The organism is Alkalicoccus luteus (genome assembly GCF_012034335.1).
In the GTDB taxonomy this organism is placed as follows: domain Bacteria; phylum Bacillota; class Bacilli; order Bacillales; family Salisediminibacteriaceae; genus Alkalicoccus; species Alkalicoccus luteus_A.
Map to the genome: position 1 here is coordinate 1 of NZ_JAATHJ010000024.1, position 49,236 is coordinate 49,236.

Annotated in this window: 43 protein-coding genes and 1 riboswitch; of the genes, 20 read left to right on the forward strand and 23 right to left on the reverse strand. The window is 48.4% G+C overall.

Going from position 1 to position 49,236, the window contains the following annotated elements; all coding sequences use genetic code 11:
* Nucleotides 1-293: hypothetical protein (locus HCN83_RS18245; RefSeq protein ID WP_205774657.1), on the forward strand; the 293-nt coding region annotated here is incomplete at its 5' end.
* 188 nt (nucleotides 294-481) lie between these two features.
* Here HCN83_RS18245 and ade read toward each other — a convergent pair.
* A complete protein-coding gene (ade, locus tag HCN83_RS13210; protein WP_168008097.1) occupies nucleotides 482-2,206 on the reverse strand; it encodes an adenine deaminase in 1,725 nt (574 codons plus the stop codon).
* A 150-nt stretch (nucleotides 2,207-2,356) separates the two neighbouring features.
* Between ade and HCN83_RS13215 the strand changes: the two genes are divergently transcribed.
* On the forward strand, nucleotides 2,357-3,838 hold the full coding sequence (locus HCN83_RS13215; RefSeq protein WP_168008099.1) for an MDR family MFS transporter: 1,482 nt from the start codon (nucleotides 2,357-2,359) through the stop codon (nucleotides 3,836-3,838).
* Between the two features lie 139 nt (nucleotides 3,839-3,977).
* On the opposite strand, the gene HCN83_RS13220 is transcribed toward HCN83_RS13215, so the two are convergent.
* The 3 genes from HCN83_RS13220 to HCN83_RS13230 form a co-directional block, all read right to left on the reverse strand.
* On the reverse strand, nucleotides 3,978-5,807 hold the full coding sequence (locus tag HCN83_RS13220) for an ABC transporter ATP-binding protein (RefSeq protein WP_168008101.1): 1,830 nt from the start codon (nucleotides 5,805-5,807) through the stop codon (nucleotides 3,978-3,980).
* A complete protein-coding gene (locus HCN83_RS13225) occupies nucleotides 5,800-7,515 on the reverse strand; it encodes an ABC transporter ATP-binding protein (RefSeq protein WP_168008103.1) in 1,716 nt (571 codons plus the stop codon). Before HCN83_RS13225 ends, HCN83_RS13220 begins: the two co-directional genes overlap by 8 nt.
* Nucleotides 7,516-7,585: 70 nt before the next feature.
* Nucleotides 7,586-8,578, reverse strand: coding sequence for a DoxX family membrane protein (locus HCN83_RS13230; protein WP_168008105.1), 993 nt, complete (start codon nucleotides 8,576-8,578; stop codon nucleotides 7,586-7,588).
* Nucleotides 8,579-8,857: 279 nt separating this feature from the next.
* On the opposite strand from HCN83_RS13230, the gene HCN83_RS13235 reads away from it, so the two are divergent.
* Complete coding sequence (locus HCN83_RS13235; RefSeq protein WP_168008107.1) at nucleotides 8,858-10,525, forward strand: glycoside hydrolase family 13 protein; 1,668 nt, start codon at nucleotides 8,858-8,860, stop codon at nucleotides 10,523-10,525.
* Nucleotides 10,526-10,713: 188 nt separating this feature from the next.
* Here HCN83_RS13235 and HCN83_RS13240 read toward each other — a convergent pair whose 3' ends face one another.
* Together HCN83_RS13240 and HCN83_RS13245 are read right to left on the reverse strand one after the other, a co-directional pair.
* Entirely contained in the window at nucleotides 10,714-13,149 is a 2,436-nt protein-coding gene (locus tag HCN83_RS13240; RefSeq protein ID WP_168008118.1) for a sensor domain-containing protein, read from the reverse strand.
* 68 nt (nucleotides 13,150-13,217) lie between these two features.
* Nucleotides 13,218-13,670, reverse strand: coding sequence for a GNAT family N-acetyltransferase (locus HCN83_RS13245; protein ID WP_168008120.1), 453 nt, complete (start codon nucleotides 13,668-13,670; stop codon nucleotides 13,218-13,220).
* A gap of 176 nt (nucleotides 13,671-13,846) precedes the next feature.
* Between HCN83_RS13245 and HCN83_RS13250 the strand changes: the two genes are divergently transcribed.
* A complete protein-coding gene (locus tag HCN83_RS13250) occupies nucleotides 13,847-14,302 on the forward strand; it encodes a DUF1499 domain-containing protein (protein WP_168008122.1) in 456 nt (151 codons plus the stop codon).
* Between the two features lie 289 nt (nucleotides 14,303-14,591).
* Here HCN83_RS13250 and HCN83_RS18635 read toward each other — a convergent pair whose 3' ends face one another.
* On the reverse strand, nucleotides 14,592-15,884 hold the full coding sequence (locus tag HCN83_RS18635) for a protoglobin domain-containing protein (protein WP_168008124.1): 1,293 nt from the start codon (nucleotides 15,882-15,884) through the stop codon (nucleotides 14,592-14,594).
* Between the two features lie 137 nt (nucleotides 15,885-16,021).
* Between HCN83_RS18635 and HCN83_RS13260 the strand changes: the two genes are divergently transcribed.
* From HCN83_RS13260 to HCN83_RS13270, 3 genes are all read left to right on the forward strand, one after another.
* The gene (locus HCN83_RS13260) at nucleotides 16,022-16,798 is read left to right on the forward strand and encodes a hypothetical protein (RefSeq protein ID WP_168008126.1); all 777 of its coding nucleotides are present in this window, start codon (nucleotides 16,022-16,024) and stop codon (nucleotides 16,796-16,798) included.
* A 613-nt stretch (nucleotides 16,799-17,411) separates the two neighbouring features.
* A riboswitch (cyclic di-GMP riboswitch) is annotated at nucleotides 17,412-17,494 on the forward strand.
* A gap of 31 nt (nucleotides 17,495-17,525) precedes the next feature.
* Complete coding sequence (locus tag HCN83_RS13265) at nucleotides 17,526-18,845, forward strand: FapA family protein (RefSeq protein WP_168008128.1); 1,320 nt, start codon at nucleotides 17,526-17,528, stop codon at nucleotides 18,843-18,845.
* Nucleotides 18,846-19,009: 164 nt separating this feature from the next.
* Complete coding sequence (locus tag HCN83_RS13270; RefSeq protein ID WP_168008130.1) at nucleotides 19,010-19,594, forward strand: DUF342 domain-containing protein; 585 nt, start codon at nucleotides 19,010-19,012, stop codon at nucleotides 19,592-19,594.
* Here the strand turns inward: HCN83_RS13270 and HCN83_RS13275 are convergent.
* Together HCN83_RS13275 and HCN83_RS13280 are read right to left on the reverse strand one after the other, a co-directional pair.
* Nucleotides 19,540-20,466, reverse strand: coding sequence for a helix-turn-helix domain-containing protein (locus HCN83_RS13275; RefSeq protein ID WP_168008132.1), 927 nt, complete (start codon nucleotides 20,464-20,466; stop codon nucleotides 19,540-19,542). The two genes, HCN83_RS13270 and HCN83_RS13275, sit on opposite strands and share 55 nt — an antisense overlap.
* 295 nt (nucleotides 20,467-20,761) lie before the next feature.
* Nucleotides 20,762-21,388, reverse strand: a complete 627-nt coding sequence (locus HCN83_RS13280) for an FMN-dependent NADH-azoreductase (RefSeq protein WP_168008134.1) — start codon at nucleotides 21,386-21,388, stop codon at nucleotides 20,762-20,764.
* A 184-nt stretch (nucleotides 21,389-21,572) separates the two neighbouring features.
* On the opposite strand from HCN83_RS13280, the gene HCN83_RS13285 reads away from it, so the two are divergent.
* From HCN83_RS13285 to HCN83_RS13295, 3 genes are all read left to right on the forward strand, one after another.
* The gene (locus HCN83_RS13285; RefSeq protein WP_168008136.1) at nucleotides 21,573-22,886 is read left to right on the forward strand and encodes a C40 family peptidase; all 1,314 of its coding nucleotides are present in this window, start codon (nucleotides 21,573-21,575) and stop codon (nucleotides 22,884-22,886) included.
* Between the two features lie 189 nt (nucleotides 22,887-23,075).
* Nucleotides 23,076-23,345 carry a 30S ribosomal protein S14 gene (gene rpsN, locus HCN83_RS13290; RefSeq protein WP_168008138.1) on the forward strand — a complete coding sequence of 90 codons (270 nt, stop codon included), beginning with the start codon at nucleotides 23,076-23,078 and terminating at the stop codon, nucleotides 23,343-23,345.
* A gap of 424 nt (nucleotides 23,346-23,769) precedes the next feature.
* Nucleotides 23,770-24,624, forward strand: coding sequence for a transglutaminase family protein (locus HCN83_RS13295; protein WP_168008140.1), 855 nt, complete (start codon nucleotides 23,770-23,772; stop codon nucleotides 24,622-24,624).
* A 92-nt stretch (nucleotides 24,625-24,716) separates the two neighbouring features.
* On the opposite strand, the gene HCN83_RS13300 is transcribed toward HCN83_RS13295, so the two are convergent.
* From HCN83_RS13300 to HCN83_RS13325, 6 genes are all read right to left on the reverse strand, one after another.
* Nucleotides 24,717-25,601: a MurR/RpiR family transcriptional regulator gene (locus tag HCN83_RS13300; protein WP_343033731.1), complete on the reverse strand. Its 885-nt coding sequence runs from the start codon at nucleotides 25,599-25,601 to the stop codon at nucleotides 24,717-24,719.
* 31 nt (nucleotides 25,602-25,632) lie between these two features.
* Complete coding sequence (locus tag HCN83_RS13305) at nucleotides 25,633-26,478, reverse strand: carbohydrate ABC transporter permease (protein ID WP_168008142.1); 846 nt, start codon at nucleotides 26,476-26,478, stop codon at nucleotides 25,633-25,635.
* Nucleotides 26,479-26,507: 29 nt separating this feature from the next.
* A complete protein-coding gene (locus tag HCN83_RS13310; RefSeq protein ID WP_168008144.1) occupies nucleotides 26,508-27,401 on the reverse strand; it encodes a carbohydrate ABC transporter permease in 894 nt (297 codons plus the stop codon).
* A 136-nt stretch (nucleotides 27,402-27,537) separates the two neighbouring features.
* Entirely contained in the window at nucleotides 27,538-28,905 is a 1,368-nt protein-coding gene (locus HCN83_RS13315) for an ABC transporter substrate-binding protein (RefSeq protein ID WP_168008186.1), read from the reverse strand.
* 78 nt (nucleotides 28,906-28,983) lie between these two features.
* Nucleotides 28,984-29,898: an N-acetylmuramic acid 6-phosphate etherase gene (gene murQ, locus HCN83_RS13320; RefSeq protein WP_168008146.1), complete on the reverse strand. Its 915-nt coding sequence runs from the start codon at nucleotides 29,896-29,898 to the stop codon at nucleotides 28,984-28,986.
* A 5-nt stretch (nucleotides 29,899-29,903) separates the two neighbouring features.
* Nucleotides 29,904-30,866 carry an N-acetylglucosamine kinase gene (locus tag HCN83_RS13325; protein WP_168008148.1) on the reverse strand — a complete coding sequence of 321 codons (963 nt, stop codon included), beginning with the start codon at nucleotides 30,864-30,866 and terminating at the stop codon, nucleotides 29,904-29,906.
* Between the two features lie 484 nt (nucleotides 30,867-31,350).
* Here HCN83_RS13325 and HCN83_RS13330 point away from each other — a divergent pair, with 484 nt between their 5' ends.
* A complete protein-coding gene (locus tag HCN83_RS13330) occupies nucleotides 31,351-31,608 on the forward strand; it encodes a hypothetical protein (protein ID WP_168008150.1) in 258 nt (85 codons plus the stop codon).
* A gap of 528 nt (nucleotides 31,609-32,136) precedes the next feature.
* Entirely contained in the window at nucleotides 32,137-32,679 is a 543-nt protein-coding gene (locus tag HCN83_RS13335; RefSeq protein ID WP_168008152.1) for a cupin domain-containing protein, read from the forward strand.
* A 78-nt stretch (nucleotides 32,680-32,757) separates the two neighbouring features.
* Here HCN83_RS13335 and HCN83_RS13340 read toward each other — a convergent pair whose 3' ends face one another.
* Nucleotides 32,758-32,988, reverse strand: coding sequence for a group-specific protein (locus HCN83_RS13340; RefSeq protein ID WP_168008154.1), 231 nt, complete (start codon nucleotides 32,986-32,988; stop codon nucleotides 32,758-32,760).
* Nucleotides 32,989-33,351: 363 nt separating this feature from the next.
* Here HCN83_RS13340 and HCN83_RS13345 point away from each other — a divergent pair, with 363 nt between their 5' ends.
* The 3 genes from HCN83_RS13345 (at nucleotide 33,352) to HCN83_RS13355 (ending at nucleotide 37,497) form a co-directional block, all read left to right on the forward strand.
* The gene (locus HCN83_RS13345; RefSeq protein ID WP_168008156.1) at nucleotides 33,352-34,599 is read left to right on the forward strand and encodes an L-lactate MFS transporter; all 1,248 of its coding nucleotides are present in this window, start codon (nucleotides 33,352-33,354) and stop codon (nucleotides 34,597-34,599) included.
* Between the two features lie 60 nt (nucleotides 34,600-34,659).
* Nucleotides 34,660-35,031: a DUF2294 domain-containing protein gene (locus HCN83_RS13350; protein WP_168008158.1), complete on the forward strand. Its 372-nt coding sequence runs from the start codon at nucleotides 34,660-34,662 to the stop codon at nucleotides 35,029-35,031.
* A gap of 105 nt (nucleotides 35,032-35,136) precedes the next feature.
* Nucleotides 35,137-37,497, forward strand: a complete 2,361-nt coding sequence (locus HCN83_RS13355; protein ID WP_168008160.1) for an FdhF/YdeP family oxidoreductase — start codon at nucleotides 35,137-35,139, stop codon at nucleotides 37,495-37,497.
* Between the two features lie 762 nt (nucleotides 37,498-38,259).
* Here HCN83_RS13355 and HCN83_RS13360 read toward each other — a convergent pair.
* Both HCN83_RS13360 and HCN83_RS13365 read right to left on the reverse strand, forming a co-directional pair.
* On the reverse strand, nucleotides 38,260-39,279 hold the full coding sequence (locus HCN83_RS13360; RefSeq protein WP_168008162.1) for an LLM class flavin-dependent oxidoreductase: 1,020 nt from the start codon (nucleotides 39,277-39,279) through the stop codon (nucleotides 38,260-38,262).
* Nucleotides 39,280-39,974: 695 nt separating this feature from the next.
* Nucleotides 39,975-40,517 (reverse strand): general stress protein, encoded by a 543-nt coding sequence (locus HCN83_RS13365; RefSeq protein ID WP_168008164.1) that lies wholly within the window; start codon nucleotides 40,515-40,517, stop codon nucleotides 39,975-39,977.
* A gap of 150 nt (nucleotides 40,518-40,667) precedes the next feature.
* Here HCN83_RS13365 and HCN83_RS13370 point away from each other — a divergent pair, with 150 nt between their 5' ends.
* Nucleotides 40,668-41,612: a DMT family transporter gene (locus tag HCN83_RS13370; RefSeq protein ID WP_168008166.1), complete on the forward strand. Its 945-nt coding sequence runs from the start codon at nucleotides 40,668-40,670 to the stop codon at nucleotides 41,610-41,612.
* A 20-nt stretch (nucleotides 41,613-41,632) separates the two neighbouring features.
* Here HCN83_RS13370 and HCN83_RS13375 read toward each other — a convergent pair whose 3' ends face one another.
* Nucleotides 41,633-42,304 (reverse strand): serine/threonine protein kinase, encoded by a 672-nt coding sequence (locus HCN83_RS13375; protein ID WP_168008168.1) that lies wholly within the window; start codon nucleotides 42,302-42,304, stop codon nucleotides 41,633-41,635.
* A 106-nt stretch (nucleotides 42,305-42,410) separates the two neighbouring features.
* Here HCN83_RS13375 and HCN83_RS13380 point away from each other — a divergent pair, with 106 nt between their 5' ends.
* Nucleotides 42,411-44,093, forward strand: coding sequence for a methyl-accepting chemotaxis protein (locus HCN83_RS13380; protein ID WP_168008170.1), 1,683 nt, complete (start codon nucleotides 42,411-42,413; stop codon nucleotides 44,091-44,093).
* Between the two features lie 72 nt (nucleotides 44,094-44,165).
* On the opposite strand, the gene HCN83_RS13385 is transcribed toward HCN83_RS13380, so the two are convergent.
* Nucleotides 44,166-44,603 (reverse strand): OsmC family protein, encoded by a 438-nt coding sequence (locus tag HCN83_RS13385; protein WP_168008172.1) that lies wholly within the window; start codon nucleotides 44,601-44,603, stop codon nucleotides 44,166-44,168.
* A 280-nt stretch (nucleotides 44,604-44,883) separates the two neighbouring features.
* Between HCN83_RS13385 and HCN83_RS13390 the strand changes: the two genes are divergently transcribed.
* Nucleotides 44,884-45,714, forward strand: coding sequence for a SurA N-terminal domain-containing protein (locus tag HCN83_RS13390; protein WP_168008174.1), 831 nt, complete (start codon nucleotides 44,884-44,886; stop codon nucleotides 45,712-45,714).
* A 227-nt stretch (nucleotides 45,715-45,941) separates the two neighbouring features.
* On the opposite strand, the gene HCN83_RS13395 is transcribed toward HCN83_RS13390, so the two are convergent.
* Nucleotides 45,942-46,370, reverse strand: a complete 429-nt coding sequence (locus tag HCN83_RS13395; RefSeq protein WP_168008176.1) for a VOC family protein — start codon at nucleotides 46,368-46,370, stop codon at nucleotides 45,942-45,944.
* Nucleotides 46,371-46,593: 223 nt separating this feature from the next.
* On the opposite strand from HCN83_RS13395, the gene HCN83_RS13400 reads away from it, so the two are divergent.
* Together HCN83_RS13400 and HCN83_RS13405 are read left to right on the forward strand one after the other, a co-directional pair.
* Nucleotides 46,594-46,815 (forward strand): hypothetical protein, encoded by a 222-nt coding sequence (locus tag HCN83_RS13400; RefSeq protein WP_168008178.1) that lies wholly within the window; start codon nucleotides 46,594-46,596, stop codon nucleotides 46,813-46,815.
* 117 nt (nucleotides 46,816-46,932) lie between these two features.
* Nucleotides 46,933-47,115: an SE1832 family protein gene (locus HCN83_RS13405; protein WP_425483627.1), complete on the forward strand. Its 183-nt coding sequence runs from the start codon at nucleotides 46,933-46,935 to the stop codon at nucleotides 47,113-47,115.
* A gap of 419 nt (nucleotides 47,116-47,534) precedes the next feature.
* Here the strand turns inward: HCN83_RS13405 and HCN83_RS13410 are convergent, their stop codons facing one another.
* Together HCN83_RS13410 and HCN83_RS13415 are read right to left on the reverse strand one after the other, a co-directional pair.
* The gene (locus HCN83_RS13410) at nucleotides 47,535-48,179 is read right to left on the reverse strand and encodes a hypothetical protein (RefSeq protein WP_168008180.1); all 645 of its coding nucleotides are present in this window, start codon (nucleotides 48,177-48,179) and stop codon (nucleotides 47,535-47,537) included.
* 466 nt (nucleotides 48,180-48,645) lie between these two features.
* Nucleotides 48,646-49,026, reverse strand: a complete 381-nt coding sequence (locus tag HCN83_RS13415) for a hypothetical protein (RefSeq protein WP_168008182.1) — start codon at nucleotides 49,024-49,026, stop codon at nucleotides 48,646-48,648.
* Nucleotides 49,027-49,236: the final 210 nt, after the last annotated feature.

Consider the following 49,236-nt stretch of genomic DNA (forward strand, 5'->3'; position numbering starts at 1 on the left):
CGGATTCCACAGGCGTCTCCGCCGCACACATCAAGGAAACGACTGAACAACGGCACACAGATATACGTGACTGCTTTTTTACGTCTATTAAGATTTCCAGGAAGTACGGACACCCCCTATTCAACATTGAAACGTCTCATCGGGAAAGTTCTATCCGTATGGAAGCCGATCGTGCATTCATAACCATGCACTTGAAACGCACTAACAGCTGCCGACATCGGAGGACCTCGACTCCGAGAGGATCAGAACGAGGCGAAGATCCAGCGCTTCCGGCAGCAGGAGGAAGCGGTTAGCTGAGCCCGTTCCCTCCGGAAAGCGAGTGTCCGCAGATACAGGCAGATGCAATGTTATTCACCGAAAATGACTTTATCAACAATCTGAAAACTGCCTCTTCTAACGAGAAGAGGCAGTTTTTGTTTTTTCATTTATTCATACAAGCGGCTTTTGCCTTCATCGTCTGCTTTTCATCCGGCTCTTCCATTTAGACCGGGCGGTGTTCGCCGAGCTCGCTGTCAAAGTAGCCCATATCCGTCAGCTTTAAAGACGGAATAACAGGAAGACACATGAAGGAAAGTGCAGAAATCGGATTGAATGATCCGCTGAAGCCGGCTTTGGAAAATGAGTGCTCTACCCGTTTCAAATCAGCGGCAGCTGATGCTGCATCTGCCGACGACATCAGTCCGCCAATATCGAGCTGCATCGTGGCTGCTATCTCGCCGTCTATCACAAGAGCCAGCCCTCCCTGCATGCCTTCCACCGCGTTAACCGCCTGTTCTATCTCTTCGTCAGAGTATCCGGCTGCGACAATATTATGGGAATCGTGAGCTGTCGTCAGCGCAAATGCGCCCTTCGTAAACTGCAGCCCTTTAATGAACCCGACCCCGATATTTCCTGTTTCGTGGTGACGCTCAAATACGGCCAGCTTCATCATATCCTGAGCGGGATCCGGTTGGAAGAATCCATCTTCTGAAGGCAGCCTGTAAGCACCTTTTCCCGTCACAATACTATCGGGGCGGTATTCAATGCAGAGCGCTTCTGCTTTCTCTGCTTTCACCTTCAGGTCCGCAAGCTTAAATGGCTTCAGCCTTACTGAAGTTGTCAACGATTCAGGTGGTGTCACTTGAACAGATGGTCCTTCTGTCAATGTTCCATGTTCAGCCGTTAATCTGCCATCGCAGAATACGTGTGTCGGACGAAAGTCTTCCAGATCCTCTACGATCAGCAGGTCTGCATCCCGACCGGGTGCAACTGCTCCTTTTGTATGAAGCTGAAAGCATTCTGCCGCATGCAGAGTTGCCATCTGCACCGCTGTCACAGGATCGAGTCCTTCTTTAATTGCAATCCTTACAGAGGCATCGATGCTTCCATCATCAATCAGTTCATCCAGGTGCTTATCGTCAGTACAAAACAGAAACCTGCGGGCGTTTCCTGAAGTAACAGCCGGCAGCACCTGACGCAGATCCTTTGCGGCTGAACCTTCACGGATGATCACGTACATGCCGTGTTTCACCCGTTCGAGCGCCTCTTCAGCCGTTGTACACTCATGATCGGTTGTAATACCGGCTGCTGCATAGACGTTTACCTGGCGCGCAGAAAATCCTGCTCCATGTCCATCTATATTCAGCCCCCGGTCTTCTGCATCGGAGAGCTTTTGCATCATATCGTCATCCTGCTGTTCCACAGCAGGGTAGTTCATCACTTCTGCCAGTCCGATCACGCGCGGATGATCATATAGCGGGCGCAAGTCCTCAGCGTTCAATTCTGCTCCAGCATGTTCAAACGGCGTAGCCGGCACACATGAAGGGAGCATAAAGCGGACATCGAGCGGAACGTGCTCAGAGTCATCCAGCATATAGCGGATGCCTGCTGCTCCTTTTACGTTGGCAATCTCATGCGGGTCTGTCACAACGGTGGTGACACCCTTTGGTACGACTACATCGGAGAATCTCGCCGGCGATACCATAGAAGATTCGATGTGAACGTGACCGTCTATCAATCCAGGAACGACGTAGCGGCCGTTGACATCCATTTCTTCTTTGCCTGAGAACTGACCGACTCCGGCAATAATGCCGTCCTGAATGGCTATATCACCGGTTTCAATTTCCCCGGAAAAAACGTTGACGATTCTCGCGCCCTTTAATACAAAATCGGCTTTCTGTTCGTGAGCAGCCGTCTTCATCACTCTCTTTCTCGTTGCTTGTTCCATGTCTTCACTCCTCGCACTGCTTTGTTCTCCTATTATACTGAAGGAGTTGTCAGACGTCTACGTCTTACTAGTTCCTTCCGGTACCCGGCATGATGGAAATAGTGGTACACTTTTCAATAGATTATCCAATACATACGAGGAGGATGTCAGTTGCCCGAATCAGGAGGCGTATCCAGACGAAGCCTGCTCATTGCAGCGATCCTGCTGACAGGCTCTTTTTTAACGATATTAAATCAAACACTTATGATAACAGCGATTCCTCCCATCATGCAGGAAATGAACGTCACGGCTAATACCGCCCAGTGGCTGACGACTGTTTTCATGCTCGTAAACGGGATTATGATTCCTGTTACTGCTTTTTTAATCGAAAAATTCACGACACGGCAGCTGTTTATGACGGCGATGCTCACATTCACAGCCGGAACGATTGTAGGCGGTCTCGCTGACAGCTTCGGTATGCTGATCGCAGGCCGCGTGATTCAATCTGCCGGAGCAGGCATTATGCTTCCGCTGATGCAGACCGTTTTTCTGCTTATTTTTCCAATTGAGAAACGCGGCACAGTAATGGGCTTTGTCGGTCTGACAATCTCGTTTGCGCCAGCTCTCGGTCCCGCTTTATCCGGTTGGGTGATCGAGACCTTCGCATGGCGTTACTTGTTCTGGCTCGTTCTTCCGCTTATTCTGATTCTTATCTTACTCGCTTGGAAGCTGCTGAATAATGTGACCGAACTGAAAAATCCGAAGGTCGATCCCGCTTCTATTATGCTCTCTTCCTTTGGCTTTGGCGGACTGCTTTATGGATTCACAAGTGCCGGGAATGCCGGCTGGCTGTCTCCCATCACGCTCTTATCATTAGCTGTCAGCGTTATCTGTCTTTATGCCTTTATTACACGTCAGCTCCGTATGGTTCACCCGATGCTGGAGTTCCGCGTGTTTAAGCTGCGGACATTTACCATTGCCACAGCCGTCGGCATGATCGGCTTTCTCGGCCTGATCGGAATGGAAACACTCATTCCGCTTTACCTGCAGGAAATGCGTGGATTTACCGCATTTGACTCCGGTCTCGCGCTGCTTCCTGGCGCGCTCATATCCGGACTGATGTCTCCTTTAACAGGTTATATTTTTGACCGGATTGGAGCGAGAGCACTCGCCTTTACAGGGTTAACGATTATGAGCGGTGCCACTGCTGCTTTCTTGTTTGTCGATGCCTATGCAACCATTACCTTCATTGCACTTTTGTTTGCGGTGCGTATGTTTGGCTTTTCGATGGTGATGATGCCGATTACTACGGCCGGACTGAATGAACTTCCGCGCAAGCTGATTCCGCACGGTGCTGCTATGAACAACACGATGCGGCAGATCGCTGCCTCTGTCGGAACAGCCCTGCTCGTCACAATTATGACCACGACAGCAATGCAGCTGGAAACCGGAACAGTAGACCGGACTCCGGACATCATCGGCATGAACGTCGCGATGGGCTTTCTGACGGCTCTTACGTTTTCGGGACTCATTCTCATCTTTTTCCTTCGTCCAAGAAAACCGATGTCTGACGAAGAATGGGATGCAGAATTCGGACCGACCCGGGATGAAACAGGAGCCCCAGTTCGACCGGACACGGTTAAGAAAAAATAAAACGTTCGCTTGTATACCTTCACACAGCACTTTTCGGGTTTAGAACCGACTACGTCAACCTGCTTATGCTCAACGTAAAAATCTCCGGATCACAGCGATCCGGAGATTTTTACGAGCGTATTTAATCGTGTCAAAGAACTTACACTGCAGCCGTACTGCCCTGCTGAAACTGGGAGCGGACCATCCCCGCATAGTAGCCGCCTTGTTCAAGCAAGTCTTCGTGGCTGCCGGTCTCCATAATCCTGCCTTCTTGAAGAACGACGATTTGGTCTGCTTCACGGATTGTATTCAGGCGATGGGCAATGACGAGGCTGGTGCGGCCTTTCATAAGCCGTTTGAGAGCCTGCTGGATTTTCACTTCAGTCACCGTATCAATGCTGCTCGTCGCTTCGTCAAGGACAAGGACAGCCGGATCTGCAAGCAAGGCTCTCGCGATCGATAAAAGCTGCTTCTGCCCCTGGCTGATGCCGCCTCCTTCTGAATCAATCACCGTCTGATAGCCGTCAGGAAGCTGGTTAATAAAGGAATGCGCATTCGCATCCGCCGAGGCCTGATAAACGTCTTCATCCGTGGCATGAAGCTTCCCGTAGCGAATATTTTCCAAAATGGTACCGGAAAATAAGAACGTATCCTGCAGCACGAACGCCATCTGTCTGCGCAGCGACGCTTTTCGCACTTGGAGAATATTTTGACCATCGATCGTGATCCGTCCTTCATCCGGCTCATAAAAGCGGGCCAGAAGACTGATAATGGTTGTTTTACCTGCTCCGGTCGGGCCAACAAATGCGACTGTTTCTCCCCGCTTTGCCGAAAACGAAATCTGTTCAACGGTCCGTTCACTGCCGTAGCCGAAAGAAACCTGCTCAAACGAGACGTTCCCTTCTGTCAACGTTAGGTTTTCACGCTCCGCTTCTTGTTCAAATTCGTCTGTTTCATCCATGATCTGAAACACGCGCTCCGCTCCTGCTACCGCGGATAACAGAACGTTAAACTGGTTGGCAAGATCGTTCAGCGGCCTTGTAAATTGGCGGGCGTATTCTGCAAAAATGACTATCACACCAATCGTTACCATCCCATTCAGCGCCAGCAGTCCCCCGGCCCCGGCGATAACGGCAAAGCTGAGGTTATTCAGCATGTTCATCAGCTTTGGAATAAAGCCTGAAATCGTCTGTGCCCAGAATCCGGCATGACGGAGCCGTTCGTTTTTTTCAGTGAAGGAGTCGATGACCTCCTCCTCCCTGGAGAAAGCTTTGACAATCTGCTGGCCGGACATCGTTTCCTGTACGTATCCGTTCACATCACCAAGCCTCTTTTGCTGCTCTTTAAACAACGGCCCTGTCCGCTTCGTGATCCACTTCATTCCGATCACCATCATTGGCACAATCGTCAGAGTTAAAACGGTTAACAGCGGACTTAAGTAAAGCATCACAATCAGGATACCACCGAGTGTCAGCACACTTTGAATGATTTGAATGACAGAACTGTTCAGCGTATTGCTGATGTTATCTATATCATTTGTCAGCCGGCTCATTAAATCTCCCTGCTGACGGCGGTCGAAAAATGGAACCGGCAGCCGCTGCAGATGATCAAACAGGTCCGTCCGGATTGTGTAAACTGCCTTCTGAGCGACAGCTACCATCCAAAAGTGCTGCAGGAATACACTGACAGAATGCACAATGTACACCACTGCCAGCGCGATTAGCATGTAGCCGATCCAGCTGAGGTCTCCATCCACTAAAAATGTATCGATTGATAAGCCTACAAGCAGGGGGCCTGTCAGCGCCATTGCCGAAGACAACGCGATCATCAAGGTAACGAGAATCAGCTTCGCCCGGTGAACAGCTAAATATCCCCAGACACGCTTTAATGTCCCCTTCCAGTCTGCTGCACGCTTTTTCATGTCCGGTTCTGTTTCCGGAATCAGTTTTTTATGCTGGAACGGTTCAATCAGCGGATGCTTCTCAGCCATGTAAAGCACCTCCTGCCTGCGTTTCATATATCTGCCTGTACAATTCGGAATGCTTCAGCAGTTCGTCGTGTGACCCAACCGCTTCCACCGTTCCATTATCAAGCAGGATGACCTTATCTGCTTCCATGGCAGTGCTTAGTTTCTGCGTGATCATCAGCGTTGTGCATGAATAGGTATCAAGCGCCTTGAGGAGCCTCATTTCAGTATTTACATCGAGCGCACTTGTGCTGTCATCGAGGAGCAGAATGCGCGGATTCCGGATTAAAGCACGCGCAATCGATATACGCTGCTTTTGACCTCCCGACAAATTAACGCCGCGCTGTCCGATCCGAGTATGCAGCCCGTCCGGCAGTTCGCTCACGGAATCGAAAATCTGTGCATCACGGAGGACCTGCTCCATTTCAGCGTCCGTCGCATCCTGCTTTCCCCAGCGAAGATTTTCAGCTATTGTTCCGCTGAACAGAACCGCTTCCTGCGGCACGTAGCCAACCCACCTCCGCAGTTCCTTCCACTTGAGTGATGTCAGAGGCTTTCCGTCCAAAAGTACGCGCCCCTGTGTAGGGTCATACAACCGTAAAATCAGCTGCAGCAGCGTCGTTTTCCCGGATCCGGTTGCACCTAAGAGAGCTGTACGCTCGCCCGCTTTCAGATGAACCCGCAGACCCTGCAGTGCTTTTCTCGTTTCATCAGGGTATTGAAAAGAAACGTTATCCATGTCAATTTCACCTGCTGGTTCACCGACAGCTCGCGAGCCGTCCTCCATTTCTTCTTCTACAGCAAGCACGTCTCCGATCCGTTCAGCAGATGCTTTCGCACGGGAAAAGATAATAATACTCATTGAAAAAATGGAGAGCGCACCAGTCATACGTGTGATGTAGTTAATAACAGCCACTGTTTCCCCGACCGAAACTGCTCCGGTATTTACTCCTTGCGTTCCAAACCAGAGTACGACCATAATCGACACGTTCATAATGAGTAAAATAATCGGCATTGTGGCTTCGACGATCCGCAGCGTTTTTACGGTACGTCCCTGAAGCGTTTCTGATGCATCATGAAATCGGTCTGACTCGTGCGTCAGCCGTGAGTATGATTTGATGAGCCGCACGGCTTTTAAATTCTCCTGCACGACGCTGTTAACTCCGTCAACTCCAGCCTGAACCTTTTTAAACAACCGACCCGCCAGCTTCATGATTGAAAGCAGAATAACGAGCAGCACCGGCACAGCGACTAAAAGTACGAGCGCCAGCTGCCAGTTCACAATGAGCGCCATGATGACTGAGCCTGCTACAAGCAGAGGAGCCCGAAGCATAATTCTAAGGCTCATAAAAATCGTATTCTGAAGCTGATTAACATCGTTCGTGATTCTTGTCAGCAGCGAAGAGGTCGGAAACTGCTGAAAATTCTTCATAGAAAATGTCTGAATACGTCTAAATAAATCCGTACGCAGATCGTACCCTGTGTACTGACTGGCATGTGCAGCATAAAACGAGTTAATAATCCCTGCCGCAAACGCAATTATGGAAAAAAGCAGCATGATGCTGCCCCAGAACACCACGGTATTCAAATCATTTGTCATAATGCCATCATCAATAATCCGGGCTATCAATAGCGGCTGAAGCAGCTCCACGGTTAATTCAACCATCGTGAGTGCGAGGGCAGCAGCTACCATCAGTCGGTAACGTCTTAAATAATTCCATATGAGTTTCATAGCTGTTCGCGCCTTTCTGACGATTCTGTCTACTTAAGCTTACCACATTTATTTTTGTACCCGAAGCAGTTTACGCAAAACGGTAGTAGAGCAGCAGAATTAAGGCGAGAGCGAATAAGAAATGCACGGATACATAGACCATTTTCTGCCACGTTTTCTGATGATAGGCGACTGGTGGCCTGTAAAATGCGCTTCCTTCTATTATAAATGTGAAGAGGATAATATGAATCGGAAAATGACCGACCAGTTCAAGCCATCCGAATAAGAAAGCTGTGCCAATAAAAATACCGGTCAGCACGACAGCGAGGACGCGGTTCAGCATCCCTACAATTAAAAGATACCCGACAGCAAATTCGACGTAGCCTGTGAGCATCGCAAACAGATCAGGACTAAACCCAAATGTCGGTACCCCGTGGTTTACAATGACATTCTCAGCCATATCCGGGTACACCCATTTTTCAGCTGCCACCCAGCACAGAGAAAGTCCGGTCGTTAAATAGAGGACCGGATAGTTCCAAGCTTGCAGCCTCGTTTTATACAGCAACAGTACAAATGCTATTCCCAAATAAAACACGTAGTCCAACATGTGCAGCCAGCCAAACTCCATCACTGAAAACAGATAGAGCGCAATAAGAATACCTGATGCAATGCGGACTGTTATTCTGAGAGGACTCAGCAAGAGAACCACCATGACAGCTGTCACGACCGCCAGAAGCCCCTGCAGCTCCAGCAGTTCCGGCGCAAAAAGCCCGCCTTGCAAAAACTGGATGACAAAGGCAGCCGCGGTCCCGTATTGCAGCAGCGTAAACGTATAATGCCTGAGAGAAGCAATCCGCTTATCAAGCTTTACGAACGGCTGTTTCGTTTTCATTTTATCCAGCAGCCCGGGCAGCAGACTAAGCAGAACAGCAGTCAGTAGCGCCGTGATCATAAACGCGGGACTCATAATCGCTTCGATCGGAGCTCGTTCCGCCTCTTCTTCCGTAAACCACTTAACGTGTGCAGCTGCGGATGCCGGAAGTAAAAGTACGATGGCCGCTGCAGCTAATATCCGCTTTGTCATGCGAGTTCCTCCAGTCATTATGCAGATAGAATGATTTACCCTTTCCTGCCCGCTATCCAAACACTTCCATCTGCACCTCATTCGATTTGCGCAGCGCTATTCATCATCATTAAATCTGCCATACAAAAGCGTTCAATTGTGCAGAACCGATTGTGTTTTTGCCATGAATTCGGTATCATAATGGAGAAAGTGCTTGTGAGCGCTTTTTCTTTTATTACGTTGTAAAACCGGTTGCACAAATCCGTGCAACTCCTGATAAATAGATGAGGTGAACTAAACATGACAAAAGTATGGTGGAAAGAAGCTGTCGGCTATCAAGTATATCCGCGCAGTTTTCAGGACAGCAACGGCGATGGTTTCGGCGATCTTCGCGGCATGATCAGCCGCCTGGATTATTTAAAAGAGTTAGGCATTGATTTTATCTGGATTTGCCCAATGTATAAATCCCCTCTCGATGACAACGGTTACGACATTTCAGACTATCAGGACATCCTAGAGGATTTCGGCACGATGGACGATTTTGATGCACTTTTACAAGCATGTCATGAACGCGGTATGCGTTTAATTATCGACCTCGTCTTAAATCACACGAGCGACGAACACCCGTGGTTTATTGAATCCCGCTCTTCTAAGGATAACCCTAAACGGGACTGGTACATCTGGCGCGACGGCGTGGAAGACGGCCCGCCTAACAACTGGGAAAGCATTTTCGGAGGCTCTGCCTGGGAATATGAAGCGAAGACCGACCAGTATTTTCTTCACGTATTCAGTAAACGCCAGCCGGACTTGAACTGGGAAAATAAAGAAGTCCGTGAAGCGTTATACAGCATGGTGAACTGGTGGCTAGATAAAGGCGTTGACGGATTCCGAATCGATGCAATCAGCCACATTAAGAAACGGCCTGGTTTCCCGGACATGCCGAATCCGGAAGAGCTGCCTGTCGTCTCATCCTTTGATATGCATATGAATCAGGACGGTATTCACGAGTTCCTGGAAGAATTCCGACGCGAGACTTATTCAAATTATTCACACGCTATGACTGTCGGAGAGGCAAACGGAGTCAGCATTGATGAAGCACATCTTTGGGTTGGAGACGAAGGCAAAATGGACATGGTGTTTCAATTCGAACACCTTGATCTGTGGGATGAAGATGCGGAAGAAGGCCTTGATGTCATCAACTTGAAGAAAGTATTATCGAACTGGCAAACCGGTCTGTCGGACAGCGGCTGGAATGCGCTTTTCATTGAAAACCATGACAAAGCCCGGGTTGTGTCCACTTGGGGCAACGACACTGATTACTGGCGCGAGAGTGCGACCTCGCTTGCCGCCATGTATTTCCTTATGCGCGGCACGCCTTACATTTATCAAGGACAGGAAATCGGGATGACAAACATTTACTTTGACTCCATCGATGATTACGATGATGTCGCCGCAAAAAACCTGTTCCTTGAAAAAGCGGGTGAAGGGAAAACCGGCGAGGCGCTTGCTATTTTGGCAAAAACCTCCCGCGACAACAGCAGAACGCCGATGCAGTGGTCTGATGCTGACAATGCAGGCTTTACGACCGGCTCACCGTGGCTGAAAGTGAACAGCAACCATAAGCGCATCAACGTGGAAGCTCAAAAGCAGGACCCGGCTTCCATTCTCAACTTCTATCGCTCTCTGATCCACTTGAGAAAGCGGCATGAGCTGTTCGTATACGGCAGCTATGAGCTGATGATGCCTGAATGTGAGCAAGTGTATGCCTATATCCGCGAGCTGGACGGCCGCAAAGCGCTGGTGATGTCAAACCTCACCGGGAAAACAGCTGCCTGGTATGAAGACGATACCGGCATCTCGCTTTCTTCCGGAAACCTCGTGCTGCACAACTACGAAGAAATACCAGATCATGAGGAAGCAGCAGCGCTTGAGCTCCGTCCTTATGAATCCCGCGTTTACCTGTTGTAATAAAAAAGCCTTTCAAAAAAAGAGCCGCTCCTGTTTATCAGGGCGGCTCTTTGTACACATGGACTATCCGTTTCGGGGCATGCAGAGCGGTGACAATCGCCTTCAATACAAGACATATTGTTCAATTCGCAACCAAAGTCAAGGGCTGTTTCCCGCTTAAAAGGAAATGGCCTTTTATCTCTTTACTCTTATAAAAATTCCATACCTTTTTCATAAACGAGAAATCCGTTCTTCTCTGCACGCTTCTGCTGATACATGGCTTTATCGGCACAGCTGATGAGTTCATCCGCGGTTCTTCCGTGTTCCGGGTAACTCGCCGCTCCAACTGATGCCGAGCAGGTCATCATTTGATCATGTACATGAAACGGGGCACCTATAGCATCCATGACATTTTCCACCGCGGATCTTAAATCATGTTCTGCGGTTAAACCAGTGAACAGGATAAGAAATTCGTCACCTGCCATTCTGGCTGCAAGATCCGACTGCCGCACAGAATTCTGAAGTCTCATGGCGATCTCTTTTAAAAGCAGATCTCCGGCATCGTGGCCATACGTATCGTTAATCGCTTTAAAATCGTCAAGGTCAATGAACAACAGTCCGATGCTGCTTCCCGTCATGTCTGAACGCTCCATCTCCAATTCCAGCTGTTGAAACAGCATGCGTCTGTTCGGAAGACCGGTGAGCGGATCGTGGTAGGCCATATCCTGCATTTCTGCCGCCAGTTTCTTAAAGCGCGATTCACTCTCCAAAAGAGCGAATTCGCTGTGTTTAGCCTTCGTAACATCGTTTAAATAGCCGCTCCAGAGGATGCGTCCATCTTGCAGTCTCTCTGGTGTTGAAGTGGCGCGTACCCACTTCAGCTTTGCTTCCCCGACATGAATACGAAACGTGCAGTCAAACAGGGTCAGATGCTCAACAGAGGCGTCAATGACTTTCTGCAGATCCTCCCTGTCTTGTTTATATACCAAGTCCATGATAGGGTACTGCTGCAGCTCTTTCTCATTGAAATTCATACCAAGCAGAGTCTCCATCTGACCTGCAGCCATTGTAAACCGAAGGTCATCCGGACCTGTGCCTGTCATTTGATAGATAATACCCGGAATCCGATCAGAAATCTGCGTAATCAGCCGCTCACGTTCCTCCAGCTTTTCCTCTTTTTGTATCGCTTCCGTAATATCATAAATGTATCCGTAAAAGCGCACGGTCCCGCCGGACAGCTTCCGGGGCTGTGCATTGCCCCGCAGCCTCCTCCTCCCTTTTTCAGGATGGTGGTACCAGTATTCCAAGGACCAGAGGCTTTGATCCTTCACCGCCGCATTAATACTTCTTTCAACTCTTTCAAGGTCAGGAGCTTCTATATTTTGAAGCAAACAGGCTGCATCACGACATACCTGCTCCTGCGTAAATCCGGTCAGACTGTTCACACCCTCTGAAGCAGCGCTGAACGAAAAATCACCATCCCGGCTTACGTCAAACTGATAAAGCATGCCCGGCACTTGTGTAGTAAGCAGCCGCATTTTTTCTTCTGACTCCTTTAACGCAAGCTCTCTGTTTTTCTCTTCCGTAATATCGTAAACATGCCCATACCAGATTACCGCACCGTAACGATAAGCCGCAGGCTGAGATCTTCCGCGGATCCAGCGCACGTTGTCATCCTCATCTTTTATACGAAATTCCAGCACCCAGCGCGACATCGTTTCGGCAGATTCCAGCATTGATTGTAATGCTTTATCCTGATCTTCCCCCACTACTTTTGAAAAAACAACTGACTCATCCTGCTTCAACTCTGTCTCGCCTACTTGAAAAATATCGAGAAACCCCTTGGAATAGTAAGGAAAGCTGATTGTTCCGTTCTCATCACGCTTCAGTTGGTAAAGTCCGCCGGGCACTTCTTCCGTCAGGTTTTCCAGAAGCTTTCCTCGCTTAACCGCTTCACGATGATGCAGCTCCCGGTCTGTCGCATCTACCGCTGAAGCTAACACCATCCTGCCTGAAATCGAGAGGTGCCATTCTAAATAGTGTATTGTTCCGGCTGCTGTCACGATCCGATTCAAAAAATGCCGTATCGTTTCACCTCGGAACGCTCTCATAAATGCTTTTTTTGACGGCTCCCTGTCCTCCTCCAGCACAAGATCGAGCATAGAGCGGCCAACCAGCATTCCTGAGGAAACACCGATAAGCACTTCCCATTCTGCGTTCACTTCCAGAATCATTCCGGATTCGTCCATGCGGCACATCAGCGCCGGACTGTTTGCTACATATGTTTCCAATGTATCCAGACGAGACTGAACGCTTGTTATGTCGGTAAATAGTAAAGACAAACCAGCCTGCACCATCGAAATGTAAACCATAAAAAACCGGCCTTTTACCATCAGCTTGAAGGAGGAAGAAGTTTGAGAAGACCAGACGTAGCTGCACATCTGATGGAAAAGTTCTTTATTGGTGGAGTCCATAAAACGCTCCAGCTCGGACAATTGAACGTCCGCATTTTCTGAAATCAGGCTGGTGAACGGTGTGTTCGCTGCCTCCAGCAAAAAACCTCTTTCTGCATTCCCTGTTCTTTTTAAAAATACAGCTGGAGCAGAAAAAAGCTCTAATGCGCTTTTATAGTCCGATATACCCAAGATAAAAATCCTCCTTTCAAACTATTTAATGTTATCATTATACAATAAGACCTGGTTCATTCCTACTTTTATTTTTCCTTTTTATGATGAACCATATCGACGTGCAAAATGCCATCGTCGTCATACGGCTCTGTGATGGATACAAAGCCTGCTTTTTTATAAAATGGCAGGGCGTACTCCTGGGCCTGAATTTTAATACGGTCCACGTTAAAATGCTGATAGACTCCTTCCAGACTTTTTGTAAGCAGCTCCCTGCCAAGACCAGTTCCTCTGTATTCTTTCCGGACAATGACCCTGCCGATACTGGCCTCTTCATAAGCAGTTCCTGGAGGCAGCAGTCTGGCGTAAGCTTCGATCTGGCCATTTGCTATACCTGTCAGATGGAGCGCTTCTTTATCTTTTCCGTCCACCTCCAGATACGCACATGCCTGCTCAACGACGAACACTTCTGTCCTGAGTTGAAGAATTCGGTACAACTGATCCGCTGAGAATTCTTGAAACGACGTTAATTGCCACTGCATTCTGCATTCCTCCCTCGCTTCTATTTTACCTGAACATGTCTAGAAAGAAATAAAACGGGGAAACGAAAAGAGATATCCATGCTGTGAGAACGGACAGGAATAAGAATATTTCTGTATCGTCTCACTATTAACTTACATTTGTATGGACAATTGAAGCACAGGAAGGGAGTTTTATCATGAGAACTATCATTATTGTAGTGATTGCAGGAATCATTGCAGCAGCAGTGTTTATGCTGATCAAAAACAATCGGACGCCGGAGCATCTGGGTGTAGATAATGGTATGCTTGCTTCGCTGCCATCCACCCCAAATGCCGTCTCTTCCCAAGTGGAATCGGAGCATCGCGGCTACATTGAGCCTTTTTCTCTGCAAAACGGAACGATCAGCCTGGAGGACTTAAGAGCGATTGTCCAGGCCGATGAACAAGCGGAAATCGTGGCACAGGACGAGCGCTACATGCATGCCGTCTATTCTTCAAACGTGTTTAAATTCAAAGATGATGTTGAGTTTTACGTCAATGAAGAGGAGAATAAAATCGATGTACGATCTGCAGCTCGCGTCGGCTACTCAGATATGGACGTAAACCGTAAACGAATCGAATCGATACGCAAAGCTTATGAAGCTAAACAATAGCTTCGGTCCGATCGCAGCCTTGAGAGGCCCATTCTGGTAAAAAGCTTCTAAAGGCGTTCTTAAGCCGATCCTCCCTTATTACGTTCCGTCCATCGCTCATTTGAACAAAAAAAATGGCTCTTCTTTTGAAGAGCCACTCTCTGTGCTTAAACACTATCGAGTCACATGAACATAGTAATACTATTTCTTCTGAGATATACTTTCTGAAGCAGCTGACCGAGAAGATAACTGTTTATGACAGCTACTCGTCCCCCTCTGATTTTTCCATTTATTTACATAATGAATACTGCTACTGCCCGTTTTTCAGGTCGCGTGAATGATCCAGCAGTTCTTCAGCTGTAATTGCCACCTGTCCGGATGCTTTGTTTACTTCTCCGATCACGTCCATAAACGCAGTCAGCTCGCTTTCAATTTCGGTATTTTTACTCACTGCCTCTTCCATCTTTCTAAGAATAACAGCGAATGTTTCTGCGACAGCTTCTGCCGATTGATTGCCTTGTGCCATTCGTTCTGCGATCTCTTTTGACAAGGCAGCGTTTTCCTGCACACCTTTATCGGTCTGATTCGTCAATCCCCGGACTTTTCCAACTGATTCCTTCGTTTGTTCAGACAACTTCCGGACTTCATCAGCGACAATCGCAAATCCGCGGCCGTGTTCTCCTGCTCTCGCCGCTTCTATCGCCGCATTCAGCGCAAGCAGATTCGTTTCATCTGCGATTCCCTGTACGATACCGACAATATTTTGAATTTCCTTGGAAAAAGAAGCGAGCTCCTGCATCTTTGTGTCAATCTGCTCAATGCTTCCGGTTGTTTCCTGCATGATCCGCTGCAGCTCTTTTAAACGGGTGCTTCCTTCCAGAGCTGACTCCTTAGACGCACTGGAAATCACCGTTCCCGTGCGCGAATTGCTTGTAATGCCTTCAGCCTGCAGCTTCATTTCCTCCATGGAGGCGTTTGTCTGCTGGGAAATTGCACCGAGCTCCTCTGATTTACCGGTAATGTAAACGTCAAGCTGCTGGCGCAATTCCTCTTCCTGTCTGCGGACAGCCTGAAGTTCATCTTCAAATGCTTCAAGCACAAGCTGCTGTTCAAAGCTCACAATCGAGGAAACTGCTTTAATCACGGTTTCTGCTTCGCCGGGCTCATACACTTCATAAACGAGCGAAAACAGCTTCACTTGCAGAGCCTGATAGGCACTCAAGTACCATTTCGGCTCCAGCCCGATCCTTACGTGCACCTTCGCGATCCGAATTCGCTTTTCAACAAACCCATCATCAATCGTATCGGTGAACATTTCTGAAATGTGCTTCCTAAGCGTCTGCTTCAGTTTCTCCACCGAACTGTTCGTTTCGATGATTTCCATTAAGTGCGGCTTGATTTCCAGATTCGCGTAAAAGAAATCAACAAGTTCCCCGATCCGCTCTTCCACGGAAGGCCTGAAGGCTGACAAAACACCGAGCATTTCTCCGGTAAACCCTGTCATTTCCATCTGACGTTTAATGTCAGGATCCGATACATTAATGCGTCCCTTTGACAGGACAGCTGTACTTGTTTGCTTATCTGAACGCTGAAACCACTTCATCTTTTTTCATCCCCTTTATCTATACCATCGCCTCTATCATACGAACGGTGATCCTTTTCTTGATATCGGCACACTCTCCCAGATTCTGAAGAGCATGTATGCTAAAATATCAAGTGCAGACTGAGGAGGGAATGCTGATGCTTACAAATTGGCTGTTAAAGCGGAAAGCCCGCAGATATAAGCAAACGTTTGAAAAAGTTCACCTTTATCCATATCCGGTCCGGGTAGCGGAAACCGATTATTATTACATAGAGTATTTACGATCCAAACAGCCTGTCGGCTATGCCGTATTTTCCCGCCATGAAGAAAATACGCTCGACGCAGCTGCCGCTCATAAACAGCTATATCCCTTTTATCACGCCGCCGGTTTTATTAAGGAAGAGGCCAGAATGCGAGCCGGCATTCAGCTCGACCTTTTCCGAAAACCGCTTGCTGTTATGGAAGAGACAGATCAGCCTGACCTGCAGCCGGGCTATCGCCTTATCAATCACCTTTTGAAAGTCCAGCTTAAATACAAGCAGGTGTATGATGAATTTCAACAGGTGCTCGCTGAACTGGAAGACAGCGGCAGGCCAATTGAGCCGGATGATATAGAAAAAGCCGTCCAAACGGCGGCCGAGCTTGAAGTTTTGCAGTTCGACATGGTTGATTCGCTGAGCAGGGAAACCAAAACGCTGCGTGAGTGGATTGCGATTATGAACCGACTGGATCTCTGGGAAAAGCTGAAGCGTGCTAACCAGGTTTTTTATCAGCAGCTCGTCCAAAATGAATCCGTGATGCGGGACGAAGCGAAAAAAATGCAGGTAGTCAAACACGATCGCCGTGAAAAGATGATTCAGCAAAATGCTGATAAATTACGCTCCCGCATGAAGCGGTCGTTTCAGGATGAGGAAAAAGAGCTACGTTATCCTTAATTTAGATGCCCTCTGACCCACTCTACGCTTATACTGCTAAAACCGGTCCTCTGAAGAAGAGGACCGGTTTTCAGTGTGTTTATTAAGTCGTTTTAAGTGAATAATGCTGCACCTGTCTTTATCTGCGGGCACTCGCTTTCCGGAGTCGAGACCCTCCGATTACGGTAGTTACCATTAAGTTTAAGCGCATGAGGATGAATGGCACACACCTGCTGTACCCAATCGAATCTTCCATAAGCGGAATGGCAAAAACATTTCCTTCTTCATCTCAGCGCTTCGATACTATAACCCTCTTCTGATCCCGTCATACATCTTCAGCAGCTTTTCTCTTCTATACGTTGAGCGGCGCGCATCCGGGATATACCTCAGCTTTTCCAACAGCGATTTTTTATACTGTTTCATCATTTACCGCCTCCTTCTGCTTTCATTGTAACGATCCTTACAGGCTAAAAAAGCAGGCGGCAGGCGGAATTATCAGTCCGTCTTCAGATGGAGATTATCTCCTTCCATACGCCTGAGCAGACGAAAGATGCAGGCATATTCGACGTAAAAAGATGAATTATTTTGAAAATATATCTTGAATGTACCGTCAGACGTAGTACACTTAAATTATATAAGCTAGAGGCAAACCTGCCGAAAGACAGGGACGCAAAGCCGCGGATCTAAGGGGAAACCTAAGACAGCCGGGCTGCCGCACATGAACCTTCACGATGGAAGGCGGGATATGATGCGTAATGTACATGATTTTGAAGCGGAAACAGTTGAAAAAGCGATTGAGGAAGCGGAGCACACGTTAAAACGCTCATCCGCCGAACTCGAAATCGATATCCTCGATCGTGGAGAAAGCACGTTTTTTGGGTTTAAAAAAGCAAAGGCAAAAATTCGTGTCACGACACAGCCACAGCCTTCAGAAAACTGGCTTGACGCACTCGATTCATACCTGGAAGAACCAGCTGACGCTGCCAACCGTGATGAGAACCTGTCAAGACACCTCGAAGGAACAGCCTGGCTGAAAGACGGCGTTCTCTATTTTGAAGGGAACGAGTCAAAACGGCCTGTGCTCCATTTGCCGGATGAAGTCACCGCCTGCAAAAATGGCAAACAGACTGGTAAACAGACATCATTGATCAGTGGAGACTCGCTGGAATTTTCGATTCAAGTTCCTCCGAGAGAAACCGCCTGGTCGGTCTCCGTCGATAAAAAATTGCAAATCGTAACGCTCAACGTAAAGCCAGGTGCCTTCTTCACGGCGGCTATTGCCGATCATCCGCCTGCCGAACAGGTTTACGTAAGTATTTCGAAAGAAGAAACACCGTTAAATCAGCTGACTGAGGAAGATGTGCTGGATCAGCTGGAACGTATGGAAATTACGTACGGGATAAAAACGGACGCCATTCGTGAAGCTTGCACAGCCACTGCGGAAAAAACAGTTGAAATAGCAGCCGGAAAACTTCCTATGCACGGCAAAGACGGCAAGATCGATTTTACGATTAATTTGCAGACAGAACAGAAAATATACCGCGAAAAGCCGGACGGTACGATCGATTTCAGGGATTCGATACGCATCCCCTCGGTCGAAGAAGGCCTCGTCTTAGGATCGATTGTGGAACCGACAGCCGGAGAAGACGGATGCAGCCTGTTCGGTGAAGTCCTGCAGGCAAAAACCGGCCGTCCGATAGCCGTCCATGCCGGTACAGGAGTCGAACTTGATGAAGAAACGAAGACAATCACGGCTTCCATATCAGGGCGCCCTTTTCTCAAACAGCAAGGACAGATCGTTCGCTTATCCATCCTCCCTAAGCTCGTTCATGACGGTAACCTTCAGCTCGGAGACGGCAACATCCGCTTTACAGGAGATGTTGAAATCATTGGATCGGTTGAAAACGGGATGAAAGTGGAGGCAGTCGGGGATATATGGGTTCATGCTCACAGCGACCAATCATTTTTACAAGCTGCAGGCTCTGTAACCGTCAACGGCAGTGTGCTCCACTCAACGCTGACGGCGGGAACGAGCAGAGCGGCTCATAAGAAGACGATAAACTGCTGAAAGTCTTTCTTCGTTCCTACCCTGCATTTCTGCGTGTATTTCATCAAGTAATCGATTCACCTGCTTTTCAGGCGTCCTACGAAAAGCAGCGCGGCCGGGGTCCTCTTATCCGGGCTTTACAGGAAAAAAAGTATCCTCGCCTGCGTAACGATACTGAGCAGCTTGTGAATCACCTGCTTTATTCCGGTTTATTTGAACAACAGTGGCTTGATTTTGGCGAAGACCTCCAATCTGCTCTGCTTACCTTTCATCGTGCACAGACAATTGATGACCGGATTTTTCAAGATTTGCAGCAGAAAGCATTTCAGCTTCATGACCTGCTGGAAAGCCCTGCGGTCAGCCGGTCCCGCATTGCCATCCGGTACGCCGCACACAGCAATCTTATTTCAGCAGGTGAAATTGACGTTCTCGGCAAAGGCGTGATGCATTCCTATCTCGAAGCAGACGGCTTTATCACGGTGCATCAACGGGCCATTGGCGGTACTTTGAAGTCGGAACGGGGCATTTCGGTCAAAGAAGCAGGATCTCCCGGCGGAGCAAGGACGCTGTTAGAAACCGCCGAATCGGGAACGATAGAGATTGAGCACTGCCATCCCGATGTCGTGCTGACGATCGGCAGAGCGCGCAAGCTGATTGACTCGGAAATGACAGATATCCGCGCTTCTCTGGATGACGACGGACGAATGCAGTTATTTTACTCCTCCAGCAGCTCGGCCAGCTCCTCAGAAACGACATCCGCAAAAAAATGATTACCTCTCAGCTGAAACAAAAATTTCGCTTTTTCATAATATTCCTTTGTTTCCTCTTTACCAAAGCGGTCTGATTCCCGGCCGCTTTGGCCATATTGAAAATAAAGCTCCCCGAGCATATACATAGATTCTGTTTGATGACAAAGCTGTATTCCCCTTCCTGCAAGCTCAAGGGATTCTTTCCATTTATCCTGTTCAAACTGATTTTTACTGTAATTATAATAGAGGCGGACGAGAAGAGAGCTTTTTGGCAAATACGGATGGCGTCTTGCAGCATGAAGCAGCCGCCGATAGACGTTTTCTGCCTGTACCTGTCTGTCAGCCATACTGAAAATGATCGCTTTGCTCAGCATGATATCCAGATCCTGAACGGTTGGATTTTTCCGTGTAGCCGGGGTCAGGGCAGCAGCCTCATCCAGACAGCGCACAGCTTCTGATACATCATCTCGGATATGGTACAGACAAATTCCTTTACGCCAAAGCAGATACTGCCGCAGCGTTCCTTTTTGAAATTCCGGATGATTTTCTTCTGCTTCTACTGTCGCGAGAACGGCTTTGTAATCTGTCCTGTCCATGCTGGCAGCGATCGATTCCATGACCGTATACAAATAATTCACCTTCGAAATATCTGCAGAGGCATCAAATAAATATTGAATATCGACTCCCAGTCTCTCAGCAAGCTCCGCTGTTAAATCAGCAGATGGATGCACGAGTCCCTGCTCCAGTTTACTGATATAGCCCTGTGTACAGAGACCGCTGCAAAGCTCCTGCTGCGAAACCCCGAAAAACGTCCGCAGCTCTTTTAGTTTCTTCCCGATCCCCATCTCATTCACTGCCACCATCTCCCAGTAAATATTCGTATATGAATACATTTTACCGTTTTTCACTGGTAAGAAACCATATGGAGTTGTTTTTCGACTGTAAAACGCTTAGAAGCCAACTTGATCAATGTTGAAAATCGGCTATAATCAGATCAATTCAACCAGTATGGGAGGGCTCTTTATGAAATTGTTGATGTTCATGATGACCGCCGCCGCGTTGTTTTTCATTGTCGGACCAGAGGCTGCTGACGTATTTGAACCTCTCGGTAAAGGACTTCCCTATAAGCACGGATAATAAAAAGCTGCCCGGAGACCCCTCCGGACAGCTTTTTTCTATACAGCTATCTTAAAAACTGGATGCTGCTTCTTTCGTTTTTTCCAATCCGGCTTCGATGATTTCTCCTGCCTTATCGGGAAACTGATTGTGTCCTTCAATGACGACGCTTGTACGGTCTTCAATACCAAAGAACGTCATGATTGTCTCCACGTACGTTACAGCCATTTCCATAGAAGCTGCCGCTCCTTCTGAATAGACGCCTCCTCTGGCGTTCAGAAGCACTACCCGCTTATCTGACAGGAGCCCCTGCGGGCCATTCTCTGTATACTGGAACGTCGTGCCTGCCTGGCAAAGATAGTCGAAGTACGTGTGCAGAACTGCAGGAACGGAAAAATTCCAGAGCGGAAATGCAATTACAATTTTTTCTGCCTTCAAAAACTGGTCCAGATATCCTTTAACGAGCTCTGCTGCTTCCTGTTCCTCAGCTGTCAGCTCAAGGCCTTTCGCTGTCTTAAACATACCGTGAATTTTATCCGCATCATAATACGGTAGATTCTCTTCAAAAAGATCAAGCTCCTGAATCTGATCTCCAGGATTTTCACTCATGTACTTCTCCTTAAAGGTATTGTACATTTGCAGACTAACCGCCTGATCGTCCGGACGGGAGTTTGCTTTAATAAATAACACGTCAGCCATCTGTATCTTCCTCCTGCATTCATGAAAATTGTCACTTTTGTATAAGTGCTAACAAAAATTCAGTTTAATTATTTTCGTTCATAAAATCAAGCTTAGCTCCTTATGCTTTTCAAATTGGTTGATAAGACCTACAATAGAGACAGCATCCGGGAATATAAACAGAGATTTAGCAGAGGGGGAGATTATGGATAAGCGGCAGAAACAGAGTCTTATATTACTGATCAGCGGTATTGCCGCAGCAGGCGTATTTTTTTACGTACTTTTTTCAGAGCCTGCAGAAACACCGCAGAACGAAAACAATGAGGACAACGAGCGATCATTTGGGGAGCTCGATCCCGATCTGGACCGGGTCGCTGCTGCTGCAGAAGAGCTGATTGGCACACCGTTCGAATCAGACGGTACAGATCCGGAGAACGGCTTTAACAGCTCCGGTCTTATTCAATATGCGTTTGAAGAGGAAACCGGTATCCGTATGCCCCGTCTGGCAGCTCATCAGCAGGATCTCGGCGAAACAGTGCCGCTTGAGGAGGCACAGCGCGGAGATCTCGTATTTTTCGAAGCAGACACGCTGATGACTGGTATGTATATCGGGGACCGGCAGGCCATCACTGTTTCGACAAGTGATGGTGCAGTTGAGGTAGATGTAACAGAAGGGTTCTGGGGGGATCATTTTACAGAAGTCCGTCGCCTGACTGACGAGGAGAAAGAGGCACTGCATCCATCTGCCTATACCGATCACGAGCATCCTGCAGTCCGGGAATCGATGCAGTATCTCGATACACCATACGAATTTGGAGGCAGTACGCTGGAGGCATTTGATTGTTCCTTTTTTGTTCAGGAAGTATACCGTGAAGCCGGGGACGTGTATCTTCCCCGTGTAACGATCGATCAGGTGGAAACCGGCGAGGAGATTCAGCCGGAAGAGACGCGGCCCGGCGATGTGCTTTATTTCTCGGATGTCGATGTGGAAGACAGCATCCGTGAAGAAGGAGAAGTGACGCACGCTGGAATTTATTTAGGTGACGGCTTTATGATTCACGCAAGCAGAACCGAAAATAAAACACAGATCAGCCGGCTGAATGATTACTGGGAAGACGCTTATACGGAAACGAGGCGATTCGATGAGATGGCTGTTGAAAGCGATCTTCTGCGCACCGCCGCTGATTATTTAAATGTTCCATTTGAAACAGGCGGGAGCAACCCTGAAGACGGATTTAATACGAGTGGATTCGTGAGCTACGTGTTCGATGAAGCAAAAGATCTGACGCTTCCCGACCGGGCTGCCTCCATGTGGGAAACAGGCACTGACATCGGCAGAGATTCCCTTGAGCCTGAGGATGTTGTGTTCTTCGAAGGCAGCAACTCCCTGCTTCCCGGCATTTATATTGGACACGACTTATTCTTTATAGCCAGTGAATCATCCGGAGTAACGATCCGCCACCTTGAATACAGCGATTTCTTTGCTGACCGATTTGAAGGCGCAAGGCGGATGCAGTAACAGCTAAATGTTTATTCGGACAAGCACTGAAAAAGGATCATTCCTTTTTCAGTGCTTTTTGTTTCTGCAGTTACTTTAGGCTCCGTCTGCTAAATGAGCAACAACCCAGCCCCCTTTACAAATCGTAATAATTACGATAATATACAAAACGTAATCATTACTATTTAAACGAAAGGTGTGTCCGTATAGATGGCTAAAAAGTCGAAAATCGCTAAAGAAAAAAAGAGAATCGAAATGGTTGAGCGCTATGCTGAACTCCGGAGAGAGCTGAAGGAAAAAGGAGACTATGCTGCTCTTGCGAAGCTGCCCCGTGATTCAAATCCGATCCGGTTAACACGCCGCTGTGAACTGACCGGCCGCCCACACGGCGTGCTGCGGAAATTCCGGTTGTCTCGTATTGCCTTCCGCGAACTCGCGCACAAAGGCCAGATTCCCGGAGTGAAAAAAGCCAGCTGGTAATCCGTATGGAACAGATCGTGCATTCATAACAAGGCACTTGAAACACACTGCCAGCTGCTGACATCGGACGGCCTCGACCCCGGGAGGATCAGAACGAGGCGAAGATCCATTGCTTCCGACAGCAAGAGGGAAAGCCGTGCCCGTTCCCTCCGGAAAGCGAATGTCCGCAGATACAGGAAGATGCAATGTAATTCACCTAAAATGACTTTATCAATACTCTGGCAAAAAACGAACCAGCATCGGTTCGTTTTTTGCTGTCAGTAAAAGATCTGTCAACAACCGACAGAGCCCGTATTCATGTACACTCATCCAGAACCTTTCGCTTTTGCCGCCCTCGAAATGAAATCATTTTTCTGATTCAGCTTACGATACTCGAAAAAGGGGTAGAGTAGCTGTAATACAATGGAAAATGAGGTGTGGGAGTATGCGCTACCGGATTGTGCACGAGAACAAATTTTTTTACGAGACTGATGTTGATCAGAGCCTGAACTATATGCGCTTGAAACCACGTACAGATGAATGTCAACGGCTGCTTTCCTACCAGCTTGAAATCGAGCCTGCATCGATGACACGTGAGAGCGTTGATATATGGGGTAACAACGTGGAGACATTTTTTATTCCCGAAAAGCATCGGGAACTTCATGTGACGACAACTTCCGAAGTCAGCATTCAAAAAACACCGTTTATCCAGTCGGTGCCTTACAAAAAAGAAATGCAGGAAATTTTTCATTCACCCTTATTTAAAAAACATTATCTCGCCTTTTTGAAATCGACTCCTTATACGTTTTTAAACGATAATCAGGTCGAGGAAATGAAGCAGCTGCTGGGGCCCGTCGAAAACCCGGCTGAATATGCTGTCAGCGTGATGAATTTTATAAATGGGAACTTCGACTACAATACAGAAACGACGGATGTTTCTACAACTGCGTCCGACTCGCTTTTGCAGCGAAGCGGTGTCTGTCAGGATTATACGCACGTGATGCTCGGGCTGCTCCGCAGCAGCGGAATTCCGGCTCGATACGTCAGCGGCTATTTGTATATAGGAGAAGAATCTGCCATGATCGGGGATGCTGCCAGCCACGCCTGGGTAGAAGTCATGATTCCCGGCGTAGGTTGGTGCGGACTTGATCCGACAAATAACGTCGAAGCGCTTGAAAACCACGTCATTATCAGCACTGGCAGAGACTATGCTGACCTGAGTCCATTCGAAGGCGTTTACCGCGGCGGAGGCCAGACGATGGAAGTCAACGTCAGCTGCACGCTGCTTGAAGATTACTGATCTGCCGCAAACGTGAATCACCATATAGAAGAGCCGATGCTCCCCTCAGCGGGAAAGCACCGGCTCTTTGTTTTTTTGCTCGCCGACTCGTTTTAGCTTCGTCTCCCCTTTTTCATGAAATCCATCGCTTCCTTGATTTCCTTCAAATAATCGGACGCGAGCTCATACTGAGCCGTGACGACGCTTACGAACAAAATGTCGATCATATGCAGCTGCGCAAGCCTGGAGGATGTTGCTCCGCTTCGAAATGGAGCCGGCACTTCCCTTGTCGCAGAAATAAACAACGGAATGTCCGCTTTATCTGCTATAGCAGAATGACCGTAGCGGGTCAGGCTGATCGTGACAGCTCCGCGCTGTTCTGCAAGCTGAAGAATTTTCAGCGTTTCGTATGTTTCCCCTGAGAAGGAAATACAAAAGACGACATCCTGCTCGCTTACGTTGGCGATGTACATCGCTGCGTTATGGATATCGGTGAAGCACGAAACTGCCTTGTTCATCCGCAGAAATTTCTGCTGGGCATCCTGCGCGATGATGCCGGACGCTCCTACACCGAAAAAGTGAATTCGGTCCGCATCCTGCAGAGCTTTTACGGCTCGTTCAAGCTCGCTGTAGTTGACGAGCTCTGCCGTTTCCTGCAATGCCTGAACGCCGTTATTCGTCAGTTTGTTGACGATCGCCTCCTGATCCTCTCCGGGTTCAATGTTGCTGTAGGAAACCTGCTGACTTTTTTGCAAATCGCCGGATACGCGCAGTTTCAGGTCCGGAAAACCTTTCAAGCCAAGCGATTTGCAAAGCCTGATCACCGCTGCGCTGCTCGTGCCGCTTACTTCACCCAGCCGGGTTGCAGTCAGCTGAATCGCGTCGTTTGGATGTTCAATAATGTATTCTGCTACCTTTTTCTCAGACCCCGGAAGCTTATGCTTCATCTCATTGAGCATCACCAGTCCGCCCGAGAATGCTTTATGACTGACGTTCACAGCCGTACCTCCTTCTGTCCGCTATCCAGCTTTAGCCTTTAATTGCTCCTTCTGTCATCCCTTTTGAGATACGCCGCTGGAAAATGGCATAGAGAATAATGATTGGAATGATCGCAATCGTTAAACTCGCAAACAGGGTGCCCCATGCATTTGTGTAGGATGCTTCTCTGCTGATAAAATCGATCGCAAGTCCCAGTGTATAGTTTTCCCTCGACTGAAGAAAGATAAGCGCCATAAAATATTCATTCCAAAATTGGATCGCATTCATAATCGTAACGGTTATAATACCGGACATCGACAGCGGCGTAATGATTTTCCATAAGATCCGGTACGGACTCATGCCGTCCATTGCTGCCGATTCTTCCAGTTCTTTTGGAATCGACCCCATAAAGGTCGTTAACACGAATATACTAAACGGCAGCTGCGAGACTGCATAAACGACCGATAGTCCGAACAAATTATCCAGCATACCGAAGTTCATCAGCAGGAAAAAAAGCGGAATCCAGCCGAGTACCATCGGGATCATCATCGCCGAAATGTACAGATTGAAGAGCATGGTGCTGCCCTTAAATTCCATTCTCTCTAACGCGTAAGATGTCGGAACGGCAAGCATCAGTGCGAGCAGGGAACCGAGAACCGTCACGAGAAGACTGTTAAATACACCAAGATCAATATTATAGTTGTTCCACGCATCAATAAAGTTCTGAAATCCGAATGATTCTGGCATTCCCCACGGGTTTGCGTAAATTTCTGCATTTGTTTTAAATGAGCCGAGCATCATCCAGAAAATCGGATATAATACGGCGAGTGACCAGAGAACCAGCGGGATCCGCAGGCCGAAACGCTTTAAAATATGTCCTTTCTTTTTACCTTCCATAGCGGTTCCTCCTCTGCTTATCGCTCATGCTAATACTGTACTTTCTCCCGTTTCAGAAGTCTGGCAAGCACCAGAACTGTCACGAGTGAAATCACGAGAATCATAACGCCGATCGTCGCACCATAGCCAAAATTGTACTGCTCGAAGGCCTGTTGATAGAGGTATGAGCCCATCACGTGTGTCGAATTGTTCGGCCCGCCTCCAGTCATGATTTGTACGATGATAAAGGAGCCGTTCAGCGTTGTGATAACGATATAGAGAATGGAAACCTTGATCTGCGGCCAGAGTAATGGCACGGTCACCTTCCAGAACTGCTGCCACTCCGTCGCTCCGTCCAGCTCTGCAGCTTCGTAATAGCTTTTAGAGATGGTTGCAATGCCCCCCATCAGCATCAGCATAAACAAGCCGATTCCTGCCCAGATCGATGGCAGCACTAGCGATGGAAGGGCCCATGTTTCACTCCCGAGCCACGGACGTGTTAAATTTTCAAGACCTACTGCCTCCAATGCAGAGTTCACCAAGCCAAGGTTCGGATTATAAATAAACGTCCATAATATCCCGATCACAACGACCGACATAATATTCGGGAAGAAAAAGATAATCCGGTAAAACGGTGCTTCCTTCAGCTTCAGCTGCATAATCGCCACTGCGAAATACATTGCCAATACCATGATTCCGAGCACCTTCGTTACCACAAGGAAATAGTCGTGGAGGATGGTCCGCGGAATGATGCCATCGTTGAAGAGACGGATGTAATTATCAATTCCTACAAATTCCCGGTTTGCTGCTGCCCCCGACCAGCTGAAAAAGGAAAAATAAAGCCCGCTGATCATGGGATAAAGGGTAAATACAGCAAATAAAAGAAATGTCGGCACGAGACAGAATGCCAGAAATAAATACTTTTGTTTTTTAGTCGTTACCAATGCAATCCCTTCTCTCCCGTTCAAACGTTTTACGGCTGGCTGCCGCCTTTGATAAAAGCGGCTGTCCCGCCGGTAATCCGGGACAGCCGATTCTTTTTACAGGAAGCTGGTGATGCTCATCCGCATCAGCCTCCCGCTATTCGCCTCTGTAATCTGCTGTAGCAGCTTCTGCAGCTTCAATAAATTCCTCTACAGAGCTGTTTCCGAGCATCAGTGCCGTCAGTGCATCTCCAATTGGCGTCTCCAGGTCGGCGCTCATAGGATGCGGACGGTGATAGATCTGCACCTGCTCCTCATCATTGATCATCGCATTTGCTTCAATCAGATAATCCGGCACCTCTTCATTTTCAGACAGGTCAACGCCTTCGAGGTTCATAATCGCCCCTGTATGCTCGGAAAAGAGCGTAGCGTATTCCTCTGTAAAGACGAACTCTACAAACGCTTTAGCAGCGTCCGGGTTATCCGCGTTTTCTGCTACTGCAAGCGGACGAAGATCCGGAACAATGGCATACGGCTCGCCTTCATCCTGCATTGGAGAAGGGATAAAACCAAATTCAAAGTCATCCGGAACATCACCGGCCATTTCATTCGGCAGCCAGAAGCCGACCGGAATAAACGCGTTATCTCCAAGCAGGAAGTTCATTTGCGACTGAGTATGGTTCAAGGCGCCAAAGCCGTCGTCAATGTAGCCTGCCTCCTGCATGTCTGCAACCTTTTCCATCTGAGCAACGACTTCATCCCGCTCCCAGACACCTTCTTCACCGGTTACGATATCAGCCAGAAGCTCATCCCCTCCTGCGGCTCCGAATGCAGGTGTCAGCACACCGCGCAGGAAGTAGTAAGGATGCTGTCCGGTAGTAACAAACGGCTCGATGTCCTCATTGCTTTGTATTTCTCCCATTGTGTCCATATAGCTTGGGAAATCTTCCGGAACGTCGTATCCTTCTTCTTCAAACTTCGCAGCGTTGTACCAAGTGCCCCACGTATCAAACACAAGCGGCAGGCTGTAAATTTGTCCATCATACGTCGCCGGATCAACAATGAAGCTGTCTGAGAGCATATTGCCGTCTGCCGTTTCCACGTCTTCGAGCCAGTCAGTCAGATCCATGAGCTGTCCATCTTCCACCATCTGTGTTTCACTGGATCCGGCTCCATCGATATAAACAACATCAGGCGGATCGTCGGACACCCAGCGCGATCTCATTTCATCGTTCACGTTTGGACCTGCGTGTTCGATGATTTCCACGTCCGGATACTCTTCCTGAAAATCTGCAATGACTTCCTTCCACCACGAATCACCGTATCCGCCGACAAAGTACTGAATTTCCAGCTCGCCTGAAATGTCGCCATCTCCGCCTTCTCCATTTTCAGCTGCAGAGTTGCCGTTATTGTTGTTCTCCTCTGCTTCTGCACCGTTGCCGTTGTTGTCTTCTTCTCCGCCGCATGCTGCCAAAAGTCCGATCACAAGACCTGTGGAGCATGCCGCTGTCAGCGAACGCTTCATTGATTTTTTCACTTTTTCTTCCCCCTTCAGAAAGTTAGTGTATGATGAAACGCCGAAATGAATCCGGCCGGTTCAACCTCATTTTTCTGCCTGCGCCTGACTGGCTGCCTGCTTCACACATCCGTTTGAAAGCCGGATTGCTTCTAAAGCATCGTCGACTCCGACGCCTGCTTTGATCATCACAATCGCAGGTTTCACTTTCCACGAAGCGGCCTCCAGCACTCGTTCAGCCTCTTCGGTCGTTACACCTGTCAAATCACTCACGATTTGTTTTGCGCGTTCCCGCAGCTTGTAATTGCTGGCGTGTACATCCACCATCAGATTTTCATGAACTTTTCCGAGCTTCACCATCGCACTTGTGCTGATCATGTTCAGCACCATCTTATGAGCTGAGCCTGCTTTTAATCTCGTCGAACCCGTCAATACTTCAGGTCCGGTGATCACTTCGATGGCTGCATCGGCGAACGCACTTATTTCCGACTGCGGATTGCAGGAAAGGGAAACCGCCGCTGCACCGATCTCTCTTGCATACGTTAATGCACCAATTGGATACGGCGTCCGGCCGCTTGCTGTAATTCCGACGACGGCATCGTCTGCGCGAAGCTGCCTCTGCTGCAGATCCACCCTGCCCTGCATGCCATCATCTTCCGAGTTTTCTTTCGCCTGTTCGACTGCCCCGTCCCCTCCTGCCATTACGGTCTGCACCATTTCCGGCTCCGTCATAAACGTAGGCGGGCACTCAGAAGAATCCATATAGCCGAGCCTCCCGGATGTACCTGCTCCTACATAGAAGAGCCGCCCCCCGCTTTGAAGCTTTCCGACTATCAGCTCAACTGCCTTTTCAACTGCAGGCAGTGCTTCGGCTACAGCATCGGCTACTTTTTTATCTTCCTGATTCATCGTTTTGAGCATCTCGGCTGTAGTCATGTCGCTCAGCCGCATGCTTGCTGGATTACGCTGTTCTGTCAAAAGGGCTGACAGCTCTTTTCCCATTGTTATCACCTGACTTTTCCTGTGTCATATATACGTTTGGCTGCAAGCCTCAGTGCTCCGTCAAGCGGATCTGAGGCTGATTCTGACCATACGCCAAGTCCTTCTTTTTGCAGCCGGTCTTTGATTTTCTCCTTTAAACCGGGTGCCTGTTTAATCAGAGCTCCTTCTGCCGTGACCGGAACCTGCGGGGAAAATATACCGGCCTGATGATGCAGGCTCTGTACATGAAGAATCAATTCATCTGCCGCACGGTCCGTAATGCTTGAGGCAGCCCTGTCACCTTTTGCAGCTGCCTCAAGCACGAGAGGTGCCGCTGCAGCAATTTCTTTTTTACCGGCGTGTTCATGAACGAAGCTCACGAGATCAGCCGGCTTCTTAAGTTCATAAAATGCAAGCAGAGAGCTTGTCAGCATAGTCGGCGAAGCGCGTCCGTCGGCTGCCCGCACGACAGCCTGCAGCGCTTCCAGTCCGATCCGATAGCCCCCACCTTCATCACCGAGCAGGTGCCCCCATCCACCACAGTGAAACCATTCACCTGTGTCTGTTCTGCCGACAGCATTGGATCCAGTACCGGCAATCAGCAGAATTCCTTCTCCGTCTCCTGGCAGTGCTCCTTCCAACGCAGTCACGGCATCAGAGTACACATCAATGTGGACGTCCTCTCTCAACCCGAATTCGACAAGCTTTTTTCTCAGCTCTGCCTGAGCCCGCTGCTGATCATCGAGGCGGCCGGCTCCGGCAAGTCCGCAGCAAATTCCTCCTATGTCACTAACTGGAATTGAATGCGCTTTCAATAATGACGAGATTAAATAAACGATTTCTTCTCCCATTTGCCTAAATCCGATCGTTCTTGGATTCGATCCGGTGCCCTTTATCGGTTCGGCTTTCCTGTCCAACCCGCTCTCCGTTAAAAAAGCGGCGGCAGCTCTGGTATTTGTCCCACCTCCATCAATCCCGATGACATACATGCTGGACAGCCTCCTGTTCGTTGATTACTAAGATCGTATCGTTTATGAATTATTATGTCAATATTAATTTTAAAATTCGTAATGATATTTCAGGATTAATTTGATTTCTCTGACTTCTCATTATTATCTTTTATGAGATAAGTTATACTTCGTTATGTGAGATCGAATGTCGGGCCTGTCTTTATAGCAGAGCCTTCAGCTCCATTTCGAAAGAGGTCTGCGTGCCCGTTCGTCTTATCCACATCTCTTCTGATGATACGTCTTTTTCGGCCTGATCTTCTCCATACCTGTCAAAACTGCGTTCCTACATTTTCCAGACGGATCTGGTATGATAGAGAAAACATGTATTTGAGAAGCACTTTTTTGGAAAGAAGGTTTATAACCCTTCTTCCTACGGGTAGTAGAATAGTACGTGACTATCCGACTATTTTCAGGAATAGCGCTTCCAAAGAGCGTTCGCACGTAACAGGAGGGAGTTGACACCATGGCCATGAAAGAATCCGAATCTGTTGCTGACGTGATATCTAGAGATGTAGAAAGGCTTGAGGGCCAGATCCGCAGAGAGACCGATAAACTGGAACGCAAAAAAGCTGCCGGGCGTAATCATCGAAGTGATTACATGATTATCCGCTCCAGACGCGATATCATCGCTATTGAATCCAAAATTCAAAGCCTTCAGTTCCGCCTTGAGCAAAAGCAGACAGACCTTGCTAAAGCATTGGCTACCGAACAGAACAAGTGATGGAGCTGAAAGACACAACAGACTCCATAAAATAGGAACCGGCCGTCCCAAATCGGACAGCCGGTTCCTTTTTGATGCGGACAGCGGATTGTAAGCTATCGGTTGCGCTCCAGTTCATCATCCTGGTTTTATTTGTTGCTTTGGAACGATCTCTTTGACTTCACATGCTCGTCAAACCGGTTGACCGACTTCATAATTAGTGCCCGATGTCTTTTTAAAGATTGAAGGACGCTCGCTGTTCTGCTTCACCAGGAATAATCATTACCCCTGTTTTCAACTCATCAGAAGGGTCATAATGACAAGAAGCGCACAGTCATTAGATAAGTTTTATAAAGTCAAGATCAACCTTCCTTGATAAATCCCCCTTAACTTTTTGCAGAGCTGACCTTCTCAAGACGTGAATCACCTTCCATATGCTTCATGCCGAAGCGTTATCATCATGTTATGCACCTGATTCTATGCGCATTCATGGAAACCGCTTTCTTTTTAAGGTACAATATGGTAAATAAACAAGAAGGAGGTAATGGTATGACTTCTGCATCGAAGCAATCCATTACAAACAGCGTGACCGGTGAACGGATCACGTTTCTGGAGAAGGCCCCGGCCGGAGAGGGCTATGAGAAAATTGAGGTGTTTCTGCCTCCTGGTGCCTCCGGTCCGCCGCTGCATTATCATGAAAAATTTGAAGAAATGTTTGAGGTCGTTTCAGGAAAGCTGTTTATCGAGCGTGATGGCGAAAAAATAGAGCTAAGTCCGGACAGCGGGCGCATCAGTATTCCCGTAAATACGTTTCACATGTTTAAAAACGCATCTGGAGAAAGACCCGTAACGTTTCGTGTGACCCTTACGCCCGCACACTACTTTCAGGAGTCTATGTGTATTTTATACGGCCTCCTTGAGGACGGTCTTTATACGGAGGAAGGCCAGCTGTCGAATCCGCTGCATACCGCTGTCGTGCTCGATATGCAAAACACGATTGTAGAAGGCATGGAGATTCTTGAAGAGTGGAAAAAAGAAGCCGAAGAAAAAGGTGTCCGGGAAGAACTGATGGCGGCCTACGTAAAAAATTAGCTCGTTCGTAAGCTGTCTGGAAAGAGATAAAGCCCGGCCGGTCCAGTTGACCGCCGGGCTTCCTGCTTTTTTCGCCGATCAGGCTGAGTGCAGAAGCGTCGCGAGCGAAGCTTCTCTAATCCGCTTTTCTTCTTCGGAAACCAGATCGTATTTTTTTAACAGATGGAACATTTCATTCAAGGCTGTCTGATGCTGCTCTGTCTCCAAATACCGGGCGCTGGCTTCATAAAGCTCAGCCGGCAAATATGATTTCTGTGTTTCCAGCTTTTGCTGGACGTCTTGTAGACTGTGATCGATCGAACAAGCCATCGTATATCCCTCCTTGCAGCTGACGTCATTATACGAAATTCTTTAGACTCCCGCAACAAAAGCATCAATTGTGTCCAAAAATTGAACTTTTTTTTGTTGACTCTATTGTAAATGCTTACATTAGCAGGTAATATAATGAGTGCAATCATAAATCCTGCATTGTGTTGACGCGGAACAGCGAACCTGTCACCGGTTTCACGAAGTTGCAGCATCTGATTTTTAAAGCTACGTTGGCCGTTCAGCAGCGCACCTGCTGACGTTTACCGTTGCCTTTCAGGGAGAAGACTATTCCCCTGACAGAGGCAGCGGTTTTTTTATTGCCGGCTGACACGAACGCCATTACAAAAAAGGGAGTGCAGCATCATGAATGGAAAACTAAAAAATCGCTGGCTGATCGCACTGGCCGCTGTAGGGATTCACATTTCGATCGGCTCAGTTTATGCATGGAGTGTATTTACAAATCCGCTGGCCGAACAGTTTGGCTGGAGTCTCAGTGCGATTTCCATGACGTTTAGTATCGCGATTGTATTTCTCGGACTTTCAGCTGCTTTTATGGGACACTTTGTTGAAAAATACGGTCCCCGCATTTCGGGCCTCGTTTCCGCATCCTTTTTCGGTGCAGGTCTGATAGGAGCAGGATTTGCCGTACAGGCAGAGTCACTCTACCTGCTTTACTTTACGTACGGAGCACTCGGCGGAATCGGACTCGGCGTCGGTTATATCACGCCGGTATCCACGCTTGTGAAATGGTTTCCCGACCGGCGCGGTTTAGCGACAGGTCTTGCCATCATGGGCTTTGGGTTCGCAGCCATGATCGCCAGTCCCATCATGGCGTCGCTGATCGACTCTGTCGGTATTGCTTCTACCTTCTTTATTCTCGGTACCGCCTACTTTGTGATCATGTTTGCGTCTTCGCTCTACCTGGAGCGTCCGCCGGAAGGCTACATGAAGGAGCTTCAGGCTGAAAAAGCGAAGAGCGGCGGCGACCTCTCCCAGCTTACTGCAAACGAGGCGGTCAAGACGAAACGCTTCTGGTTTCTCTGGATTATGCTGTTCATTAACGTAACCTGCGGGATCGCAATTCTCGCTGTTGCCTCACCAATGGGCCAGGAAATCGCCGGATTGTCAGCAGCTGCAGCGGCCACAATGGTCGGTATTATGGGCTTTTTCAATGGCGCCGGACGACTCGCCTGGGCCTCGATTTCCGACTACATTGGCCGGCCTAACGTGTACACAGCATTTTTCGCTATACAGATCGCGGCGTTCTTTATGCTTCCGTCGCTGACCCATGCAATCGCCTTCCAGGTTGTGCTGTTTTTAATCATGACATGCTACGGCGGCGGCTTTGCCTCGATCCCGGCTTATATTGGAGATATGTTCGGAACAAAGCAGCTCGGCGCGATTCACGGCTACATTCTGACTGCCTGGGCACTCGCAGGTCTTGCAGGACCAATCATCGCCGCACAGGTGCGGGAAATCACGGAAAGCTATGCGGCAACGCTTTATATCTTTGGCGGCATGTTTGTCATCGCCTTGTTTGTTTCCCTCATTATCCGGGTCGATATTAAGCGTCTCCGGGAAGCCAATGCTGATCAGAAGCTCGCAAGTTGACAAGCGCTTCAGATAAGACTACGCTTTCTTTATACATTCACTGCAAAGGATTGGCGCTTGATGGGAAAATATGAAGCAGAATTCAGCAATCTCGTCCGTTCTTTCCGCAAACGGCACATGGGAAAAGGCCCGAGCAGAATTCAAACCACGTTCTGTAAAAACTGGGCAATTTGTGAGATGGAAGGCAACCTCTCTCCTGTTGAGAAATTCATTGCGAGCGACCAGGACGGCCGTCAGATGCTGCGTGCAGCTCGAACCGAAATGGTCAAAAACATTTACCGCACACACCGGCCTGTTGAAATGGAAGACCTGTTGGAATGCAACTTCGTCGACTTGTTTGTAGACATTGATATTGAGCAGGACAAAGGCATGTCGATCTTTATTTTCGATGAGGATCTGGAGAAAAAATTCAGAAACGAAAAAGAAGGTTAGGCACTTGGCAGCGGCCCTGTTAAAGACTCAACCACCGATTTCAACACCCCGTTTTTCCGGGGTGCTGATGCGGTGGTTTTTTATTACCTTTCAGGAGGAATGATCATGGGAAAGACAAAGCATAACGGACCGATGAAAAAAGCGAAAATGCCGGCACCGGAACATTGGGTGAGCCCTGTTCCCTTCGGCCTCGGCAAAGTAAAGCCGAAGCATATACGCGACTCGTTTAAAACGATGTGGGAAAACAAGGACAACTTGAATTACGCCAAAAACATCATCACGAAAGGGGTCTGCGACGGCTGTGCCCTCGGCGTATCCGGACTGTATGATCAGACGCTGACCGGCCCGCACGTCTGCACGACCCGTTTTAACGTGCTGCGCCTGAATACGATGCCGGCAATTAACGAAGATATTTTGCACGCCGATATTGACGAGCTTCGAAAGTATTCATCTACTGAGCTGCGCAAGCTTGGCCGCATTCCTTACCCGCTTATCCGCCGTCCCGGAGAGCGCTCTTTCTCCCGTATCAGCTGGGATGACGCGATGGATCAGATTGCTGCCAAAATGAAGAAGCTTGATCCGAAGCAGTATGCGTTTTATATGACGTCTCGCGGCATCACCAATGAATCGTATTATGTCGGCGGAAAAGTGGCCCGTTTTCTCGGGACGAACAACGTCGATAATGCATCACGCATTTGCCACTCACCAAGTAAAACGGCATTGAAACGATCAATCGGTGTCGGCGCATCAACGTCTAACTATCAGGACTGGATCGGCACCGATGTCCTGCTTTTCTGGGGAAGCGTTGCGTCTAACTCATCACCGGTTTCCACAAAGTATATGCTTGAAGCCAAGAAAAAAGGCACGAAAATTATCGTTATTAATCCGTATAAAGAGCCTTCGATGGATAAATACTGGGTCCCGTCTGTTCCTGAATCTGCTATATTTGGTACTAAAGTGGCCGATGATTTTTACCAGGTAAACATCGGCGGCGATATTGCGTTTATGCATGGCATCATGAAGCACTGGTTTGATATGGAAGAAGAGGCGCACGGCTCTGCGATTAACCATGCATTCGTTGATGAACATGTGAATGATTATGAGCAGTTAAAACAGCAAGTCGTTGCGCAATCATGGGATGAAATTATATCCTCTTCCGGCGTGAGTAAAGAACGGATCATCGAGCTTTCCGAGCTGCTTGCCAACAGTAAAAATGCCGTGTTTGCCTGGGCGCTCGGCCTCACGATGCACACCTTTGCGACAGATAACATTTCGCAGGTTGCGAACCTGGCACTGCTTCGCGGTTTCCTTGGCAGAAAGCACGCTGGTCTTATGCCTTTCCGCGGTCACTCCTCAGTTCAGGGGAGCGGTGAAATGGGGGCCGATCCATTTGTCCTTCCAGGGGGCGACTATAAGGGAGATAACATTCCCCGTATTGAAAAACTATGGAATTTCAAGCTGCCGGAGTGGCAGGGTGACATCGTCGGCGTGAGCCTGGAGAACATTATGCTGCCGGAGGATCACGAACGAAAAATTAAAATGTATTATATGTCCGGCGGCAACTTCCTGGAAACGATGCCCGATCCCGATTTCATTGAGGAAGCACTCGCTAATCTGGAGATCCGCGTTCATCAGGATATTATTTTGAATACGTCAACACTCGTCGATGCAAAAGAAGCGGTGATCGTCCTCCCTGCTAAAACCCGCTACGAGCAAGAAGGCGGCGGAACGTCAACATCCACGGAGCGGATGGTGTATTTCTCTCCGGAAATTGACGGCAATAAAAACAAGATCGAGGAAGCACGCGCGGAATGGAAGATTTACGTCGATCTCGCAAAGCGCGTCAAGCCTGAAACGGCCCACCTTGTCGACTTTAAAACCGGTCAGGAAATTCGCGATGAAATCGCTGTGGCAAATCCCGCCTACGAAGGCGTTCAGCATTTGAAGCGTCAAGGAGACGTGTTCCAGTGGGGCGGCGCATGGCTCTGCGAGGACGGCATTTGTCCAACCCCGGACGGGCGCGGAAACCTGATTCCAGTCGATATTCCGGACCTTAACCGCAAGTCCGGAGACTTTTACGTGACAACCCGGCGCGGAAAGCAGTTTAATTCCATGGTCTATGGTGAAAAAGATCCGTTTAACCAGGCGGACCGCTACGACGTGCTGATCAGCAGCAACGATGCACGACGCCTCAGCATTCATGAAGACGAAGCGGTTGTCGTATACAACCAGCACGGCGTCTTTCAAGGCAAGGCCCGGATAGCGGAGATGGCCGATTCTAATATCGGCGTTCACTTCCCGGAGGGCAACTTCCTGCTCCCGAAAGGCCGCTACGAAAAATTTGCCGGCATACCGGATTACAACATTGCCGTGCAGGTTGAAAAAGCGGATCGCTACAACGCACGAAAAGATACGAAATACTACGAAAAGCCGGTGGAAGATCTCGAAATGGCTCCCCCGTCTTAACGAATATTGCTTATGTATAAGAAGCAGACTGTTTGTTCGTTTGGTGCGTCGTTCCCCTTCACTGACCGGCGGAAGCAGTCGATTGTAAAGATGTACATGTAAAAACATGTTATAAACAGCATAAAGACCCGGAGGCTTGTGGCTTCCGGGTCTTTTCGTTATGGGCGTTGAGGAGAATCAGTCAGAGCCTGATCGAATAAAAGGGGCTGGCTAGTTCTCGAAGAAAGTTATCAAGAGAGCGTGCCACCTTTTTAAAAGCAGCGTCAAACATTTCAATCTTGACGCTAAACTTATTATTCTAAGGCTGAAACTTATCAGAGCTTTCAACTGGCGTTCGCGATAGCGAAAATCTTATCAAACTGGTGGCTGAAGTTTTCATTCTGAGCGTTCAACTTATCATTTCAACCCTGAGATCGATTCTTCTGTTCAGCATGCATCTATTTCACAGCAAAGAAAGCTTGATTGGACCCTGCTGCGAAAAAAGTTGAACGTTTACCGGTAAATGTTGAATGTTTACCCGCCTTCGTTAACGCTATTTTCGTTATACCAGTCCTACATTGATGCTCGTAAACATGTACCAGCCATTGTTTAAGTTTTTGCAGCAGAAGTTGAACACCTTGCGGGCATAGTTAATGCTTTCACCGCGAACGTTACACATTTTCAACCAGCCTTCAGCCTTAGTCCTCCGCTTTCCCATACATGCAGCGGCGGCTCTGCCTACACACGAAGAGACCCGGAAAACTGCTGCCAGGTCTCTCTTGATCAGGTTGTTGTTTGCGAGCTGCTAGTTCTTTTCGCAATCTCCGCAAACCGCCGGTAAGAGGCGTGCTGTTTTTCTTCGTCGTAAATGTAGGATACGACCATTATTTCATCAGCGGTGAACCGTGACTGGAACTCCTGCAGCTGCCGGGAAACGGTTTCCTCACTGCCGGCAAGCGTCATGCTCGACATAGCCTGGGACATTGCTTTTTCCTGCGGTGACCAAATCCCATCCATCGAGTCAACAGGCGGCTGAAGCGGCTGCTGCGTGCCGCGGACCACGTTCAAAAAGAACTGCTGCATCGTCGTTTGTTCGCGAACTGCTTCTTCGTCAGATTCCATCGCGATGACGTTGAGACAGACGATCATATGCGGCTTTTCAAGCCACTCAGACGGCTGAAACTCCTCGCGGTAAATTCGGATCGCCGCTTCCATCTGCTGTGGAGCAAAGTGGGCAGCAAATGCGTATGGCAAGCCAAGACGAGCCGCAAGGACGGCTGAATCCGTTGACGATCCGAGAATGTAAAGCGGCACGCCGGTTCCAACTCCCGGATGAGCTTTTACCTTACCTTGTATTTCAGGAGGACCAAAGTAGTGAAGCAGGTCCTGCACATCATCCGGAAACGAGTGAACCGCCGTATCCATGTGCGTCCGTCGCAGCGCTCTTGCTGTATTCATATCCGTTCCGGGAGCGCGCCCAAGTCCGAGATCCACTCTATCGGGATAAAGCTCCGCCAGTGTGCCAAATTGCTCGGCAACAACGAGCGGAGAATGGTTTGGCAGCATCATGCCGCCGGAACCGACACGGATCGAAGTCGTCTCTTCCAGCGTCCGCTGAATCAACAGCGGCGTAGCAGAGCTAACTAGCGTCGGCGTATTATGGTGCTCTGCAATCCAGTAGCGGGTGTAGCCGGCCTCTTCAACAGAAGCTGCAAGTCTTGTCATAGCATCTATAGCGTCAGCAATCGTTTCGCCTTGCCTGACTGGTGCCAGATTTAAAGCGGAGACAGGTAATGCATGCATATCTATCAGAACCCTTTCTTTTTGTAAGTCAAGTTACATCGTATCAATCCCTCAACCCTTCGTAAACGATTTTGCTCAGACCTTCATGCAAAGTGTTGAAAACGTGCATCCATAAGAAAAGACCCGCCGGATAGCGGGTCTTCCTGGCTGTTGACAAAGTCAATCTGCTTACATGTTTATTCGTTTGGTTGTATTCCCCTCCGCTTACCGGCGGAAGCTTGCCGTGGGCTTGCCTTCAGCTATTTCTCAGGGTGACCCCTGAGAAAGGATCTTCATGCTGCGCTGATTCCACAGGCGACCCCGCCGGACACATCGGGGAAACGGATCTGGTTTGTTAGCGAAAGACGACACAATCGGTTGGCACGTCTTCCCTTCTGCTTTCATCGTGAGGACGTTGCACCTCTATTGTTCATAGAAACGTCCCACAGGTAAGATTCCATCCGTATGGAGCAAGGTTGTACTAATCATAAACAGATGGTTGAAACGTACTGCCAGCTGCCGGCATCGAAGGGCCTCGACTCCGGGAGGATCAGAACGAGGCGAAGATCCAGCGCTTCCGACGCAAGGAAGAAGCGATTAGCTGAGTCCGTTCCCTCCGGAAAGCGAGTGCCCGTAGATACAGGCAGATGCAACATGATTCACCTATACCGACTTTGTCTACAGTCTGAAAAACCCGCCGGATAGCGGGTCTTCATTTAACGGTCTCGGTGTTTCTCATCCACGTCACTGTCCTGCGGGAACTTTGGTGCATCCTCTGCTTGTTCGGCAGGGTCTTCAGAACTCATCGGATCCCCGATCTGGCTCGGGCCTTCCGGATCGATGCTGCCTTCTGTTTTTTCGTCATCGAACGCAGCTCCTGCTTCCATTTCCGGAGCCAGAACAACCATCCTGCCGTTGTCGAGCTCGGCCTCAAGTTTCTGGCCCTCTTCACCGGTGATACCGATTTTATCAAACGTAAAGCCTTCCGAGCCTCCGTCCTGGCCTTTAAATTCCGTCGTTCCTTTAAACGCCGTTTTTATCTTTTCCCAGAAGGACAGATTCTCCTCGTTGCCTGCGCCTTCTTCCTGTTGGGGCTCTTCAATGCGCACATTCGTTTCGGACTTCAGCCATTCTGCCGCGTCACTATCTCCGGCTGCTACGATAATTTCCTCCGGTCTGTGCCCGTCAAGCTTTAATGATTCAACGGATTCTCTTACTTCTGATTCTGATGAGAATACTCCGACTACTCGTTTTTTCATGCTGTATGCCTCCTCCTTCTTTTTATCTCCTGTTCGTTCATATTCCCAATAAGTTGAAATGACTAAACATAAGCTTTCGGACTGCCTTTACTGGAGCTGCAGCACTGTATTACACTGAAGAAAGGGTTTGGAAGGAAAGGAGATTTCATAATGCCGCGCTGGTGGGGATTTTTTCTCGTGATTACAGGGGCAACGCTCTGGGGTCTTGGCGGAACCGTTTCACAATATGTATTTCAGGAGTTTTCAATTCCGGTCAACTGGCTTGTCAGCCTGCGCTTAACCGTTGCCGGACTGCTTTTGCTCGTTGTGCAGGGGCTCTGGAAAGATCGGCAGGAGCTTGTGCGCGTATGGAAAACGAAGCAGACCGCGATTCCTCTTTTACTATTTGGGATATTTGGCATGCTCGCTGTGCAGTACACGTATATGGCTTCCATCAGCTACGGAAACGCTGCCGTTGCCACCCTGCTTCAGTATACGGCGCCGGTGATGATTATCGGCTGGCTGCTGCTCCGCAGGCAGTCGAGGCTGACAGTCCGTGATGCCGCTGCGGTCATGCTAGCGCTCGGCGGAACATTTCTGCTGCTTACAAATGGGTCTGTGCAGGCCTTGTCAGTTCCGGTACCTGCAGTGATATGGGGGCTTCTGTCCGGTGCTGCGCTTGCCTTTTATACGCTTTACGCTGTGCCGCTGCTAAAACAGTTCTCAGCGCTTGTTATTGTAGGCTGGGCGATGGTGATTGGCGGTGCACTCCTTTCTTTTTTGCACGCCCCCTGGGATATTCCGGCTGCGTCCCTTCCGCTGTCGGCTTGGGCTGCACTCACGTTCATCGTCATTTTCGGTACGATGATCGCCTTCTGGTTTTATATTGAAAGCCTGCAGACGCTTCAGGCAAAAGAGACATCGCTTCTAGGCAGTCTTGAGCCTCTTTCAGCTGTAGCAGCGACAGTATGGTGGCTGCAGGAGCCGTTCGGCTTTTATCAGTGGATTGGAATGGTGTTTATCTTCAGCATGATCTTTCTTGTTGCTGTGAAAGAAGAAGACGCAGTTCCGGCGCCCACTGCGAAGGCAGCGAAGCAGACCGATTCCGCTTCTTGAGCAGCGCCCCGTCCGGCTGACTACTTTGTGCGATAGCGCAGCATCTTTAGACAAAACTGCTTAAATTCTTCATAGGATTGAAAATATTTCTCCCGCCGGTTGTACCATTTGCGGATCGTTTCCAGCAGCCAGAGCGGGAGCGCTTTTCCCATTATCAAACTGTACACCTCTTCATACGCCTCTTTTAAGTGCTCCCACCGCATGTCATTCCCAGGCTTCCCGTACTCAGACACATCCAGTATTTTAATCCCGTCACCCTGCAACAAGATGTTTTTCAAATGAATGTCTCTCGGATTTAAACCGCACGAACGTACATACTGTCTTGCCTCCTCTACCTCGGCTACGGCAGTCTGCGGAATATCAGTCCCCTGCAGCAGACATTCGTAAAAGGTAGTTCCTTCCTCAAAGCTGATTACAAGCATCCTCCCTTCTTGATACGTGCAGACGGGGAAATAAGCCGAACCTGCAAGCAGCTTGTAAATCCGGAACTCTTCAGCCGCTTTTTCTTCCCTTCCTGCAGCATAAAGCTTAACCGCATACTCCGGATGCTCTGCTGACTGAAATACGGCCGCGTCTGTGCCAATCCCGACACATCTGACGCCATCCGGAATACCGGTCACCAGAACCGGCTCGTTGTGATCGACTGCTGTGATGCCGATCTGTTCCATGTGCCTAAGCCATGCTGTTTCCATAACGGACCTCCTGTTAAAAAGCTGCTAAACAACCGGCTTCACCGAGCCGATACTAACTATTGCGGTACTTTTTACCTGCATAAATGATACTAAAGGAGCCAGCATCATGAAGCACATACGTACAAAGATTCTAGCAGGGTTTCTCATTATCCTGCTTATTGCCGCCGTTCAGGGAATTGTTAACGGTATGTCTTTTCACTACATAAGCAGTGAATCAGAGCAGATTTCAGAGTCAGAGCTTCCACAGCTGGAAGCTGATCACTTTCTCTCCTACGCCATGACAGAGCGGCTCGCGCTTGTCCGCGGCTTTCTGCTCACCGGTGATCCACGATTTGAGGAAAGTTTTGAAGCTGTCAGCGCAGAGGCTGATGCTGTATCAGCAGAGTTGCTCCGGCAAACGTCAAATGAAGCGACGATAGATGCTATTCAGCAGGCCGAAGTCTGGACTGCTGCCGTAAGGGAAAACGTCTTTCCGGTGTATCAGGATGGCAGGGAGCAAGAGGCACTTGCCTACATGAATTCCGCAGGCCGGACCGACGCGGAGGAGCTGATGGCTTATTTTCAGGAAGCTGCTGCCGACCGAAGCAGCCAGGTCGCACTCCGGGCTGAGAATGTAAATGAGTCATCAAATCTATTGTTCGTGGTCACAGTCGGTGCTGGAGTTCTCGTCGTCCTGACCGGGCTTATCACTGCGTTTGTGACAGCAGGATCGATCGCAAAGCCCGTACATTTAGTTACGAACAGACTTCGCGAGCTGGCAGACGGCAATCTTTCCGGTCCGGCGCTTCGTGTCCGTACAAAAGATGAAACAAAAGCGATGGTAGACTCATTGAATCAAATGACGGAAAACAACCGCAGTCTGCTGAAGCAAATTGGATCTGTCGCAGCAGAAGTCGAAAACGGCAGCACCAGTCTTGCTCACGCTTCTGAAGATGTCCGGGGAGGATCTGCCCAAATCGCCTCCACCATGGAGCAGCTGGCTGCAGGCGCAGAAAATCAAGCGTCTGTCACGACGACCTTAAGCAGCTCGATGGCTTCCTTCAGCGAGGCGATGGCGCAATCGAGCTCTAATGTCGAGCAGGCACTCCAGTCCTCTGACGATGTCCTGAAGCTGACAGACTCAGGCACAAACGTGGTTCTTCGTTCAGGTGAATCCATGCAGCGGATTGATGAGAGAATGTCCAGCGCCGTCACCAAAATGGATGAGCTGCAGCTGAAAACCGATAACATTTCCAAGCTTGTGACCGTGATTGAGGATATTGCAGCACAGACGAACCTGTTAGCACTGAACGCAGCTATTGAAGCAGCGCGCGCCGGCGAGCAAGGCCGCGGCTTTGCAGTAGTCGCCGACGAAGTGAGGCGACTTGCTGAGCAGGTCACCGGCTCCGTCGCGGACATCACAAATATCGTTCACAGCGTACAGCAGGATTCTCTCTCCGTCGCAGAATCTCTGCAAAAAGGCTATGAGGAAACGAGCGAAGGAAGCAGCAACATGAAAGCAACCGAGCAGACATTTACCGCTATTCAGGCGTCGATCACGGAGCTTGCTGATCAAATGAGAGAAATAGGCAAAAACGTAGCCGGTATGTCCGGCCAGACATCAAAGATTCATGGTTCTCTCGGGGAGGCAGCAGCTTCAGCAGAGGAAGCCGCAGCCGGCATCGAAGAAACAACCGCGTCAGCCGAAGAAACAGACCGCTCCATGGAGCAAATGGCTTCAAGTGCTTCCAGCCTCTCCGGCAGCGCGAAAAGCCTGCGTGCAGAATTAGATCAGTTTCGCTTGTCATAATCCCCCGAATACGACAGCAGACAGCAGGAAGCCGGCGATACCTAACTTGGTCGCCGGCTTCTGTTGCATTGCTTATGCCTTTGTCCAATCCGTCTGCAGCGGAATTCCGGCTGCTTCAAGCGTTGTGTAAACAGGGCAGCGGGCATCCGTTTTTCGCTGCAGTTCATCGATCCGCTCGTCAGATTCATCGGTATGAACGGCTGCTTTTACGGTCACTTCCTGAAAATACGGCTTCACGCCTTCTTCTCCCTGCAAACCTCGCAAATCGATATAACCGCTAACCTTGAAGTCGATCTTATCAAGATTGAAATCCATTTCGTCTGCGACCATATGCGCGATGACATTTTCACAGCCTGCAAGAGAGGCAAGCAGGTTCGTCAGCGGATCCTGGCCTTCATCGTTTCCACCCATCGCCGGCGGTTCATCGATAACGATTGTATGCTTGTCCGATGCCACCTCAGTTTTCATTCCCTGACCGGTGCCTGCTACTTCAAAATCTACTCGTTTCATATTACGAACTCCTCCTTTAAATAGTCGTCTCTGAGGCTATACCCGACTTCGCCATAAGTTAAATGCTTCATTTTTCAACGCAACGGATCGTTTCATGATTTTACAAATTATCTGCTGTCTGCTTCATTCCAGAATGAGAATGCGCTTATGCCGGTCTGTCCCGTCCCACAGTCTCATAGATACGAAATAGCTTCTCATCTCACATAGCGGCGCAGGTCGAAACGTCCGCTGCCGGTGTGTTACACTCGCCACTAAGTTATTCGTTAGGGGGAGTTATCCTATGAAAAAACAATTGACACTCACAACTGCAGCAGCGTCTGCAATGCTTATTCTCGCAGCGTGCGGCGGTGACAACGGCAATACAAATGAAGCACCTGAAAACGGTGGAATGAACAACGACTCCGAGCAGGAGATGAACAATGAAGAGGCAGCTGAAGACCCTGAAGGAGCCGATGAGCTCGCTGAGATGGGGGAACAGGACATGCCGGAAGCAGAAACAGATGATCTTCCGGAAGTTGTCGCAGAAGTAAACGGTGAAGAAATTGAACGCGACGAATTCGCGGTTACCTATGAAAATATGTTTATGCAGGCTGCCCAGCAGGCTCAGATGACAGGAGAAGAGATTGATCAGCAGGAGCTGCAGGAAGAGCTCGTGCAGAATATGGTTGATCTGGAGCTTATGGTGCAGGAAGCAGAAGAGCAAGGCTTTGAAGCATCAGAAGAAGAAGTAAACGAACTGTTTGATGAGCTGGCTGCTCAAAGCGGCATGGAATCCGGAGATGAGTTTGTTGCAGCTCTCGAAGAACAGGGAGAAGACGTTGAAAATCTTCAGGAAGAAGCTGAGATGCAAATCAAAGTGGATGAGCTGATCGCATCAGAAGCTGGCGACGTTGATCCTTCCGAGGAAGAGGTAGAAGAGTATTACGAGCAGCTTGTAGCCCAGCAGGAAGAAATGGCCGGCGGTGAAGGCGGCGAAGAAATGGAAATGCCGGAATTTGAAGAAATTCAGCCTGAATTGGAAGAACAGCTCCGCGCTGAACAGGAAGCAGAGTATTCCCAGACGCTGGCTCAGGAACTGCGTGAAAATGCAGATGTAACGATTCACCTCTAATATACTGTTTGTAACCTAAAGGACCGTTTCAGCATATCGCTGAAACGGTCCTTTTTGCTGACTGATCCCGTTGACTGAATCCGGAGCCCGGAGTAAATCCGGTGCAGGCTCTTCCCGTTCCAGCCCCCACTTTCCCGACAGGCTTACACCGGCTTGGGAGCCCCGGTATACCTTCCTATTCCCGTTCTGAATCATCAGCCAGTGAACGTTTTGTGAATCTTTTCACGCTATTCACCTCTGAGCATCGCATCGCGCTCTTCTTCACTCAGCTCCCGGTGCACTTCATGCAGCATCCACTGATACCCGAACGGATCCATAAACACCGCATTGGATATGCCATACTTCTCCATGGTTGTGACAGGCTGCATATCCCTGCATCCGCCGGCTATGGCGTTATTGTAGGCTTTATGAATGTCCGGTACCGTTACGTTAATCCAGATCGGCAGCGGCTCCTCACCAGAAGGCGCCTTCATACCGTAAGCTTCATTCTCATCGAGCAGATGAATCTCTGTTCCATAAATCGAAAAAATCACTTCATTTTGACCTTGCTGAAGGTCGGTCACGGTCAGTCGTTTGATGTCAAAAATCGTTTCATATAAACGCAGTGCATCCAGACTGTCATGGACAATCAGATCAATTTCAATACCTGTTTTCATTCGCAGGTCCTCCCCTTTGTCAGAATCGGCTCTGTTCAAGCTTATCATGTTTATTTGGAGAATACACTTGTACATATCGCATGTATTTTATATAATAGACACATAAGCACCCCGCTTATTTTTTTACTCCATGGAGTCCCGTCGGCCATCTTTGTGCCACGGGAACTTTTTGTTCAGATGGGCTGATCAGTCTTTTCCTCATTTTATAAAGGAGGTTGTAGACATGGCAGTGATGGACAGAACGAAAGGCACCCGCAAGCTTCTCTACACGAGACGTGCGCACCGGTTTGAACGAAAGAATAAGTGTATCGACTGCAGAGGCCGCGGCGTTACGAAAGCGTATGTCAGCGAATACAGCTACGAGCCGGCTGAGCAGTGCCGTTCATGCAGAGGCTCCGGAACCTATGAGGATTACAAGCGGTACGGACGAAAATCGATGGCATAAACGAAAAGCGTTCCATTAAACAGGAACGCTTTTTTCTATGCGGCGCCCGGCCTTTTCTAAAGCCGCAGCTTCATGATAAGCTTGCACTAAACAAAACGAAAGCAGAAGGTGATGATCGTGGTGGATAAACAGCAGATCGACGGCCAGATTTTAGAGCTGAAGGATGAATATGTACAGCTGCAGAACAACCTGGATAAGCTGGAGTCCATTGGCGGCAATCTGACTCCGCTTGAAAAACGGCTGAGCGATATTGAGGTTGAACTGAAGGAATTGAATGCACGGAAGCAGGAGCTTTCGTAATCGTAAAAGCAGCATGTCCTTTGACAGTGACATGCTGCTTATTATGCAGGTATTAATTATAGAAAGATGCGTCACTACAACTCGGCAGGCTTGCCGTGGACGAGCTCCTCAGCTTCCTCGCTGCGCTGCGGGATCTTCCCAGCTCGTTCTTCCACAGGCGTCCGCCGGTTTTCGTTTCGCTTCTATTCGATAAAACAAAAGAGAGATCGTTTCGTTCTTTGTCTTTCCGCTCAGGAACAGGAAAGACAAGGTGATTCTCAAGACGCCTCTAAAAGGGGAAAGCTTAAAGACCATCCCATACGCAAGGAAAAGATAGCGAAAAGACTTCTTTGTTATAAGCGTGTTTTCTTCCTATCAACACCAATCATTAATCATGTTCTGCTCAACACTAAAATTCCTCTGGTGTCTTTTATTTTAAATCAATCTACTTCAAATAACATCTGAAACCTATCAAAATTATATGGATAGGCATTTTCTCCACCAAACTTTTTTGGTTTAAATTCATTGCTATATTCAAACTCTACTTCCCACTTCGTTATATTGAGCACGTTGAATTCATCATGTTTAGCAGAATATCGTCTACGCCTTTCACCAATATGCAAGTTTTTAAGCTCATATAAAAAAACGGTTTTTGTCACGTTTTTTTTATGACGTTTTTTGATTAAACCATGTTCTCTAAATTCAGAAAGGGTTATTATATCATTTAAAACTTCTATAACATATTTATGGAAGATATCGGAGCTCTTTTTAATACGAAAGGTTATTTTGCTGATAGAATAAATGTTTTCATCAAATTCAGCTGCTCTCGCTTCAGATTCAGACATGATGTAAGTTCCCCCTGCTTCAGCGTAAGCTTGCTTAGCCATTTTTAAATATTCACGAGTCCAGTAAAGTTGAGTTTCTTCGCTTGGTTGCATAAAAATCTTTATATCCTCATACGGATTTTCCATTGAATTTTTGAGGCTGCCTATCCTTTGCTTAAGTCCTCTTATGGAGGTCATAATCTGCTCTTTTGATTTCCCTTTCAGGTGCTCCTCGTAATACCACTCAGGACTAATCATCATATTCAACAGCCCCTTTGTATAATTAATTCAATTTTCACTCGAACTTGTTACAGGCTAATTATTTTTACGGTTCTAAATAAAGTTCATTAATTCATTCACAAAAGGTTTAGCAGAAATACATAAATCACATGAAAGCAGAGCTGAAAGAATTAGAGGCACGAACATAGGAACTTTCTGACGAGGTAGATGAGTAAATTCAAACAAAGCTGTGTTCTGTGCATACGAGCGTATGCTTTCCGGAGGGGCCGGTCTCAGCTAACTGGCTCGGTGATTCCGAGCCAGTGGATCTTTGCCTCGGCCTGATCCTCTCGGAGTCAACGCTCTTCGCTTCGAACTTGTTGTTTTAGAAAGGTTCGGCGGGATACGTTTTATTCGAAGACTTATTCCCTAAAGGCTTAGGGTTAAGTTGCCTTGTAACCAGCACCACAAAAAAAGCTTGTTCTCCAAAGTCAGGCATGCTAATCCATTAACGTTGACGGGTATTATCACTCTTAAACTCATTCTCAAAAGCTGATTCAAGCTTTTCTAAATCATTCTTTAAAAAATCGTTCATCTTTTGTTCGATCATTTCAACAATACTGCTTTCATCTAACTCATCTTGATAGCCATTAGGAAGAATTTCTTTATAATAAATTGGTTCATATCCAGTATTTAGTCGGTCTTTTACAATGTTAAACAACTCAGGGTACTTTATCGCCACTTGATGGAGTTTTTCTCTAAGTGCAGGTTCACCTGGACCTATAATGCATTTTAATAGAAGTTGGTTTGGTCTGTTCTGAAACTCAAAGAGCACGATTCGCTTACTTGGCGTCCAATTAGATCCTGAGTGTTCGATAATCGAATCCAATCGCTCTGTTGTAAATCTTATAAATGTTTTAATGGAATGATCCAGGATTAAGTTCTTTTCTCCTTTAATATCATTTGGAAGTTTGCTGTTAATGACACCTTAAAATGTCCCGAGGTTGACGGAACACCTTGACCGGCAGGAGACGGAAAACGTGACCGTATTTAAACAGCTAAAACGGGAACACACCTTATCGGTCGTTCCCGTTTTTCA

Excerpts from the sequence above, each read along its gene's own strand:
- HCN83_RS13380 (WP_168008170.1), top strand. The coding sequence starts at position 42,411 with ATGAAGCACATACGTACAAAGATTCTAGCAGGGTTTCTCATTATCCTG.
- HCN83_RS13355 (WP_168008160.1), top strand. The coding sequence starts at position 35,137 with ATGGGAAAGACAAAGCATAACGGACCGATGAAAAAAGCGAAAATGCCG.
- HCN83_RS13370 (WP_168008166.1), top strand. The coding sequence starts at position 40,668 with ATGCCGCGCTGGTGGGGATTTTTTCTCGTGATTACAGGGGCAACGCTC.
- HCN83_RS13395 (WP_168008176.1), bottom strand. The coding sequence starts at position 46,370 with ATGAAAACAGGTATTGAAATTGATCTGATTGTCCATGACAGTCTGGAT.
- HCN83_RS13340 (WP_168008154.1), bottom strand. The coding sequence starts at position 32,988 with ATGGCTTGTTCGATCGATCACAGTCTACAAGACGTCCAGCAAAAGCTG.
- HCN83_RS13390 (WP_168008174.1), top strand. The coding sequence starts at position 44,884 with ATGAAAAAACAATTGACACTCACAACTGCAGCAGCGTCTGCAATGCTT.
- HCN83_RS13245 (WP_168008120.1), bottom strand. The coding sequence starts at position 13,670 with ATGCAGTGGCAATTAACGTCGTTTCAAGAATTCTCAGCGGATCAGTTG.
- HCN83_RS13265 (WP_168008128.1), top strand. The coding sequence starts at position 17,526 with ATGCGTAATGTACATGATTTTGAAGCGGAAACAGTTGAAAAAGCGATT.
- rpsN (WP_168008138.1), top strand. The coding sequence starts at position 23,076 with ATGGCTAAAAAGTCGAAAATCGCTAAAGAAAAAAAGAGAATCGAAATG.
- HCN83_RS13375 (WP_168008168.1), bottom strand. The coding sequence starts at position 42,304 with ATGGAAACAGCATGGCTTAGGCACATGGAACAGATCGGCATCACAGCA.
- HCN83_RS13285 (WP_168008136.1), top strand. The coding sequence starts at position 21,573 with ATGGATAAGCGGCAGAAACAGAGTCTTATATTACTGATCAGCGGTATT.
- ade (WP_168008097.1), bottom strand. The coding sequence starts at position 2,206 with ATGGAACAAGCAACGAGAAAGAGAGTGATGAAGACGGCTGCTCACGAA.
- HCN83_RS13225 (WP_168008103.1), bottom strand. The coding sequence starts at position 7,515 with ATGAAACTCATATGGAATTATTTAAGACGTTACCGACTGATGGTAGCT.
- HCN83_RS13280 (WP_168008134.1), bottom strand. The coding sequence starts at position 21,388 with ATGGCTGACGTGTTATTTATTAAAGCAAACTCCCGTCCGGACGATCAG.
- HCN83_RS13220 (WP_168008101.1), bottom strand. The coding sequence starts at position 5,807 with ATGGCTGAGAAGCATCCGCTGATTGAACCGTTCCAGCATAAAAAACTG.
- HCN83_RS13335 (WP_168008152.1), top strand. The coding sequence starts at position 32,137 with ATGACTTCTGCATCGAAGCAATCCATTACAAACAGCGTGACCGGTGAA.
- HCN83_RS13235 (WP_168008107.1), top strand. The coding sequence starts at position 8,858 with ATGACAAAAGTATGGTGGAAAGAAGCTGTCGGCTATCAAGTATATCCG.
- HCN83_RS13295 (WP_168008140.1), top strand. The coding sequence starts at position 23,770 with ATGCGCTACCGGATTGTGCACGAGAACAAATTTTTTTACGAGACTGAT.
- HCN83_RS13410 (WP_168008180.1), bottom strand. The coding sequence starts at position 48,179 with ATGATGATTAGTCCTGAGTGGTATTACGAGGAGCACCTGAAAGGGAAA.
- HCN83_RS13345 (WP_168008156.1), top strand. The coding sequence starts at position 33,352 with ATGAATGGAAAACTAAAAAATCGCTGGCTGATCGCACTGGCCGCTGTA.
- HCN83_RS13325 (WP_168008148.1), bottom strand. The coding sequence starts at position 30,866 with ATGTATGTCATCGGGATTGATGGAGGTGGGACAAATACCAGAGCTGCC.
- HCN83_RS13385 (WP_168008172.1), bottom strand. The coding sequence starts at position 44,603 with ATGAAACGAGTAGATTTTGAAGTAGCAGGCACCGGTCAGGGAATGAAA.
- HCN83_RS13365 (WP_168008164.1), bottom strand. The coding sequence starts at position 40,517 with ATGAAAAAACGAGTAGTCGGAGTATTCTCATCAGAATCAGAAGTAAGA.
- HCN83_RS13330 (WP_168008150.1), top strand. The coding sequence starts at position 31,351 with ATGGCCATGAAAGAATCCGAATCTGTTGCTGACGTGATATCTAGAGAT.
- HCN83_RS13305 (WP_168008142.1), bottom strand. The coding sequence starts at position 26,478 with ATGGAAGGTAAAAAGAAAGGACATATTTTAAAGCGTTTCGGCCTGCGG.
- HCN83_RS13350 (WP_168008158.1), top strand. The coding sequence starts at position 34,660 with ATGGGAAAATATGAAGCAGAATTCAGCAATCTCGTCCGTTCTTTCCGC.
- HCN83_RS13360 (WP_168008162.1), bottom strand. The coding sequence starts at position 39,279 with ATGCATGCATTACCTGTCTCCGCTTTAAATCTGGCACCAGTCAGGCAA.
- HCN83_RS13250 (WP_168008122.1), top strand. The coding sequence starts at position 13,847 with ATGAGAACTATCATTATTGTAGTGATTGCAGGAATCATTGCAGCAGCA.
- HCN83_RS13230 (WP_168008105.1), bottom strand. The coding sequence starts at position 8,578 with ATGACAAAGCGGATATTAGCTGCAGCGGCCATCGTACTTTTACTTCCG.
- HCN83_RS13315 (WP_168008186.1), bottom strand. The coding sequence starts at position 28,905 with ATGAAGCGTTCGCTGACAGCGGCATGCTCCACAGGTCTTGTGATCGGA.
- murQ (WP_168008146.1), bottom strand. The coding sequence starts at position 29,898 with ATGGGAAAAGAGCTGTCAGCCCTTTTGACAGAACAGCGTAATCCAGCA.
- HCN83_RS13400 (WP_168008178.1), top strand. The coding sequence starts at position 46,594 with ATGGCAGTGATGGACAGAACGAAAGGCACCCGCAAGCTTCTCTACACG.
- HCN83_RS13260 (WP_168008126.1), top strand. The coding sequence starts at position 16,022 with ATGCTTACAAATTGGCTGTTAAAGCGGAAAGCCCGCAGATATAAGCAA.
- HCN83_RS13275 (WP_168008132.1), bottom strand. The coding sequence starts at position 20,466 with ATGTATTCATATACGAATATTTACTGGGAGATGGTGGCAGTGAATGAG.
- HCN83_RS18635 (WP_168008124.1), bottom strand. The coding sequence starts at position 15,884 with ATGAAGTGGTTTCAGCGTTCAGATAAGCAAACAAGTACAGCTGTCCTG.